Below are 55,962 nucleotides of genomic sequence, written 5' to 3' on the forward strand. Positions count from 1 at the left end.
GCATCGAGCACGAGGGCACGGCTCAGGGCGAGTGAGCCGTCATGGCTTCCCCATACAGTTTCGCCACCGCGCACGGCGGCAATGAAATCGTCGACGACGGCCTGGTGGGCTCGCCCGGGTTCGGCCACCACTTCGAAGTCCGCGTTCTCGCCGTCCTTCTCCGTGAAGACGTGAACATCCGCAACCGGGTTCTCGGAGGCGCCGACCGAGCGCAAGTCCGCTCCGCCGTCGGTCCCGTAAACCGTGAAGTCCATCAGGTCCCGCTCGTCGCGGTACGTGGCCCATCCCGCTTCCAGGATCAAGGTACCGCCGCCTTCCAGCCGGATGAACGCGGAGGCGAAGTCTTCCACTTCAAACTTATGACTGGAGTTGGAGGCGGTGTAGCGGGCGTTTCCTCCGAGGCCGCGCGGGCCAAGTTCGGAATGGGTCGACGCCGAGACGGCCAGCACCTTGGGTTCGCCCAGGAGGTGCAGCGAGTAGTCCAGCACGTGCACGCCGATGTCAGCAAGCGGACCGCCACCGGCGAGTTCCGGGTTGGTGAACCAGCTGCCCAGCATCGGAATGCCCTGCCTGCGCAGCCAGGATGCCTTGGCATAGTACGGGCGACCCAGCGTGCCGGCGTCGATCACTTCCTTGAGCGCCTGGATGTCGCCGCGGCGGCGGTGGTTGAACGCGACGTCAAGGACGCGGCCGGCCTTGCGGGCGGCGTCCACCATCTGTTGACCCTCGACGGCGTTGCGCGCCAACGGTTTTTCGCTCAGCACGTGCAGTCCCCGCTCGAGCGACGCAATAGCGATGGGTGCGTGCAGGAACGTGGGCACGGCGACGCTTACGGCGTCGAGACCTTCCAGCTCGATCATGTCTTCCCAGCGGGCGAAGGCGTGGGGAATGCTGTATTCCTCCTTCAGCTGGGCGAGAAGGTCAGCTTCCATGCCGGCGACGGCGACAATCTCGACGCCGGGAATGTTGCTGTACGCCTTGAGGTGCTGCTGGCCGGCCCAACCGATGCCCACAACTCCCACCTTGAGGGTTGCGGACGGGGCCTGCTGCTGAATGCTCACGTTGTTCCTGTTCTTTCTGGGGTTTCTAGGTTTGGGGTTAGCCTTTGACGGCGCCGGCCGTCATGCCGGAAACGATGCGCTTCTGGCACACGAGCACCAGGATGACGAGCGGGACCGTGATGATCACCGACGCGGCGCTGATGGTGCCAAGGGGTTGGTCGAACTCGCTGGTGCCGCTGAAGAAGGCAATCGCGACCGGCACGGGACGGGCTTCGGGCGAGGTGGTCAATGTGACGGCCAGCAGGAATTCGTTCCAGACCGAGATGAACACCAGGATCGCGGTCGTCGCCAAGCCCGGGACCGCCAACGGCAGGATGACCTTGCGGAAAGCCACAAACGGGGTGGCGCCGTCCATGTACGCGGATTCCTCCAGCTCACGCGGGATCTCCTTGAAGAACGACGTCAGCGTGTAAATCGCCAGCGGCAACGCGAACGTCAGCTTCGGAATGATGAGGCCGAGCAATGTGTCGTACAAGCCGATCTCGCGCCAGATGGAGAACATCGGCGCCGCGATGGCGATGGCCGGGAACGTGGTCACCGAGAGGATCAACGTCAGGATCATCGCCTTGCGGCGCATCTTCAGCCTCGCCAGCGCGTACGCGGCGAAGGACGCGAACACCAGCGCCACGGTTGTAGTCACGACGGCGATAATCACCGAGTTGCGCAAGGCCAGGAGGAACTCGGGGTTCTGGAAGACCACCAGATAGTTCTCAAGGGTCGGCTGGCTCGGGAAGAGCTCACCTTGGGACAAGCTCGCTCCCTTCTTAAGGGAGGTGTTCACCAGCCAGTAGAACGGGATGAGCGAGAAGGCCATGACGGCCACAACGAACACCCACACCAAGGGGTGCAGCTTCGATTCCCCACGCAAGCGACGCTTCGGCGCCTTGGGGCGCGTGGCGAGTTCCGGCGTCGGGCGTTCTGCAGTCAGGGTGCTCATTGTTCCTCCTTCGCGACGTCGCGAATGTTGCCGCCGGCGAAGCGGACGTAGATGACCGAGACCACCATGACGGTGAGGAAGGTCAGGATGGACAGCGCCGAACCTTCGCCCACCAGCCGGTTTTCGCGCAGTTGCGTGTAGGCGAGCATGGACATCGATTCGGTGCCGTTGGCGCCGCGGGTGAGCACGAACGGGAGGTCGAAGACGCGGAGGGCGTCCATGGTGCGGAAGATCGCGGCGAGAACAATCGCCGGGCGCAGGAGCGGCAGGGTGATATTCACGAAGGTCTGCCATTTGCTGGCGCCGTCGAGTTCCGCGGCCTCGTACGTTTCGGCGGAGATGACCTGCAGGCCCGCCAGGATGATGAGTGCCGCGAAGGGCGTGGTCTTCCAGACGTCGGCCATGACGATCACGGCCATCGCATAGCCGTGCTCACCGAGCCACACGACGTCGCCGCCCGGCAGTCCCAACGTGGAGAGGACGTTGGTGACCAGGCCCATGTTGGGCTGAAACATCGTTTGCCAGGTGATGGCGCTGACCACGGTGATGATGGCGTACGGCAGCAGAACCACGGTGCGCAGGACGGCGCGGCCCTTGAACGCGAGGTTGAGCAGAAGCGCCATGGCCGTGCCGAGGATGAGTTCCAGACTGACGGAGAGACCCGCGAAGAGGAAGGTCTGGCCGAAGGCAGCCCACCACTCTTGGCTTGCAAGGGCGTTGATGTAGTTTTCCAGTCCGACAAAGCGGGACAGGCCTGCGGTGCGGACGCTGTACTGGTTCAGCGAGAGCCAGATCGCGTAGCCGATGGGGACCGCCGCAACCAGGGCCATGATGACCAGCGACGGTGCGGTCATGCGGAACGCGAGCTTGCGCTCGGCGCGGTCGCGGCCGCTTGTGCGGCTTGGCGGGATTGTTTTGAGGGCCATAGTTAGAAGCTCGCCTTGGCGGTGGTGATTTCCTCGGCCATCTTCTGCACGGCTTCCTCGGTGGAGGCGGTGCCGGAGAGGACGGCGTAGACGTTCTTGTAAATCGCCTGGCTGATCTGCGGGTAGACCGGGGAGATCGGGCGCGGCTTGGCGCCCTTCACCGAGGCGAGGAGTTCCGTGGCGAACGGCATCTTCTGCAGTACCGCTGCGTCAGAGTAGGCGGCTTCGTTCACGGGTGCCTGCGAGTAGTCCATGGCCACGTGCTTCTGCCAGTCCGGGCTGGTGGCGAAGTCGATGAACGCGACAGCCCCGGCCTGGTTGGTGGAGTGGGCCGAGATCGCGAGGTTCCAGCCGCCCAGCACGCCGGAGGCCTTGCCGCCTTCCCATGCGGGCAGCGGCGCGACCGCGAAGCTTGACGCCAGCGGTGTCGCGTTCAACAGCCGGTACACGTGCGGCCAGTTGCGCTGGTATCCGAAGTCTCCGGACTCGTAGGCGAGGCGTGCAGGGTCTTCGTTGTAGGTGAGGACGGCGCGGTCAGCTGAGCCGTTCTTGAGCCCGTCGCTCATGAAGTTGAGTACGTCGCGGGTTTCCTTGGAGTCGATTTTGACGTCGCCCTGGTCGTTGAGGACTTCGCCGCCTGCGCTGTAGAGCATTTCGAGGAAGTTCACCGTGAGGCCTTCGTACTGCTTGCCCTGGTAGACGTAGCCGTTGCCGGGAGCCTTGGCGGCTTCCGCGTAGAGCTGCTGCCAGGACTCGGGCTTGGCTACCTTATCCTTCTGGTAGTAGATCAATCCGGCGTTGGTGAAGAACGGCGAGCCCCAGTACTTGTCCTGGTACTTGGTGGTTTCCACGGTGGAGGGAATGAGCCGGTCCTTGTTGGCTTCCACCAGCTTGGTCTGGTCCAGCAGCCAACCTTGGGACGCGAACTCGGACGTCCAGATGACGTCCGTGATGAAGAGGTCGCACTCGGTGGACTTACCCTCGAGCCGCTGCACGATCTGCGTGCGGGCTTCATCCGTGGTGGCGCCGATTTCCGTGTACTTGGCCGTGACCTTGCCATTCGCTTTGGTGAACGCCTCCGCCGTGCCCTTGTAGATGCCGCTCGCGTCCTTGACGCCGCATATGTTCACGGCACCGCTGGCATTAGCGCCCGACGCCGGATCGGCAGCTGCCGCTTGTTCAGCACCTTGGGGTGCGGCTCCCCCGCCGCACGCGCTGAGGAGGAGGGCTGCGGCGATTGCGGTCGCTGCCAGTGCTTTTCTGTTTCGTGCGGCTTTGTTCTGGAGCGGGAGAGCAGGTCGGTTCAAGTCCACAAGTGGCTCCTTTGGGGTCTGTGGGCGGTGGCATTCAGTACGCGTTTGGCTGTCCCGCATGCTGAGGGTGGCTTCTTTGCCGGTGGTGCTTGTGGTTCGTGGAATCGATTCCAAATTCTTCCAAAAGAATAGGCCTTGCGGCCGTGGAATCGATTCCAAAGTAGTGTGACAGGGACCACTGAGGGCTGTCAACCCTATCTATTTGGTGGAGTCCCTGATGACGAGTTCGTGCGGGAGGAAGGTTCTTCCCTTGCGATGGGAACCCTCGACGGTCATCCGCTCCAGGAGTTCAGCGAAGGCTACGCGGCCCATTTCGTAGGCGGGTTGACGGACCGTGGTCAGCTCCGGGACGCACATCTCTGCCTGGGCTGAGTCGTCGAAGCCTGCTACGGCGATGTCCTCCGGGACCTTTAGGCCAGCGTCCGTGAGCTCGCGGACGCATCCCGCTGCGACTACGTCAGTTCCGCAGAAGACGGCATCGGGGAGGTCTTTCTGTTCCAAGAGTTTCTTTGTGAGTGCTCTGCCCGAGTGGAAACCGAAGTTGCCTTCGCCGAACAGGATCTGGTCCGGTTCCAGGCCCGCTTCCGCGAGTGCCTGGCGGAAGCCGTCTTCACGGAGCCGGCCCGAGCGGGCGCCCCTATGTGCGAGCATGGCCAGCTTCTTGGCGCCCGTGTCGATCAGGTGTTTCGTGATGTCGTAGGCTGCCTGACGGTCATCGATGGACACTCCGAACGCAGCTTCGGCGTCGACGATTTCACACACCTGGATGACGCTCAGTTGCTCGGCGACTGCATTGACGTCCTCGTCCGGCATGGTTGGCGAGAAGATTACCAATCCGTCCACGGAGCCGTTCCGCAGCATGTCCACGAGTTGCTGTTCGCGATCCAGATCCCCGTCAGTGGCTGCAATGAGGCTGACGTAGCCCGAGTCCGCCGCAGCATCTCCGACACCGCGGAAGACTTCACTGATAACGAGTGAGTCCAGGTTCTTGGCGAGCGCCAGAACGCGCATGGTCCGGTCTCTTCGGAGATCCCGTGCTGAAGCGAGAGGACGGTAGCTGAGCTCCTTTATGGCGGCATTGACCTTCTCCTTGGCCGCCTCGCTGACAGCCGAACTCCCGTTCAAAACGCGCGATACAGTCCCCACGGACACTCCCGCCGTTTTGGCGACGTCCTGAACTGTCGGCCGAGCCATTTGAATTGTCCTTCCGCGAGCAGTGCCGGTGGTCCTTGCCGCCACGCTACTGCCGTGCCCACCGGCGCTCCTCAGCATAGTCGCAGAGGGAAGGAGAGCTTTCCTGGCGCGTCACTTCTCTAAGCGTGTTCGAATTGGATCGTGAGCGCGGACATGAAGCTAAGCGACTTTGAACCGGGAGTTCCGTCTCTGAGACAGACGTACAGGATCATCACTGACCAGTTGAGCACGAAGGATTCGACAGCGAACCTTCGTATCTGCATTGTGCTGGGAATATGGGAGGAAGCGCTCAGCCCAGACTACGGATATCTCCGAACTTATGTAGGTTCGGTCCTGCAGGGACCGGAGTCGCTCGCCAAGCACACTGAGGTCCGAGAACAACTTAACCAACCTACTAGCCAGGTCGATTCTCAAAACATCGTGATTTTAGTGCGAGTACCCACTGAACACTCTCGAGACTTAGGTTGGCACAGTAGAGAGCTTCACGCGAGAACGGGCATTGATTTTAGTGGCGACGATAGCCCGGCGGGGGTCCAAATAGTACGAAGTGATCACCGCCCGACCAAGCTACTCTTAGCGCGCATGGAGCAGGCAACTCTCACGCATGCACTTCGTTCCTTCGTGAGGAATGCAAAGGATGCAAAAAGGTGGCTGGAATAGCATCCGCCTCTTAAACACGCCAATAGGTTTGTCAGCCTATCGGAGGACCATCTACGCCTAGCTACCACGTTCCGTTTGCTAACCACATTTACCGTCATCAGCGGAATTGTCGGCACTTACTGGATGACATTCAGCAACTTAGTCGCGAAAATCTCTATCGGAGATACCATTCTTAGAGTCTGCCCCATAGTTGCAGTACTCTGATGGGCAACCTAGTTCGGCAGGCAGTCAGCCCACCACCGCGGCTTGGGCACCTGGGCCGGACAATAAAGAAACAGCTACTGACATCGATGGCCGCATCGAACCCATAAGTGATAATGAGCTTTCGCGGTCAGATGAGAGCTCCGTTCGCAGCCCGACCCTTGAGACCCTTGCCACAATCAAAGGAAGATTCTGATGCAACACTCGGCTCTTCCTTCAGGATGACCTTATGGGAGCTATAGGAAAATCGTGTGTAAGCTCAACCAATTAAAGCCCAATTCCCAACTACAATTGAGATCTCTCAGGCACGAAACAGTGCTGCTGTACGTTTGATTTTTAGACAACGAACCTGACAACAACTACCCCAACTAACAACTTCTGATGGGATTTTGATGGGAAGCTACGCATCATTGACCGCTAACAAGGTAGAATTGCAATGGTATAAGAATGTGGTGCCACAGGAGATTCTTGCGTTGTTTAGAGATGCCGACCTCACTACGACACTTGAGCACAACCCCGAAAGGCTTAATGTTTCCGAGCAGCACATAGTCTTCAAAAGCACCATTGGTGACGTGAAGGACCGACTTGCCGTATTCGGTTTCACAGATCGGGTTGTACGCATGAAGCTAGAGGAGGCCCTGGAAGACCGGGCGAGCCTAAATGCATCGTTCCGCGAGGAATATCCCGACCTCGTGGATAGTTCCAATGCAACCGCTCTACTTCAATCCTTGGATGGGTGGCTCTCTGCGCTACACAATCAACCTAACTGCGTGGAACGTCAGATGCAGTGGAGGGAGGATGCATACGTAGATGAGATCTTCTACGAGCTCGGCCATCGAGCAGCCTTGGGCGCGTCTCTGCTCGGACTTCCCAGCGAAGCATGCTTAGTGCTTGACCTGACCTCACTCTACCTAGGGGGGTGGCTGCCGGAGGACCTGACGTCCATGGCATCCCAAGCCCTCAAGGAGGTGCAATTAAGAACGACGACGGACGCTCCACTGGTGGTTTTGACAGAGGGTAGAACCGATGCGCAACTACTCTCTCTAGGATTAGAAGTTTTATTCCCGCATCTCGTGGATGTAGTGCGGTTTGCTGATTTCAGCCAGAAGCCCGAAGGCGGCGCAGGGGCACTGGTCAAAACAATCCGAGCGTTCGCGGCGGCCGGCGTTGCCAACAGAGTCATTGCTCTCTTCGATAATGATTCGTCAGCGTGGGAGGCACGTAAGCCTCTTGCCCTTTCATCCATGCCGCCGAACATCATTATTTCAAATTACCCAGATATCAAGCTTGCCGAGGACTATCCGACGATCGACTTATCGGATGGTCCGCAATCAACTTCGATTTCACGGTCCGAAAATGTGAATGGACGAGCGGGGAGCATAGAGCTCTACCTGGGTCGCAGCGCACTAACCACCATCGACGGCGAACTTCGACCTATACAATGGAAGTCACACCTCGATGGCATCGGCCGACTGCAAGGCGAAGTCATTGAAAAGAGACTTGTTCAGCAGTCATATCGCCAACGGGCACAGAAGATACTATCCGGAGATCTACCGGCCGATGCCGACGACTGGAAAGAGATGAACGAGATACTTATATTTGTAATTCGTGCTTTCACAGATGCATAGCTTTCAAAAAGCACTATATCAACCAATAGTGGTCAATGCAGAGTCCCAAAGATGTGACTCCACAGATAAGTATTCCTTCATTCCGTCATTTGCATTCTTACTAGATTGCTGTATGACCCGCAGAGAGTTGGCGTCTGCGGAAAGCGCGCTTGGAGGAATGTCCGTCTAGTCGAGCTCGTCTAGCGAGGACGAACTTGATGACCGTGCAACAGCATCCTGACCAATCTGGCCGCGGCGCCGCCTGGCCCGCTTTGGTTATAGCGGAAGAGCCCACAGTCATCAGTAACAAGACTCATGTTGCAGTGAAAGTCATTAGGGGGAGACCGCGTGCCGCCACCCTTGTGTACGGCCCTGACTGGGTGAAGCGACGTTGTAGTCAGATAAGTTGCGCTCGATCTGTGTCACACCCGCTACGAACGCGAAGACAGATTGCAGGTTCGCCCGATGATGTCCGCTGCTACGTGGGATAGCGTGGGCCAAACGCTATACGTGCCATCGAATGCTATAGCTCGGGTGGTAATTCTGACTCCCTGTCGTCCGTTAGTGCTGCGTCACTGCCGAAGACGTCCCGCATGCAGCCCGGATGCTTGGGCCGCGCGCGTCTCGTCACGCCCAGGAACCACGGTCACAGTGCGGCTAGGTAGAGTAAGACCTTGATAGTTGTAACCACTGTTTTGTTCGGGAACGCAGGGGCGGTGTCGTGTCTAGAGGTTCGAACCAGTACGGGCAAGGTCCGCCCGAAGAAAGACACATGACAGACCCCTACGCGAACTCGCAGTTTGATCCAAACCAATCTAGGAGGTCCGCGTGATCCGTGGAACAGAATTCCGGAACGTCAGTGACTTAAGACTTGACCCTGAGAATCCTAGAATGCCGGACATCACGTACGGTTCCCAAGATGCGGCTCTCCAAGCTCTGGCTCGTGTAGCCGATCTCAGTGAACTTGTGAATTCCATCGGCAATTCCGGATGGCTGGACTTCGAGCCCCTCGTTGCTCTGGACAACGGTACGGTCATTGAGGGGAATCGTCGCCTAGCTGCCCTCCTAGTGCTCCGAGACCCCCGCCTTCAAGATGCGCTCGGAATCACGGTGCCTCTTGATCTTCATGAGGGTGCAACCCCAGAGAAGGTCGCTGTAAATGTAGTCGATGATCCGAACGATGCCCGAGAATTCATTGGCTTTAAGCACGTAAATGGGGCATTCAAGTGGGACACCTATGCGAAGGCACGCTTTGCGTACAGATGGTACGAGGATACTCAAGATATAGAGAAGATCGGCAAGAAGCTGGGCGACAGCCATAACACTGTGAAGCGTCTGGTAAATGCCTACGCCGTCCTCCGGCGGTCAGAGTCGGCAGGTTTTGACCGTACCGACATAGAGAAGAAGAACCTCTACTTTTCACATCTGTTTACCGCTCTGCCTGCGCCTAGTGTCCGGGAATATCTGGGTATCCACGAACCAGCAAGCCAAATGCTGAAGATTGACTCCGTGCCACCCGAAAGGTCAGCTGAGCTATTGCAGTTCATGACTTGGCTGTATGGGCAGGGCGATATGAAGGCGGTGGTTCGCACACAGAACCCAGACCTGGGCAAGTTGGTCCAAGTCCTGTCCAATCGCCGAGCCGTAGGCGCCTTGGAGGAGACCGGGAAGCTCTCCGAGGCTTGGGAAATGGTCGAGGATAAGACGGAAGCCTTTAACAAGTCCGTTTTAAGATTGCGTACGAGCGTGCAGGATGTTCTTAAACAGTTAGGCAGCTACGACGGTGATGCTGACACCAAGACCACTGTCGATGAAATTGTGGAAAGCATGAGCGTTGTCCACCTAACCATCTCGAGGAAGGCCGCGGCGAGGACAGCCGAGCGAGCGCTTGGAGAACCCCTTGCTTGAGACATGTAACCCTGGAGAGAACAGGGCTGCCTTTGCTGACTGGGTCGAGCTTAAGGCTCTGAGCAGTCCCCATGGCGAGTGCAAATCAAGCGAACTAATCCGTTCGCTTTCGTTGCTTTCAGAGAGCTCCGGGCACGGAGACGTTGAGCTTGAGTTCGATGTGTTGTTTGTCCCAGACAACGAGGACATGGACCTTGAAATCATAGATGGAGATGCCGAGGAAACCTCTGATATCGCCCACTCGGAGATTCGACACAGGGCCTCTACTTTAGGCGATCTCTATCCCTTCATCTTGGACGAGGACCGCTACGGCTGGACGCTTCGGCGTCGAAGTGACACGGAGATCCCCAGCCGTGCAGCTTTGGCTGCTCACCTCTGCTATTCGGTTTGCCTGCTTGCGTCTGGAATGAGGAGCTCGCCTCTGAAGTCCGTGGCTGGAGGATCGATAAAAATCGAAATGGAGAAGATCTTCCAGCGAATAGCATGGTTGAATGCTCGTTCAATTCTCGGAGGAGACTCGTTCTGGATAGGCTTTCCCCGACCCGAAAAGACGGGTCTCCTGACAGCCATGCAAGACTTGGCGAGCAACATGGGACTCGGCAAAGTGCATAAAAAGTGGCCGCAAGGAGTGACTTGGTCCGCTAAAGATGGGGGTCTCGACGTAATCGCTTGGCGTCGGTTCCGGGACAACCGCGCGGGTGGTATCGTCCTGCTTATTCAGGTCGCGAGCGGCGAGAACTGGACGGGGAAGTCAGCCAAGGCAACGACAAGCATATTCAAGGCCTTCTGGCGCACGCAACCATCCTCGAATCTGATCCCGGCCATGTTTATACCCTTTGTTCAGCACGTCATTGTTTCGGAACATGAACCCAGTGATCACGAGACCTTTGCTTGGGCTCATGCTTACCGCCAGGAGGAGGACTTTGGGCTAATCGTGGACAGGTTGAGGCTGACCGAACTGACTGCCGATACATTTGAATCAGAACCGCGTCACGCCCAATTGCTGAAGGACGCCTTGCCTGCGCTTAAATGGTTTAGGGACGCTAGATTTCTCGCTCGGACATGAGCGTACCGGCCGAGACCGTTGACAAAACCGCTGCCCGTAAAGGGTCGCTGCAGACCAAAAGTTCGTCTGCTTTGCCGTTACGATGCGCAGAATAGTTCAACGCAAATGTACCCATGAAGCGCGCTGAATACAAGGAAATGATCTCAGGTGCGATGTCATAGCTAAGGAGCCAATTTGCTTGAGATGCCGAATTCAAGAGTTTCGCGAGGGCTTTATGATCTGAAGGGCCAAATGCGTTCAGATACAGAAAACTGCCTTTCTCAAAATATGGAGGGTCAGCATAAATGAAGGAGTCACTTTTATTGATATGCTCGCCAATGACTTCAAGCCCATCCCTATTTGAGACTTCGATAAGATGAGCCTTCGAACCAATCTCCTCAATTCGTGCAGATAGTGCTTCTTTATTGAAGCGGGCGCCGATTTTATACACACCGGCCTGGGCGCGGCCTCCAATCACACCCGCATTCAAAACACCTGAACGATTGGTCCGGTTCAGGAAGAAAGTCGCGAAGCCGAGCGCTAGCCGCCCCGCTGACATGCCAGCCTTATAGATCAGCTTCTGACGGTCCCATTCCGACAGTGTGACAGGGGTATCGTGAACCATCTTCAGAAAGGAATCCGTGTCATTTACAATTGAACTCCATACTGCGGCAATCGCTGGATCAAGATCATTAATCACAATTTTGGATACATGGCCGCCGTCAAGCAAGGCCAGGGCAGCTCCCGCGCCGCCAGCATACGGTTCAATGTACGTCATCGGGCCGACATCTAGGGACGACACTAAGGATCCCAAGAAGTCTGTCATCGCTGATTTGCCCCCCGGATAGCGTAGAGGGCTCGCGCCCTTCACTTGTCGGATGGCGATGTCCAGCACTTTGTTCCTCGCTACTCGGTAGAAGACTCTTACCGAGTATATCGAGGTACTTGCGCGCCCATCTTCGTCCGCGCCGAACATACCGGTCGGAATCTGCCGGCCTATTGCCAACCCCTCAAGCGAACGGCCACCTTCCAGCCGAAGCTGCCCAGTGGGACAGTTCTGCGACACCGTAAGTTTGTGAAGACCGCACCTACCCGCTCCATACGAAAACAGCGAAAAACCAGCAAACGGGAGACGGGGTCGGTCAGGCAACACCAGACTAGATCCCGGAGACGTTGAAGCTTGTTGCTCGCTACCCACCGTCACTGAAGAGAGTTCGCCATTGCACGGGATCCGCTGAAGTCGCCTCCTTTCGATTATGGTCTTCTGGTGACCAACAGCCGACCCACAAGGAAGCTACTGCGTATCGGGCATCGCCCCGAACGTGGCGGTATCAATATCGCCCCGAACGTGGCGGTATCAATGCTGTTAGAACCCTCCTTGAGGGTCACGGCCTCGTGGTTGATGAAGTAGACGGACGAAGCGACTACGGACGAGACTTGAATGTTGACCTGACTCGCGACTCTGAAATTACCGGCGGCATCGTCGGTGTTCAGGTGAAGGGAGGAAAGTCCTTTCACCGGCACGGCCGGCGGGTCATCCCCGCATCAAAGGCGGACTGGTCTTATTGGCGAATGTCCACGGTCCCAATTATCGGGATGGTGCACGACCCGGAAACTGGGATTATTCGATGGATCAATCTAACTGAAGTGTCCCGGAGTCGTGTGCTAACCCGCCGCTCCGGTTTCAGAGTCACAGAGCAGGACGACAGATCGACAGAAATTGTCGTTGATGACGTGCTGGACGACACTAGCTTTGATTCATTCATCTCTAGAACAGAGGCTTACCTTGCCGCCACATCGGGCTCTGCATACTTGCTGTTGGTCGACACCGATGATGAGTCCCGACTCCAAGGCGTGTTCAACTGTTGGACTCTGGGACGCCATGATCAGCGTCCGCTGATCCTCCTGCGTAGAGTGCTCACCTCTCTATCCGGACGTAGTTTGTACTGCGCGATCAACGTTCTGGCGCATGCAACTGCACATCCGGACATCCTTTGGACTAAAGAGAACTGGATTTCCCCTTTCGTTGGAAACATGGTTCGAGCTTCATTCCGATGGACGGCCCACGAACTTATGGAACTGGTGCACGCTGTCGAAACTCTTGACAGCGAGGGCTCTGATTGGCAGCGAGGTGGCGTCGGGCAGAGCCTATGGTCAATATTTCTAGTAGACCCTCAACTTATATACAAAGCTACCGATGGCCATCCGTTCTGCTGTGGAACAAGGGCGGCTGCAAGCCGCCGTTCGGCTTCTTATTTGTTTCCAGTATCTCGCGGATGATCCACTTTCTGAGGTCGAAGACGTATTGCGCACCTTTCCCCTTTTGGCCCAAACCGACATGGCGCAAGTGCTCGTTGAGCACTTGCGAGTGTTTGGCCGTTTCGACGTCTACTGAGATGCATCCCTTATCGTCGCAGTGCGCAAAGTGGGTTTCACCAGGCATAATGAAGAGCATGCCTGCAACTTCTTCGCTCAATATCGGTAATTCTTCAATCTTTGTTGTTCAACTGGGTTATATCTCTGACATCGCATCACTCTTCGTAGAAGAAGATTTTCGGAAGGACTTTGATCCTGAAAATGATGCATATTCATTCTATGGCTATGCTTCGCGGGCCGATAGGATCCGCCAACGGTTGACAGTTCTAGGAGTGACATCCCAAGCCGCCATGTCTCAGCTTGAATACGCCGTCAAGCACGCTGCAAAAGGAGATGGACCCTCTAGTTCCGAGGAAGTAGTTGAGCCTGATGAGTTCCCCGATGAGCCGCTGAATGTCGAAGACGTCCTGGCACGAGCCAAAAACTACTTAAGTTGGGAACTTAGCGCAGTCGACGGATTTTCCTTTCCGAAATCTTACGAGGACCCCCGAGTATTTTCGTCAATAAGTCATAAGCAGCACTTGCGGCTGGTGCTGGACCTGGTGCCCGACGATACCTGCGTGGAACTAGACCTTACTGGTTTGAAGAACGACACATGCTGCTACGCCATGCCGAGTAATCTTGCAACGTCCGTTCACGTGGAGCAGCAGGAGGACATGGCAACATCCTTGCCTCTACTCGTCTTACCGAGGGCAGCACCGACGTCCGCGCCCTCACGGAATCCATCAAGGTGACCCATCCGCATCTTATTGGTTTCGTTAGATTCATGGACTTCGATTTCAAACCGGACAGCGGAGCCCCAGGACTCGTCAAGAGCGTTAAAGCTCTCGTGGCCGCCGGGATACCCAATCGAATTGTAGCAATTGCTGACAATGATGCCGCTGCGAGGGAGGCTCTCAGTCAGAAGTTTGAGGATGGTCTACCAGAAAGCGTGAGAGTCATCCACTATCCAGAACTTGAGTCTCTACGTTCTTACCCGACATATGACGTTGACGGAAACATCATCGAACTGGATGTAAACGGACGAGCTGGGTCGATCGAAATGTACTTCGGTAGCGATGTTCTTCTAATTGCCGGGGAACGCCCCCCTGTTCGCTGGACGGCCTATATCCAGAAGGAGCGAACTTATCAAGGTGTTGTAGACTTCAAGAGTGAACTCGGGAAGAAATTCGAGTTGAAAGCCAAACGTCAATTGCAGAAACTAGAAGCAACGCCTGGAATACCATTGGACGGCGATTGGAGTGGGATGCGAAGCATTATAGAGGAAATTGTCAATGCCTTTGGTCCATAAAATTTCGTCGCATTCATTTTTCTTTACATTGATAATCAAAGATCGGCCTTCTACGTTCGTCGCTGGAAATTTGTGAATCCTGGTTCTTGCACACTCTCCGGCCAAAGTCGGGCCGCGATGGGCGACCAAGTCCGCAACAATGAGGCCCGGACCTGATTCGGTGCCCGGTTTTTTACGCACCGCGATCGAATCACGCAGCAGCGGCCAGATCTTCGTCGAGGAGAGCCTCTGGGGTTGTCCGCGTCTCTGCCGGGCTTCGGGCAGCCTCTTGATGTCGGATGCACCAGACATTTCGCTCGGGTAGCCCTCGTGGTCGCAGCCACAATATGTACCGAGGGCATCTGGCGTGCCGCCATACACCGATCAGGACCTCGAGCGTGTCATAGCAATACGTCCGCCCCCCGAGGCTTCCGTACCGCCACCCTCGCAGGGCCCTTGGCTTGCGTGCAGTGGAAGCTCCCTCCAGGCATTGGCCTTGGACCAGCCCGTGACGGCGACCAGTTCGTCCGGAACCAATCCCTTGGCGGTCTTTGAAGACTTCGCATAATCGGCTGCATACTTCTTCGTGATTTCCCTACGCGTTGCCATCGACAGGTCCGTCCCTCATCGTCGCCGCCGTGCCCACAGGGCCCGTGATTTCGCGAGCATTTCCCAAATGAGGCACGCACCCCGTTTCGCGAGCACTATTCATGAGCCTTGTCGCCCCTTGACTCCCACCCCCACCTTCCCTAAACTTTTCATAAAGCAGAATCTAAATTCCACAAAGCGGAAACTGAAGCCAGATACCAAGGCAGCAGCCAAGCAACGGAAGGTAGATCAAAGCCCCTCCTCGGAAGGACCTACGATGACGTACACAGTGAACTGCTCCATCCTCCTGACGGAGCTGCCCTTGCTCGAGCGCCCCGCCGCCGCGAAGGCAGCCGGTTTTGACGCCGTCGAGTTCTGGTGGCCCTTCGAGACCTCCGTCCCCAGCGACGCACAAGTAACCGAGTTTGAAACAGCCATCAAGGACGCCGGCGTTCAGCTCACCGGCCTGAACTTCAACGCCGGCAACATGCCCGGCGGCGACCGCGGCCTGGTGTCCTGGAAGGGACGTTGCTCCGAGTTCAAGGACAACATCGACGTCGTAGCCGGCATCGGTGAGCGCCTGGGCTGCAAGGCCTTCAACGCCCTCTATGGCAACCGCCAGGACGAGTTCACCCCGGAAGAGCAGGACGAACTCGCGGCAAAGAACCTCGCCGCAGCAGCTGAAGGCGTCGCCCGCATCGGCGGCACCGTCCTCCTCGAACCGGTCAGCGGCGCACCCAAGTACCCGCTCCTCACCGCCGAAGACGCACTCAAGGTCATCGCCCGCGTCAAGGCAGAATCCGGCGCACAGAACATCAAGCTCCTCGCCGACTTCTACCACTTGGCAGTCAACGGCGACGACGTCGAATCCGTCATCGAGAACCACGCCAAGGACTTCGGCCACATCCAGATCGCCGACAACCCCGGCCGCGGAGCTCCCGGAACCGGCACGCTGCCCCTCGGCGAATGGATCGCCCGCAGCCGCGAACTCGGCTACGACGGCTACATCGGCCTCGAGTACAAGGAACCGCAGGAATCGGCTTTCAGCTGGGCCATCCGCCAGCGCGCCAACGCCAACTAGTCCCCACCCGCTCCCTAGCCTCGCAAGCTCGGCCAGGGAACCCGGCGGGCGTGGGCCCAAACGACGGCGGCACCCTCCAAAGCGACTGACCCGCCATCCAGCACACCTGAGCTAAAAAGACTTTCAGAAAGAGAACCACAATGAGCAACGTTGCAGTCATCGGCCTCGGAATCATGGGCCTCCCCATGGCCATCAACCTCGTCAAGGCCGGCCACACGGTCACCGGTTTCAACCGCAGCCAGGACAAGATCGATAAGCTCGTCTCCGAGGGTGGCCAGGGTGCCACCAGCATCGCGGACGCAGTCAAGGACGCCGACGTCGTTATCACTATGGTCCCGGACTCCCCCGATGTTGAGGGTGTAGTCAGCGGCAAGGACGGCGTCTTCGCCAATGCGAAGAAGGGCACCCTCTGGATCGATGCTTCCAGCATCCGCCCGGACGTCGCCAAGCGCCTCTCGGACGACGCAGTAGCAGCAGGCATCCGCCCGCTTGACGCTCCCGTATCCGGTGGCGAGCAGGGCGCAATCGACGCCGTCCTGTCCATCATGGTCGGCGGCGAAGCTGCAGACTTCGAGGCAGCGCAGGATGTCCTCAACGCAGTGGGCAAGACCATCGTCCACGTCGGCCCGTCCGGCTCCGGCCAGACCGTCAAGGCAGCCAACCAGCTGATCGTGGCCGTCAACATCCAGGTCCTCGGCGAGGCCATCGCCTTCCTTGAGGCCTACGGCGTAGACACCGACGCAGCTCTGAAGGTCCTCGGCGGCGGCTTGGCCGGCTCCAAGGTCCTCGATCAGAAGGGTCAGAAGATGCTGGACCGCAACTTCGACCCCGGCTTCCGCCTGGCCCTCCACCACAAGGACCTCGGCATCGTCACCTCCGCAGCCCGCGAAGCCAACGTCTCCGTCCCGCTCGGCGCAGTCGTCGCCCAGCTCGTCGCCGCAACCGTCAACCAGGGCGACGGCGGCCTCGACCACTCGGGCCTCTTCAAGCAGGTCCTCCAGCTCAGCGGCCGTAAGTAAGCCCAAAGGCAACAAGCAACACAAAGCAGGGAACCCGCCGTCGTACTTAAACGACGGCGGCTCCCTCACCACACCCAAAAACACCACAGACTTCGCCCGACAGGGCAATAAACAAGGAGTACACCATGGCTAAGATGCGCACCGTTGACGCGGCAGTCGCCATCCTGGAAAAGGAAGGCGCCACCGAGGCTTTCGGCCTGCCAGGCGCAGCGATCAACCCCTTCTATTCGGCAATGCGTGCCCACGGCGGCATCCGCCACACGCTGGCCCGCCACGTTGAAGGCGCCAGCCACATGGCCGACGGCTACAGCCGCGCAGCTGATGGCAACATCGGCATCTGCATCGGCACGTCGGGCCCCGCTGGCACGGACATGATCACCGGCCTGTACGCAGCATGGGCGGATTCCATCCCCATGCTCTGCATCACCGGCCAGGCACCCGTTGCCAAGCTGCACAAGGAAGACTTCCAGGCTGTGGACATTGAGTCCATCGCCAAGCCGTTGACCAAGTTCGCCATGACCATCCTGGAGCCGGGCCAGGTTCCCGGTGCTTTCCAGAAGGCGTTCCAGCTGATGCGCTCGGGTCGCCCGGGCCCGGTCCTGCTGGACCTGCCCATCGACGTTCAGATGGCCGAGATCGAATTCGACATCGACGCCTACGAGCCCCTGCCGGTGGAGAAGCCCAAGGCTTCCCGCAAGCAGCTGGAAAAGGCTTTGGACCTACTGACCGCATCCCAGCACCCGCTGATCGTTGCCGGTGGCGGCATCATCAACGCCGGCGCTTCGGCCCAGTTGGTTGAGCTGGCCGAGATCCTGAACGTTCCCGTTATCCCCACGCTGATGGGCTGGGGTGCCATCCCCGACGACCACCAGCTGATGGCCGGCATGGTTGGCCTGCAGACCTCGCACCGCTACGGCAACGAGACGTTCCTGCAGAGCGACTTCGTGATCGGCATCGGCAACCGTTGGGCCAACCGCCACACCGGTGGCCTGGATACCTACACGGCTGGCCGTAAGTTCGTGCACATCGACATTGAGCCGACTCAGATCGGTCGCGTTTTCTCGCCGGACTTGGGCATCGCGTCCGACGCCGGTGCGGCGCTGGACGGTCTGTTGGAGCTGGCTCGCGAACGCCAGGCTGCCAAGACACTGCCGGACTACTCAGGTTGGGTTGCCGAGTGCCAGGAGCGCAAGGGCTCCCTGCACCGCAAGACCAACTTCGACAACGTGCCCATCAAGCCGCAGCGCGTTTACCAGGAGATGAACAAGGCCTTCGGCCGCGACACCACCTACGTGTCCACCATTGGCCTCTCGCAGATCGCCGGCGCACAGATGCTGCACGTGTTCGGTGCCCGCAAGTGGATCAACGCTGGCCAGGCCGGCCCGCTGGGTTGGACCGGTCCCGCCGCCTTGGGCGTTGTTCGTGGAACCCCGGACGCCACCGTTGTTGCCCTGTCCGGTGACTACGACTTCCAGTTCATGATCGAGGAACTGGCCGTTGGCGCACAGTTCAACCTGCCGTACATCCACGTTGTGGTGAACAACAGCTACCTGGGCCTGATCCGTCAGAGCCAGCGTGGCTTCAACATGGAACAGAACGTTTCCCTGGCCTTCGAGAACATCAACTCCCCGGAGACCAACGGCTACGGCGTGGACCACATCAAGGTTGCCGAGGGCTTGGGCGTCAAGGCCATCCGCGTTGAGGACCCCAACGATCTGCCTGCCGCTTTCGATAAGGCCAAGGCACTGATGGGCGAGTTCAAGGTTCCCGTGGTTGTTGAAGTGATCCTGGAAAAGATCACCAACATCTCCATGGGCGTTGAGATCAGCGGCGTGAACGAGTTCGAAGAGTTGGCAGAAACCGCGGCGGACGCACCCACCGCGATCCTGACCAAAGCGTAAGTAAGTAAAGGAAGGAGGCACCGGAATGCGTGTTGTCATCGCCCCGGACAAATTCAAGGGCTCGCTGTCCGCGCCCGACGTCGCCGAGCACCTGGCAACAGGACTGCTGGCGGGGTTCGGCCACGGTATTCAAGCAACACGCATTCCGGTGGCCGACGGCGGCGAAGGAACCATCGACGCCGCCATCGGCTCCGGCTTCACCCGCCGGACCACCACCGTCACCGGCCCGCTCGGCGAGCCGGTGAAGGCCGACTTCGCGGTGCGGGACCAGGAAGCTGTCATCGAAATGGCGGCAGCTTCCGGTCTCGCCCTCCTCCCGGACGGCCCCACGTCCGAGGCGGCCAAGACAGCCACCAGCATCGGCACGGGCGAACTCATCCGCGCCGCGCTGGACCTCGGCTGCCGCAAGATCATCCTGGGTGTGGGCGGCAGCGCCAACACCGACGCCGGCGCAGGAGTCCTGCAGGGCCTCGGCGCCGTCTTCCTGGACAAGAACGGCAACGAGCTCCCCGGCGGCGGTGCCGCTTTGGCACAGCTGGACACCATCGACTTCTCCAACTTCGACGTCCGCGTTGAGGCCACGGAGTTCGTGTTGGCGTCCGACGTCGACAATCCCCTTTTGGGGACCAGCGGAGCCCCAGCCATCTTCGGTCCGCAGAAGGGCGCGACGCCGGACGACGTCACCTCGCTGGACGCGGCGCTGAGCCACTTTGTCGACGTCCTCGCAGCCACAACCGGGCAGCACGCCAAGTTTGCGGCCAAAGCCGAAGGTGCCGGAGCGGCAGGCGGCGTTGGCTACATTGCCATCGCGGCACTGAAGGCAGAGCGGCGGCCGGGCATCGACGTCGTGCTTGAATTCACTGAACTCGAGCAGCGGCTCAAGGGCGCCGACCTGGTGATCACCGGAGAAGGCAGCCTGGACGAGCAAAGCCTGCTCGGCAAGACTCCCATGGGAGTCTCGCGGGCGGCACAAAGGAACGGGGTTCCCGTGATCGCAGTGTGCGGCAGGAGTACCCTGAGCCGGGAACAACTCACGGATGCCGGCTTCCACACGGTCCATGCACTGACCGATCTGGAAAAAGATGTCCAAAAATGTATCGCTGAAGCAGGTCCGTTGCTTGAACAATTAGGTAAGCACATAGGCGTGTACCTGGCGGAACGGACCGAAAACAAGGAGTACCTCAATGTCTGAAGCAATCGGCGCCTATGACCTCGTTATCCGGGGCCAGCGCATCCTGACCACCGCCGGTATCGCAGCCCGCGAAGTCGGCATCCGCGATGGCATCATCGTCGCCATCGAACCCCTGGGCAATGGCCTCACGGGCAACGAGGTCATTGAACTCGCGGACGACGAAACCCTCATCCCCGGCCTGGTGGACACCCACGTCCACGTCAACGAGCCCGGACGCACCGAGTGGGAAGGCTTCGCCTCCGCCACGCGTGCCGCTGCTGCCGGTGGCGTGACCACCATCATCGACATGCCGTTGAACAGCATCCCGCCCACCACCACCGTGGACGGCCTGGAGCAGAAGCGCGTGGTCGCCAAGGACCAGGCGTTTGTGGACGTCGGATTCTGGGGCGGTGCCATCCCGGGCAACAAGAGCGATCTCCGCCCGCTGCACGACGAAGGCGTTTTCGGTTTCAAGTGCTTCCTCCTGCACTCCGGCGTGGACGAGTTCCCGCACCTGGACGCGGATGAGATGGAAGAGGACATGAAGGAACTCAAGTCCTTCGATTCCCTCATGATCGTGCACGCCGAGGACTCCCACGCGATCGACCGCGCCCCGCACCCCGGCGGCGACCACTACGAGACCTTCCTGGCCTCCCGCCCCCGCGGCGCCGAGAACAAGGCAATCGCCGAGGTCATCGAACGTGCCCGCTGGACCGGCGCCCGCGCCCACATCCTGCACCTCTCCTCCTCGGACGCGCTGCCCATGATCGCCTCTGCAAAGCGCGACGGCGTCAACCTCACCGTTGAGACGTGCCCTCACTACCTGACGCTCATGGCCGAAGAAATCCCGGACGGCGCCACGGCCTACAAGTGCTGCCCGCCCATCCGTGAGGCCTCCAACCGCGAGCTCCTCTGGAAGGGCCTGCAGGACGGCACCATCGACTGCATCGTCTCGGACCACTCCCCCTCCACGCTGGACCTCAAGGACCTGGAAAACGGCGACTTCGCTGTTGCTTGGGGCGGCGTCTCCTCGCTGCAGCTGGGCCTGTCCCTCATCTGGACCGAAGCCCGTCACCGCGGCATCCCGCTGGAACAGGTTGTCTCGTGGATGGCTGAGAAGCCCGCCGCCCTGGCACGCCTGCACAACAAGGGCCAGCTCGCCCTGGGCTACGACGCGGACTTCTCCATCTTCGCCCCGGACGAAGCCTTCGTTGTAGACGTCACCAAGCTCAAGCACAAGAACCCGATCACGCCGTACGACGGCCGTCCGCTGGCCGGCGTCGTCCGCAAGACCTACCTGCGCGGAACCCCCATCGACGGCCAGAACCCCGGCGGCAAGCTGCTCCGCCGCGGCAACGTTTAGGTCAACCGTCATGGCAGTCAATGCCTACGGGCCACCGCCGTCGCGAGGACCCGCAGCACGCGGCCTCGCGGGTCGGCGGGCCGGCTTGAATCATCGGAACGGCCTGACAGCGCACGGGCTGGCCCTTTGGGTCAACCCGGCCGAGGGCGACGAGATCGATCCTGAAGTCTGGGAACGGGCAGCACGCCTTGTGCTGGCCCGCGCAATGAAACTTGCCCCGGATGCGGAAGTCCGTATCTGGCCCGCCACCGGGGCAGAGCACTCCGGCGTCGGCGACACTTCCTGGGGCGGCACTCCGCAGGAAGCCGCCGACGCCGGTACCAACGGCCGCTCTTCGAGTACCGTAACGCTCGCCGATGCCCTCGCGGAGGCGCGTTTGGAGGCCCGCACTCGGGGAGGTTCACCCTCATCCGGACAATTCACCAGCGCACGCGAGGGTGATATGTCCGGCGGAGGGGGACGCGCAGCAGAGGGCGACAGCACCGCCGTCGAGCCCGTAACGTTGGCGAGCCGCCGCAGCCAACTTGCGGTGGACCTCGCCGCTGAAGTAGTGCTGCTGGATGGCGAGCCGGTTTCCTTTACTGGCATGGAATATAAGCTGCTGCGCTACCTGGTGGTCAACTGCTCCCGGGCCATCAGTCGTGAAGAATTGCAACGTTTTCTGGAGTCATTTGACCTCCCCGGCGCGGCATTTCGCTCGATCGACGTTTATGTTGGAAGGGTGCGGCGGAAGCTAGGCTCCGCCCGACACACCGTCGCCACCGTCCGTGGTGGCGGCTACCAGTTCGTGCCAGGGCCCTATGCCACAGTGCGCGGACCTGCGGAATACAGCATCTAAGTTCGCTGTTGTAAAAGATCAACGCCCCGCAATGTGCATGACCGCTGTTGTTTGAAATGAAGGCCGGCTGTTTGCCGGTGAAACGTAAAGGATCGCTATGACCCAGAAACTCCTCGTCGGAACGCAAGCACCTGATTTCGCGCTTCTCGACGCCGACGGCACCAAGGTCTCGCTGTCCGATTACCGCGGACGCAACGTCATTGTGTACTTCTACCCGAAGGCAGCCACCCCCGGCTGCACCACCGAGGCTTGCGACTTCCGCGACAACCTCGCCAGCCTGCAGGGCAAGGGATACGACGTTATCGGGATCTCCCCGGACGGCCCGGAGGACCTCGCAAAGTTCACCGGCGAGTTCGCCCTGACCTTCCCGCTGCTCTCTGACGAAGACCACTCCGTGGCCCTTGCCTACGGCGCTTGGGGCGAGAAGCTGGTTGACGGCGAAATCGTCGAAGGCCTGGTCCGCTCCACCGTTGTCCTCGACGGCGAAGGCACCGTGAAGCTCACCCAGTACCAGGTGTCCGCCCAGGGCCACGTCCAGGCGCTCAAGGAAGAGCTGGGCGTCTAACCCTCTCTCACATCACGCGTGCTTGAGGGAAACCCTCTCTCACATAACTGCACAAAACGTGTAACGCCCGCCCACATTTGTGAGCGGGCGTTTCATGTGTCGTGACTAAACGTGACAAATACCCAGCAGCATTAGTTAATGGAGCCATGGTCTCTCCCACACCCGTGCGCCACGCTGTCGTTGTTGAAGACGATGCTGACATCCGCGGCCTCCTCGTCCTCGTACTGGAGCAGCTCGACTTTGTGGTGACCGAAGCCCCTGACGGTCTCTCCGGCGTCGAGGCTGTCCGCAGAACCAACGCCGAACTGGTGACGCTGGACATCAACCTCCCGGACATCGATGGCATGGAAGTCTGCCGTCGTCTCCGCGAATTCTCGGACGCGTACATCCTGATGCTCACCGCCCGGGCCGACGAGATCGACCGGCTCACAGGCCTGGACACCGGCGCTGACGATTACATCAACAAACCGTTCAGCCCCAAGGAACTTCAAGCCCGCATCCGCGCCCTGTTCCGCCGCGCCGCCCGGACTCCTGCCGCACCTGCCGAGGACGCCGGTCAGAGCGATGAACTCGCCCGCGCCGCAGTGGTGCAGCAAAGCCTCCTGCCGCGCGAAACGGTCCGCCTCAGCGGTTACGACGTCGCTGGCGCCTTCCGCCCTTCGCGCAGCGTTGGTGGGGACTTCTATGACTGGTACCAGACCCGCGACGGCATGCACTTCACGTTCGCGGACGCCATGGGCAAGGGCATGGGTGCCGCACTCATCGCAGCAACGGTCCGCGCCGTGATGCGTTCAGTAGCGGACACCCCTGCAATCGACGCTGCCTTCGGATCCGCCAGCGCCACCATTACCTCCGACCTGGACCAGTCCGGCTCCTTCGTCACCATGTTCCACGCGCGGCTGGACAGCGCCTCGGGAAGACTTAGCTATATCGACGCCGGCCATGGGCTTGCGCTGCACGTTCCCGCTGAGGGGGCGGCGCGGAGGCTGGTCTCAGCCGGACCACCCGTCGGCATTCTGGACGATCAACAGTGGCCCGCTTCTGAGCTGGACCTGGAGCCTGGCGATTCGCTGGTGATCGTCAGCGACGGCGTGCTCGACGCCCACAATTCCTTGGAGGACTTTCAGCGGAACGTGGAGAAAGTGGCGCGCAGCGGCGCTACCTCGGACGATGTCTGCGCCGCTCTGCTGGAGCTGGCACCGGCGGCAACTGCTGAAGACGACGTGACCGCCGTCGTCGTACGCCGAAAACCAAACGCAGGACTGTAAACCGCAAAAGGGGGGATTTGTGACACGTTTCTGGACCCGGCTGATCGTGGTGCTGACGGTCATTTTGGGCGTCAACTACGTAGCGTGGCGTTGGATGGCCTCGCTGAACTGGGAAGCGTGGTGGATCGCTGTTCCATTGGTGATTGCCGAGACGTACAGCCTGATCGATGTCATGTTGTTCGGCCTGACCGTGTGGAACATCAAATTCCGGAAACCGCCACCCCCTCCCCCAGCCGACGCAACGGTGGACGTCTTCATCACCACCTACAACGAGCCGTTGGACCTGGTGATGACTACGGCCTTGGCGGCCAAGGAGATCCGCTGGCCGCACAGCACTTGGATCCTCGACGACGGCGATCGCCCCGAGATGCGCGAACTCGCCGAATCGAACGGGATTGGCTACGTCACGCGTGGCGCGGACTGGACACCGGACATGCCGCGGCACGCCAAGGCGGGCAACCTGAACAACGCGCTCATGGTCACCTCGGGCGAGTACCTGTTGATTCTCGACGCCGACCAGATCCCCGAGCCGGACATCCTGGACAAGACGTTGGGTTACTTCAACGACGACAAGGTGGCGTTGGTCCAGACCCCGCAGTACTTCATCAACGTCCCCGCCGACGACCCCCTCGGCAGCCAGGCTCCCCTGTTCTACGGCCCCATCCAGCAGGGCAAAGACGGCTGGAACGCTGCATTCTTCTGCGGGTCCAATGCGATTCTCCGCCGGGAAGCCCTCATGCAACTGGGCCTGGTGGGCTACGTCAAAGCCACCGAGAAGAGTGTCCGGCGAGCCCTCGCTGCCTCGCGCACCGCCATCAAGAAGGCACGGCGATCACCCGAGGCCGAGAACCCCCTCGTGGAGCAAATGCTGAACGAGGTGGAAGCCGCCACGGAATCGGCCCAGAAGGAGCTCGAAGCCGGGGCATCCCTTAGCGAAATCACGTACCGGGTTCGCCGCCAAGTAGACGACGCCGTCCGCACCCTGGTGGCCGCCGACTTCTCGGCACTCCAATCCGACCTCGAAGAGATCGCAGCCATGGAACTCGCCCACGTCGGCGAGTCGGGCGTGACAACTGTGGCGACTGACGCCGTCGACCGCATGTCCGGACGCGACTGGTCCCCGCTGGGTGCGCTCGAGTCGGTTCACGCTGTCCTGGACGCCATCTCGGTGGAACGCACCGACGAAGCCCAACCGATCATGCCGCTGGCCACCATCTCCGTCACCGAGGACATGGCCACCGCGATGCGCCTGCACGGCCTGGGTTGGAAGAGCGTTTACCACCACGAAATCCTCGCCAACGGGCTGGCCCCGGAGGACGTCAAAACCATGCTGACCCAGCGCCTCCGCTGGGCCCAGGGCACCATGCAGGTCCTCCTCCGCGAGAACCCGTTGGTCCAGCGCCGGCTCACGTGGGGCCAACGGCTCATGTACTTCTCCACGATGTGGACGTACCTGAGCGGCTTCGCTGCCGTGGTCTATTTCGCGGCGCCCATCATCTACCTGACGCTCGGCATCCTGCCGGTCAACAGCATCAGCTCCGACTTCTTCATCCGCTTCATCCCGTTCATGGTGGTCAATCAATTGCTGTTCCTGGTGGCCGGGCATGGGATTCCCACCTGGCGCGGACAGCAGTACAGCCTTGCCCTGTTCCCCACGTGGATCAAGGCCTGCACGACGGCGGCACGGAACGTTTGGTTCGGACGTCCCCTCGGGTTCGCGGTCACCCCCAAGGCACGGCAGAGCGGCGGGCCCAGTTGGAGCCTGATCCGGCCGCAGATCATCGTGGCCGTTTTGCTGGCAGTGGCGCTGATTGTTGGCCTTATTCGGCTTCTTGCCGGAATGTCCGAGCCCTTAGGCACACTGGTAAACGTAGCGTGGGTTGCGTTCGACCTTGTGGTCCTGAGCGTGCTGGTCAAGGCAGTTTTGTACAAAGGTTTCGTGCCCGAAGTTGTCGGGCCGGAGCGCCCCGAGGAGAGGAATGCAGATGCAGTTTAGCTATGAGGTCAACGACTCCTACGCGGAGGTGAAGGGCGTGGGCCGGCTGAACATGGTGGCCGCTCCCAAGCTGCGCGAAGTAGTGGCCGAGGTTGTTGCCGGTGGCTCCAGCCGTGTGGTGGTGAATCTGGCAGAAACCGACTTCATGGATTCCTCCGGGCTTGGCGCCCTGATCGGTTGCCTCAAGGCCGCACGGCAGGCAGGCGGCGACCTCCGGATCGCCGGGGTCCAGCCGCAGGTCAAGATGGTTCTGGAACTGACCAACATGGACAGGGTACTCACGGCGTACCCCACCGCAGAAGCTGCGTTCGGCGATGACTGAGGTCATCGCCAGCCGGGGCTTCCATGGGCCGTCCAACGAGGAAGCTATCGAGGCCATCCACAACGAGCTGGACGCCCTGTGGGACGATGCCTCCTTCGTGCCGGACATGGATCGGATGACCTTCGCTACGGCCGTCATCGAAGCTGCGGCGAACATCGTGCAGCACGCGCTTCCCGTGGCGGAGAAACCTGTGGAGATCGACGTCGACATCAGCGTTCGGCCTACCCGACTGGTGGCAAGGGTCAGTGCGTTCAACGCCCGCGAACCATTTGCCAACGACATGCAGGCTTCCATGCCGGACTCGGACGCAGAGTCCGGCCGCGGGCTGGCACTGATCGAGGCTTTGGTGACCACAGTGACTTTCGAGCGTCAGGACGGCACCAACACCTGGATCCTGACCCGCGACACCTAACCCTCTCTCACCTCCCGCGCCCTTAAGCCGCACCCTCTCTCACATCCCGCGCCCTTGACCGCAACCCTCTCTCACCTCCCGCGCCCTTAAGCCGCAACCCTCTCTCACCTCCCGCGCGCTTGACCGCAACCCTCTCTCATCTGCAAAGGGTTGTTCTCCCCATCGCCGAGCGCAACGCAGCGTGACAGCATTCGGTGAGATCCGCCGTCGAGCACTAAATGAAACCGGGGAAGAAATGAACCGCTGCATGCTTCGAACATCAGCGCGCCCGTTCGCGGTGGCCGTTGCCCTCGTCATGGGATCTGTTGGTGCTGCCGGGTGCAGCGCCCCCGGCGAAAGCACACGGGAACCCAGCAAGGCGCCTCCCATTACTTCCGAACCTGCTCCTGCCCCTGAGAGCATCGCCAGGTACGACGCTCTGACCAAGGAACTTGTCGCCGCCTTGGAAACGAAGATGCCGGACATCACCTGGTCCGTCGACGGCCCGGCAAGCATGAGCCTGGCCGGAGACGGAAGATGCATGCTCTCCCCGCAAAGCATGAAAAGCAGCGCGGACATCGTGGATCCATCCAGAAACTTTGAGGATCTCTTCGCTGCGGCCGATCCTGTCCTCGAAAAGCACGGATTTCCTGCCTTCGACGGAACCGATCCTGTTCCCGGAGGGTGGGTGGTCACACGGAGCACTGATGCCGCGGGCGCCACGGTGAGCGTCCGATCAAAGTTCCCCGCCTACCTCGACGTCACAGTTCCAGTTAAGTCCGAGAGCTGCGACCCGAAGGAAATCCCGGCCAGCTGACCAAACACGCGGGATGTGAGAGAGCGTCCCACCCAAACACGCGGGACGTGAGAGAGCGTCCCACCCAAACACGCGGGACGTGAGAGAGCGTCCCACCCAAGCACGCGGGATGTGAGAGAGCGTCAGGCTTTGGCGATGGCCTCTTTCAGGGCGCCCAGCACCAGGGTCACGGAAGCACTGTTGGCGTTCGGGCCCATCATTCCGATGCGCCACACAGTGTCCGCGAACTCACCGACACCCGAGCCGATTTCCATACTGAAGTTTTCCAGAAGGTAAGCGCGGACGGCAGCAGAGCTGACGCCGTCGGGCACTTTAACGGTGGTGAGACTGGGCAACCGGGAACCCTCGGCGGCGAACAGTTCCAGCCCCATGTCCTGCAGCCCTTCCTGCAAGGCCGCACCAGCAGCGCGATGCCGGGCCTGAACAACGTCCAGCCCCTCGGCGAGGATACGGTCCAGCGCGGCTTCCAGGCCGGCAATCATGGTGACGGGCGCAGTGTGGTGATACGTCCGGGCACCGCTGGCCGCGCCGACGTACCCGCCGAGCAGCCCGATATCGAGATACCAGGAGCGCGGATCTTTGACCCGGCGCTCAAAGGCGCGGTCGGACACCGTGAACGGCGACAATCCTGGCGGCACACCCAGGCATTTCTGCGTTCCGGCGTATCCGACGTCGATCCCCCAGTCGTCTGCCCGGAGCTCCAAACCGCCGATGGACGTGACGGCGTCAGTAATCAACAGCGCGTCGCCCTTGCCGGCACCGAGCGCAGCGATGTCGGAGAGCACGCCCACGGAAGTCTCGGCATGAACGGCAGCGATCACCTTCGGATGAGGGTGTGCCGAGAGTACGCGGTCAGCGTCTACGGGCTGTCCCCATTCATGATCAACACGGACAACCGTTGCCCCGCATCGCCGGGCAACCTCACACATCCGCGCCCCAAAAAGTCCGTTGACAGCGATCACTGCCACGTCGCCGTCGGACACGGTGTTCACGAAAGCCGCTTCCATGCCACCGGAGCCCGTGGCACTCAGCGGAAGAGTCCGCGCATTGGACGTACCCCACACAGTCCGGAGGCCTTCGCAGGTGTGGTCAAGCCGCTCGATGAACACAGGGTCAAGGTGGCCGAGCACGGGATAGGCCAGGGCGGACATGGCTTCGGGGTAGCAATTGCTCGGGCCGGGACCGAACAGGAACCTGGACGTCAGAATGTCTGGCATGTGCGAACTCCTTCAGCTGCTTGAGGTCATTCTGCCCCAGCCCGCTGTGCGGAGCTAACCAACACCCCCAGCATGCTTGCTGTGGCGCCTCAGCCGGTCCGTTCCCCAAACCGCGAGCGCAAGCAGCGCGAATCCTGCCCCAAGAACGCTGGCCCCGGTCCATCCCCAGACATCGAACACCGGGGCAACGGCGGCGGCGCCCAGCGCACTGCCCACCGAGTAGAACACCATGTAGCTGCCAATGATGCTGCTGGCGGACTCTTCAGCGCCCGCCACGATCATGGTTTGACTGCTGACATGAACGGCCTGCACAGCGGCGTCGAGCACGATGATGCCGGCGATGAACCAGAGCAATGACCAGTTCCCCAGGGACAGCGTGAGCCACGAGCCCAGGAGCGCCACCAAGCTGAAACCCGTGACCCGTTGTCCCCATCCGCGGTCTGCCGTAGCACCAGCTTTGGACGCAGCCAGTATTCCCACAAGGCCGGCCAGCCCCATGAGCCCAATCGCCCCCGGCGGTAGGTTCCACGCGGGACCGCTGAGCAGCAACGACATCCCGCTCCACAGCACGCCGAAGGACGCGAACAGCAGCATGGTGATGAGCGCACGGGTACGGAACACAGGGTTGCGGCGGGTCAGGACAACAACTGACGTGACAGCCCGCCAGTAGCGCATTTCGCCGCGGGCATCGCTGTCCGGCGGCAGGGCGCGGAAGACGGCGACGGCGAGGACCGCCCCGGCCGCCGCCGCGGAAACATAAACCGACCTCCAACCCCACAGCTCCGTCATGCCGCCCGCTATGGTCCGTGCAAGGATGAGGCCACTTACGACGCCGGCAGTAACAGTACCTATGCTTCCTCCCCTTTGGTCCGGGGTACTGGATGCGGCGGTGTACGCGACGATGGTCTGCACTACGGATGAGGCCAGGCCCAGGAGCGCGAAGGCGAGCAGCAAGGCTGTTTGGGATGAAGCAAGGGTTACGGCAAAGGCGCCGACTGCGCTGGCAGCCACTTGGACTGTGATGAGTTTGCGACGGTCCACCATGTCCCCCAATGGCACCAGGAGAACAAGCCCCAGGAGATATCCGGCTTGGGATGACGCCACGATCCAGCCGATGCTCGCCACGGAGATATCCATGTCGGCGCTGATGCGCTCCAAGAGTGGCTGGCCGTAGTAGATGTTCGACACCATGAATCCTGCGACGCCCGCGAGCAACAGCACGAGGGTACGGCTGATTTCTTGCGTGGATTTCGTCAGTTGGTCACTGCTCATGGCACCTTCTCCATTATTTTGGTTTCGATATGCAACCATTTGAGACTATGGCAGAATGGTTTCATGTTGCAACCAAGTAGTATCGAGTGGACCGATCCCGAATGCCCGGTAGCCCGGGCGGCCGACCTTGTGGGCGACAAATGGATCCTGCTGATCATCCGGGATTCACTGGACGGCAAGCGTCGCTTCTCAGAATTTGAGAGATCGCTGGGCGCGGCGAAGAACATCCTTTCGGACCGCCTGCGCCTCCTGGTAGACAGGGGCGTCCTCACTCGGATCCCCAATGACCGGGGCACTCGAACCGAGTACGAGCTAACAAGCGCGGGACGGGACCTCTTCACCCTCATCCTCAGTCTCCGGCAGTGGGGCGAACGTAACGCCTTCGGTCCCGACGAAGCGCACTCAACCTTGGTGGACCCCGCGACGGGTCGGTCGGTTCCACAGCTCCGCCCGCTCCGCGACACCGGCGCGGAGCTCAAGCAGGAACAGACACTGCTGGTGAAAGTGGGCGAATCACTGCCCTGATGCCAGCAAAGCCCAGGAACCCCCAAGCCCCAACTGCTAAGGTTACTCACCAATACTGAGGCCGCCACGGATAGGGGACGCGAGTGACGACTGAAGGAAAAGAGGCGCCGGAGCAAGGCGTCAGGGGCGAGGTAAGCCAGGACCGTTTCGTCGCCGGGCAGGACCTGACGCGCTGGAAGTCCCCTGCCGGCCGGGTGCTGGCCGGAGGCGCCGAAAAAGTCACGTCCCTGCTCGGGCCGTATGCAGCCCTGATCATCACCCTTATTGTGGGACTTGCCGTTGCCCTGTCCCTGGCCCTGGTGTTTGGTGAGGTCTACGAGTCCGTGACGGAAGCCGACGGCGTGGCCGGATTGGATGATCCCGTGCTGGCGGCAGCCAAGACGGTGCGCTCTCCCGCTTTGGACGCGGCAACCACCGCCTACACGAATATTGGCGGCACCGTGGGCATGCCCCTCATCGCCGTGGGCATCATGATTTTTCTGGCCACCAAAAGGAGGTCATGGACTCCTGTCATCCTGATGCTCGCAGCAGGTCTGGGATCTTTGATCATCACCGTCTTGGGCAAGCCGATCTTCGGCCGCAGCCGCCCGGACATCGCGGACGCAATTCCTCCTTACGAGCACTCCGCATCATTCCCCAGCGGCCACTCTTTGAACTCCCTGGTGATAGCCGGCATCGTGGCCTACCTGATCATCCTGAGGCTCAAGACCACCAAGGCGAGGGTTATCACGGTGCTCCTGGCCGCGGCTTTCGCTTTCACGATGGGCCTCAGCCGGGTCTACCTGGGCCACCATTGGCTGACGGATGTCTTGGCAGCCTGGGCTATTGGCATCGCCTGGCTGGCGTTGGTAATCACGGCGCATCGCCTCTACCTCACGGCTCGAACGCGCCGTCACAGCGCTGTAGGCTCTTGACACCAGCCCGCCCACTCGGCTTAACTGAATTACGTATGCTGAAATAACAGTTCCATGATGCGGAAGCTTGAAGCACGGGCTTCCTCCTGTACCAGCAGGAGTTCCGCATAGCCCACACCATGGATGCCAGCATTTTGCATGAGGATGACACAAGCATGGAGCTTGCAGTATTCAACAGTGTTGAACGGGACCAGGCCATCAAGACGCTGACCCCTTGCCTGGATATCAGCCGCTGGGTGGAAGCAATCGTTGACGCGCGTCCGTACGCCAGCGTCGACGAACTGCTAGGGCAAGCGCAGCGCGCCGCCGAGCCCTTCACCGCGGCCGAGGTGGAGTCAGCCATGGCCCACCACCCCAGGATCGGCGAACGCCCCAAGGCGCAGACCACCGAGGCCGCGATGTCGCGCTCGGAACAGGCCGGCGTGGACCCAGGCGACAACCACACCACAGCCGCACTCGCCGAGGGCAACCGCGCCTACGAGGAGAAGTTCGGCAGGGTCTTCCTGATTCGCGCTGCGGGTCGCAGCGCCGAGGAAATCCTCAACACCCTCCAGGAACGCATCACCCACACCCCCGAAGAAGAAGACACGATCGTGGCCGGCCAGCTCCGCGAGATCGCACTGTTGCGTCTCTCCGGACTGATCAGCGAAGGAGTCAACGCATGAGCGTTTCACAGGTAACAACCCATATTCTGGACACCGGTTCCGGACGCCCGGCGGCGGGTGTCGCCGTCGTACTTTACGTCCGCGAAGGCGACGACTGGACCCTGGTAGCGAAGGGCGAAACCGACGCCGACGGCCGTATCAAGACGCTCGGCCCCGAACGGATTCCGGGCGGCGCCTACCGCCTGAACTTCGCTACGGGCGCTTACTACGAGGGCCTCGGTACCGAGACGTTCTTCCCGGAAGTGGACCTGAACTTCACAGTTTCCGACGCCGGCGAGCACTACCACGTGCCTCTCCTGCTGAGCCCGTTCGCGTTCTCGACGTACCGCGGCAGCTAGCACACCCCGACGAGTTGCCAGTTAATGCCAATGTTCACCACGAACATTGGCATTAACTGTCACATCGGCGGAGAACGGTACGCTTGAAGGCATGGCTTCAGAGGACACCACCCCCAACTCCGCCCGCCGCGAGATCACCGTTCGCCGGGCGCCCAAGTTTGTACCCTTCATGATTTTGGGGGCCGTGGTTGGTGCAATCGTGGCCGCGATCATCGCCTACGGGCGCCAGGCCGACCCCGCGTTTGATGCCGGCACTGTGTTCGGATTCTTCCTGATTGTCTGCGCCGGCGGCGGCGTCATCCTGTTCTCCATCCTCGCCCTGATCCTGGACCGCCTCAGCGTCAAGCGCACCCAGCGCGCCGTAGTGGAGCCCGTTCCGGACTCGGTTCCGGATGAAGGACCAGAGAACGACGGCGTCCGCTAAGTCAGGCGCTTGGCCTGCCTCTTCACAGGGCAGCAAATGTGAGACACGCCGCATTTTCGCGGGAACACGCCTATTCTGCGCCCGTTCACAGGGTCACATAGCCCGCGGGGGAACGTACCACGGCCACAACATGAGACAATCGACCAGTGGCACGTGGCGACGGAAAACTTTCTCATGATCTTCTCCCCGGCGAAAAAGGCCCTCAGGACGCTTGTGGCGTCTTTGGGGTCTGGGCTCCCGGTGAAGAAGTAGCAAAACTCACCTATTACGGGCTGTATGCGCTGCAGCACCGCGGACAAGAATCGGCTGGTATCGCTACCAGTGACGGCAAGCGCATCAATGTCTATAAGGACATGGGCCTTGTGTCCCAAGTCTTCGATGAGACAACCCTGAACACCCTTACCGGGCACCTGGCCGTGGGCCACTGCCGGTATTCCACCACCGGTGCAAGCCACTGGGCCAACGCGCAGCCAACCCTGGGTGCAACAGCAACCGGTACGGTTGCCTTGGCTCACAACGGCAACCTGACCAACACCGCTGAGCTCCGGGAAATGATCCTTGAGCGCAACGACGGCCAGCTGACCGGTGAAATGAAGCAGGGCAACACCTCGGACACCGCACTGGTGACAGCTCTCCTGGAGGGCGAAGAGGGCAAGACCCTGGAGCAGACTGCTCTGGAGCTGCTGCCCAAGATCAAGGGTGGCTTCTGCTTCGTCTTCATGGACGAAGGAACCCTCTACGCAGCCCGCGATACGTACGGCATCCGCCCGCTGTGTCTTGGCCGTCTGGAGCGCGGCTGGGTTGTCGCCTCAGAGCAAGCCGGCCTGGCTACCGTTGGCGCGAGCTTCATCCGCGAGATCGAGCCCGGCGAATTCATTGCTATCGATGAGGACGGCGTCCGTTCGCAGCGCTTCGCCGAGGCGACTCCCGCCGGCTGTGTCTTCGAGTACGTCTACCTCGCCCGCCCGGATGCTGCCATCGCCGGCCGCTCCGTGTACGAGGCCCGTGTTGAGATGGGCCGCCAGTTGGCCCGCGAAAACACGCATGAGGCAGACCTCGTGATTCCGGTTCCCGAGTCCGGTACCCCCGCGGCTGTTGGATACGCAGAGCAGTCCGGCATCCCGTTCGCACACGGCTTCGTCAAGAACGCGTACGTGGGCCGCACGTTCATCCAGCCGTCGCAGACGCTGCGCCAGCTGGGTATCCGGCTCAAGCTCAACGCCCTGGAATCCGTCATCCGTGGCAAGCGCATTGTTGTAGTTGATGACTCGATCGTCCGTGGCAACACGCAGCGCGCCATCGTTCGGATGCTCCGTGAAGCCGGTGCCGCAGCAGTGCACGTCAAGATTTCATCTCCCCCGGTTCAGTGGCCCTGCTTCTACGGCATCGACTTCGCGTCCCGCGCGGAACTCATCGCCAACGGCGCCACCATCGAGGAGATCTCGCAGGCTATCGGCGCTGACTCGCTGGCCTACATCTCCGAGGACGGCATGATCGGCGCTACCCAGCAGCCGCGCGAACGCCTCTGCACCGCCTGTTTCACTGGCAAATACCCCATCGAGCTGCCGCACGCGGACAAGTTGGGCAAGAACCTGCTGGAGCGCACCGACCTTGGCGGCTTGCCTGCTGCAGAAGACACGTCCGTGGACAATACCGAGGACCCTGCCGAGAAGCCGGGCGCCACGGGTTGCGATCCCGGGCCTGACGCCGAATTCGAAAACCTGCTTACCGACGCTGATCGTTTGACCGACGCCGACAAGAAAGAGTCTGTATGACCTCCGCAACCCCTGCCGCTGAGAACAACTCCGGTATCACCTACGCCTCCGCGGGTGTCGACGTCGAAGCGGGAGACCGTGCAGTCGAACTCATGAAGGGCGCTATCAAGGCGACCCACAACTCGTCGGTGATTGGCGGCGTCGGCGGTTTCGCTGGCCTGTATGACGTCTCCAAGCTGCTTACCTACAAGAAGCCGCTGCTGGCAACGTCCACGGACGGCGTTGGCACCAAGGTTGCTATCGCCCAGGCCATGGACATCCACGACACCATCGGTTTCGACCTGGTTGGCATGGTGGTGGACGACATCGTTGTGGTGGGTGCTGAGCCCCTGTACATGACGGACTACATCGCGTGCGGCAAGGTTGTCCCGGAGCGCATCGCGGACATCGTCCGCGGTATCGCTGCTGCGTGTTCCGTCGCCGGCACCGCCTTGGTGGGAGGCGAAACCGCTGAGCACCCGGGTCTCCTGGGTGAGCACGAGTACGACGTCGCAGGTGCCGCTACAGGCATCGTCGAAGCCGACGCATTGCTCGGCCCGGACCGCGTCCGTGCTGGCGACGTCGTCATCGGCATGGCCTCCTCCGGCCTGCACTCCAACGGCTACTCCCTGGTCCGCCGCGTCATCAACCACGCCGGCTGGGCCCTGGACCGCCAGGTTTCCGAACTCGGCCGCACGCTGGGTGAAGAACTCCTGGAGCCCACCCGCGTTTACGCAGCCGACTGCTTGGACCTCGCACGCACCTTCCCGGTCACGGGCGACGCAGCAGTTCATGGCTTCAGCCACGTCACCGGTGGCGGCCTGGCTGCCAACCTGGCCCGTGTCCTCCCGCAGGGCCTCGTGGCCACGGTTGACCGCAACACCTGGGAACTGCCCGCCATCTTCAAATTGGTCTCTGAGCTGGGCAACGTTCCACTGGCCGACCTGGAGCGCACACTGAACCTTGGCGTGGGCATGGTTGCCATTGTTTCCGCCGAAGCAGCCGATGCAGCTGTTGCCCGCCTCAACGACCGCGGCCTGCCGTCCTGGGTGATGGGTACCGTCTCGGCAGACAGCGACTCGATCGACAAGACCGGCCCGGACTACGTCCAGGGTGCCAAGGGCGTCGACGGCGGCGCTGTCCGTTTGGTGAACGCCTACGCCTAAGCGCGTACCGCTTTGTAGAGAGCGGCCGGGCAGTCACAAACTGCCCGGCCGCTCTTTTGCTCTTCCTAGACCTGGATCAGGCTCAGGACCCCGCCCTGCGGATCCTGAATGGTGGCCAAGGACCCTGTTTCGGGCTTGTCCTCCGGTTCCACCAGAAGCTCTCCCCCGGCGCCCACTGCCGCGTCCGCGGCCTTTCGCAGATCCGCGACGCCGAAGTAGATCTGCCAGCCGGCGTCGTCGCCCTCATCGGCAGGAACGATGCCAGCCACTTCGTCGCCCTTGACCATCAGCGTGCTGTAGCTGCCGCCGTCGTCCTGGGGATATTCGGTCACGTCATGCCCGAAAAGCTGCTGGAAAAACGCGACGGCGGCTTGCGGCTCGGGCGTCAACAGTTCCGCCCAGGCCAATGCGCCGGGCTCGTTGAACAAGTGACTGCCCACATGAGTTCCTGCCTGCCAGATACCCGTGGTTCCGCCGCCCGGAGGTTCGATGAACGCCAAGACACCCGTATCCGCGACAGCCTCCGGACCAAACTGAAGTTTCCCTCCCGCGTGGACCGCGTCCTCCGCGATTTCCTCCGTGTCAGTGGCCGAAATGTAGACGTTCCACTGGCCCCGGGTTCCGGCGGCCTCCTGCATGGGGTTCTGCGGGGCGATCACAGCCACCAGGTGATCCTTGACGAAGGCTTGGGCATAGCTGCGTCCGTCCGGCGTAGGCAGGTCCTTGAAAGTCCAGCCGAAGACTTGTCCGTAGAAGGTTTTAGCCGCCGCGACGTCCCTTGTCTGAAGGTCCGCCCAGCACGGCTCACCGCTGGCGTAGTGCTTGCGCGCTGTCATGCTGCGAGTCCTGTCATGATGCTGAATGCTGCGCCTGCCGGGTCCATGAGAACTCCCATTCGCCCAACCCCCGGCACATCGAATGCCGGGGCGATGACGTGGCAGCCCAACTCGACGGCCTGCTCCACCGTGGCATCAATGTCCGTCACGTTGAAGTACGTCATCCAGAACGGCGACAGCCCTTCAATGGGCAACTTGAGCGCACCGGCGATGCGTCTTCCATCCACCAGCAGGCTCGTGTACTCCTGCAGGTCACCGGCCGGCGTGGTCTCACTGGTGCAACCCGTCACAGCCTCGTAGAACGCTACGGCCTTCCGGACGTCGTCCGTCTGCAGTTCGTTCCAAATCATGGCTCCTGGCTCATTGACCAAGCCTGATCCCGGATGGTCGCCGGCCTCCCAGAAGCCAATCTGGGCACCGGTGGGATCTGTGGCGAAGAACATACGTCCGCTGCCGTTTGGCACCGACTCAGGAGGGGAAAGGAGGGTTCCCCCAGCGGCTTCCACGCGCTGGGCGGCCTCATCGGCGGAATCAACGGCAATGTAGTTCGCCCAATAGGAAGGCATGCCCGCCGGGGCATCGGGCAGCTGCTGCATCATCCCGGCGACGTATCGGCCCTGGAGTTTGGCCATGTAATAGGTCATGCCATTTCCTGCGTCCATGGCATCAAGCTCCCAACCAAAAAGGTCGCTGTAGAACTTTTTGGAAACTTCAATGTCGGTGGAGGACAGGTCCACCCAACACGGTGTTCCCTGCTGATATCTCTCGACCTCCGGCATGGATTTCCCTTTCGATGCGCTCGAACTCCAGCCTACGCAAAAAAGGGCCCCCAGGGTACGCCAATGAATGGCGTGGCCTGAAGGCCCTTTTTCAAAAGATATACGGCATCCGGAAATGCGCGATGACCTTGATGTACGACGGCGGTCCGCAACTCAGCGCCAAAGGCACCTGTTGGTTGCGACAGCTATCCGATCCGACGGGTGTCTACCTCGTCGTCGTCATCTTCCGCGTATTTGTCCTCGTAGGCCGAATAGTCCGGCTCCGGGGGATCGTCGGGGAAGTGGCTCTTTACACGACTGGACGGACCCGTGAGCTCCCGCTCAAGTGCCGAATAGTCAGTGTTCGGGGAGTAGTACTTAATGTCCCGAGCCTGCTTGGTAGCTTTTGCCTTTTGACGGCCGCGCCCCATGGCGTGACCCCCTTTTGTACTTGGACCGGAGGTGGTCACCTTGGCTATCGGTGAGGCCCCGGAATGTTTGGTCAATTTGTCGTATGTCTAGATTACATGCTTTCGGAGGTGCCTGCGCGCCACCACCACCCCGCGTCGGGGCCGACTACAGTCGAAAGCAGGCCAATACACCTACAAGAGAAGCGAAAATTGGGTAGAGTCTGCCTCAATGCGGCTCCACAGCAGGAAGGCACACCCCGGAATATGAGCCAGGACAACACTTCACCCCGTGATGGTTCACCACGCGAACAAGGCGAGGATGGAGCGCCCCCTGCGCCCAAGACGCCACCGGCACCGGGCCAGCAACCGCCAGCAGCTCCTTGGGCGCCGCCGTCGGGCCTTCAACCGGATCCCGCCCCCGAACTGGACCCTGACTTTGTTCCCGACCCGGCAAACCAGCCGGACCCCGCATTGCCACCCACGGATGCAGCCCCACCGGAAAACGCAGAGGCTCCCGTTTACGCCGGCCAGCAGCCGTACCCCGGCCAGTCCTATCCGGGCCAGCAGCCGTACCCCGGCCAGTCCTATTCGGGCCAACAGCCGCACCCCGACCAGCCCTATCCGGGCCAGCAGTCCTATCTGGGTCAGGAATGGCGGCCCGGGCCGCAGGGAGATCCTGCGACCCAAGGGCAGCCTGAGCCTCATGGGGATCCGGTCAAGCGACAGCGTTGGGTTATCGGCGGAATCGTGGTTGGCGTCCTCATTCTCATTGGCGTTGTGATTTGGGTCTTGCTGAATCTGCTGGGTACGCGCCCGGAAGCAGCTGTATCCTCGCCCAGCGCAGCTCCCACCGCCGGTCCGCTGCCCCGTGACGCCGAGGCGAAGGACTTCCAAGTGGGCGACTGCTTTGCCGACTTCGATGCCAACGCCTCAAAAGCCAGGGCCGTGGCCTGCGACACCGAGCACTCGGCCCAACTGGGCGCCGTCCACACGTACGGTGCTGACGAGTCCTTTCCCGGCACCAACGCCCTGAGGGACAAAGGGCGCGAGGTTTGCAAGGACGTGAAGCTCAACGCGGCGTCCGACAACTACGTGCTGCTCCAGCAGAACGTTTACCCGAGCACCACTAGCTGGGATCGGGGCGACCGCCGCGTTGATTGCTTCATCGTGGTGGATTCAGGGAACACCATCACGGAAGACCTCCTCGCGAAGTAGCCAGTAACGCTACTTCCGGCGAACCGTGAGCCCTGAGCCCACCGGCAAGCCGCCGTCGGGACCTTCCAGCGCCTCCAGCCCTTCAATGGTGAGCTCATCAAGGTCAGCCGAGGTGTCCACCAGCACGGTATCGCCGTCCACGATTTCGCCGGCCAGGATCTCCTTGGCCAGACGGTCACCGATCTCACGCTGGACCAGCCGGCGAAGGGGTCGTGCGCCGTAGGCGGGATCGAAGCCGGACATGGCCAGCCAGGCACGTGCTCCATCCGTGACCTCGAGGCTCAGGCGGCGATCCCGGAGGCGGTTGCTCAGCTCGGCGACGTGCAGCTCCACGATCCGGGCGAGTTCCTCAACGGACAGCGGATCGAAGAGAACGATCTCGTCCAGGCGGTTCAGGAACTCGGGCTTGAACGATGCCTGCACCACCGCCATAACAGCTTCCCGTTTGGCCTTTGCATCCAGCGACTGGTCCACCAGGAACTGGCTTCCGGAGTTGGACGTCAGCACAAGGATGGTGTTGCGGAAGTCCACTGTGCGGCCTTGACCGTCGGTGAGGCGGCCATCGTCCAGAACCTGCAGGAGGATGTCGAAGACCTCGGGGTGGGCCTTCTCCACCTCGTCCAGCAGCACTACGGAGTAGGGCCTGCGACGGACAGCTTCTGTCAGCTGGCCGCCTTCCTCGTAGCCCACGTATCCCGGAGGGGCACCGACAAGGCGGGCGACCGAGTGCTTCTCGCTGTACTCGGACATATCGATCCGGATCATGGCGCGTTCGTCGTCAAAGAGGAAGTCCGCCAAGGCCTTGGCCAGCTCCGTCTTACCGACGCCGGTGGGCCCCAGGAACAGGAACGATCCTGTGGGACGGTTGGGGTCGCTGATTCCGGCACGGGCACGGCGCACGGCGTCAGACACAGCTTGGACAGCTTTGGTCTGGCCGATAAGGCGCTTCCCAAGCTCTTCTTCCATGTGCAACAGCTTCTGCGACTCGCCTTGGAGCATGCGGCCGGCCGGGATGCCGGTCCATGCTGAAATGACTTCCGCGATGTCGTCCGCGGTCACGTCCTCTGCAACCATCAGTTCCGGTTTCGAATCGCTCCGGGCTGACTCCTCTTCAGCAGCGGCACTGAGCTCCCGCTCCAGGGCCGGCAATTCGCCGTAAAGAATGCGCGATGCCGATTCGAGGTCGCCTTCGCGTTGCGATTTGTCCGCGGCGGAGCGCAGTTCGTCGATTTTAGCTTTGAGATCGCCCACCCGGTTGAGCCCGGCTTTCTCAGCTTCCCAGCGCGCGTTCAAGGCACTGAGTTCCTCGTTCTTATCGGCTTTGTCCGCACGGAGCGCAGCCAGCCGTTCCACCGAAGCAGGATCAGTCTCCCCTTGGAGGGCCAGCTCCTCCATGGTCAAACGGTCCACGGCGCGGCGGAGCTGGTCGATTTCTTCCGGTGCGGAATCGATCTCCATGCGGAGCCGCGAGGCGGCCTCGTCCACGAGGTCGATAGCCTTGTCCGGAAGCTGGCGACCCGAGATATACCGGTTGGACAGTGTTGCGGCGGCGACCAAAGCGGAGTCGGCGATGGCTACCTTGTGGTGTGCCTCGTACCGCTCCTTCAGGCCGCGGAGGATGCCGATGGTGTCCTCGACACTGGGCTCCCCGACATAGACCTGCTGGAAGCGGCGCTCCAGGGCAGGGTCTTTTTCGATGTTCTCGCGGTACTCGTCCAGGGTGGTGGCACCAATCAAGCGCAGCTCACCGCGGGCAAGCATCGGCTTGAGCATATTTCCTGCATCCATGGCACTGTCACCCGTGGCGCCTGCACCCACAACCGTGTGGATTTCGTCGATGAACGTCACAATCTGGCCGTTGGAGTTCTTGATCTCCTCCAGGACAGCCTTCAAGCGTTCCTCGAACTCGCCACGGTACTTGGCACCGGCCACCATGGACGCGAGGTCCAAGGCGATGAGCGTTTTGCCGCGCAGGCTCTCCGGGACATCGCCGGCCACCATGCGCTGGGCAAGGCCTTCTACAACGGCGGTTTTTCCAACGCCTGGCTCACCGATCAGCACGGGGTTGTTCTTGGTGCGGCGGCTCAGGACCTGGACGACGCGCCGGATCTCGCTGTCGCGCCCGATGACGGGGTCCAGCTTGCCCGAACGGGCCACGGCAGTGAGGTCAGTACCGAACTTCTCCAGGGCTTGGAAAGTGTTCTCCGGATCCGGGGAATTGACGTTCCTGTCGCCCCGGACACCCGGCAGGGCGGCGAGAAGCGCCTCATGGGAGGCACCGGCGTCGCGCATTAACTTCCCGACGGCGTCGCTTCCGGCCGAGAGTCCCAGCAGCAGATGCTCGGTGGAGACGAAGGAGTCGCCGAGTTTGTCGGCCTCGTTCTGGGCGGCCTGAATGGCCTGCATGGATTGGCGGGACAACTGCGCCTGCTGGACCGAGCTGCCCGAGGACGACGGCAGCGCTTTGATGGCAGAGCTGGCCTGCACGCTCACGGCATCAGGATCTGCCCCGGTTGCTCGCAGCAGTGCCACGGCAACGCCTTCACGCTGGTCCATGAGGGCTTTCAAGAGGTGGGCGGGCTCGAGCTGGGGGTTACCGGCAGTCGAGGCATTCATGGCGGCCGCAGAAAGGGCCTCCTGGCTTTTGGTGGTGAATTTGACGTCCAAAGAGTGCTCCCTTTCTGGAGATGAACCAATACTTTCAAAGTTGAGTCTACTACGCTCAACTTTGATTTCGGCCCACTGGGTTCCATGTTTGCCCACGGCGAAACCCGTGTCCAGAGCCCACCGAAATCAAGGCACGTAGGCTGGGGCCATGAACCCCATCTCCAGCGTGGAAGAACTCGAAGCACTGATTGGCCGTCCCCTTGATCGCGTGCGCCAAAAGGTGCGCACTTCGCTCAGCGATTTCGACCGCCAATGGTTGGGTGCCAGCCCTTTTTGCGTGATCTCGACGACGGACGCGCAAGGTCGAGTGGATGCCTCACCCAAAGGAGACCCAGCCGGCTTTATACAGGTACTGGACGAGCACACCATTGCCATACCCGAACGCCCCGGCAACAAACTCGCCTTCGGCTTCCACAACATTTTGGAGAACCCCAACGTCGGCATACTGTCCGTAGTGCCGGGCCGCACGGATACGCTCCGGATCAACGGAACGGCACAAATCGTCCGCGACGCCGACTTCTTTGAGCTCATGATAGTCAAGGGGCACCGGCCGCGCGCGGCTGTAGTAGTTGCCGTGGACGAAGTGTTCACCCACTGCGGCAAAGCCTTCATGCGGAGCGGGCTGTGGCAACCGGAAACCTGGGACCCTGACGGCTTGCCCAGCATCGCCATGCTGTCCAAGACCTACACACAGCCCGAAACCCCGTTGAAAGACCTTGAGTCCTACTACGGTCCGTCGTACGCCGAGCGGATGTACCGGGAGTAGCCCTTGGCCTTAGGCCGGGTAGACCGACACCAACGCAGACTTCACCACAAACCTGACTTCCAGGCCCGGCACCAGGCCCAGGTCCGCGGATGCCGCAGGCGTAATGTCGGCTGACAACGACTGCGCGGATTGCCCCGCGTGGGCGCGGACGCGGATCTGGTCACCGTGCGGCTCCAGGTCCGTGACGATCACCGGGAAGGAATTGCGCGGGCTTCCGTGCACGTCGCCCAGGAAGACGGAAACGCTCGACGGCGGGAAAGCGGCCACGCCTGCCTGGCCGGGCACGGGTGACCACTCCGGATCGTGTTGCCCGGCGAAAAGCCGGCCATCCGGCGTCGTAATTCCCTCAGGCGCAACGGTCCCGGTGACCAGGTTGAGTCCTGAGAGCCCCGCAGCAAAGTGGCTTCGGGGCCGTTCAAGTACCTCACGTGTGGGTCCTTCTTCCACGATGCGCCCCTTCTCCACCACGATGACGCGGTCGGCAAGCATGTAGGCGTCCAGGATGTCGTGCGTGACGATGATGGCTTTTCGCCCTGTGAGGACCCGCTTGAGGACGCGGCGGAGCAAGGGCGCCGCGTGAATGTCCAGCGCGGCCATGGGCTCGTCCAGGAGGAGGAGCTCGGGCTCAGCGGCCAAAGCACGCGCCACCGCCACACGTTGGGCCTGCCCGCCGGACAACTGGGTGGGCTTCCGGTCGGCCAGTGGCAGGGCATCAACCTCGGCCAGCCAGTGCTGGGCAGTTTCCCGCGCGGCAGCCTTCGACGCCCCCGCACTGCGCGGCCCGAAAGCCACGTTGTCCAAGGCATTCAGATGCGGAAACAGGAGCGCTTCCTGCGCCAGAAGCGCAGTCCCCCGCAGGTGGGGCGGGCTCGAAAGGTGGGTGCCGTCGTCGAGCCTGAATAATTGCTTGCCGCCGATTCGCGCCGAGCCCGCATCCGGCCGCAGCAGACCCGCGATCACGCCCAGCAACGTGGACTTTCCGGCGCCATTGGGTCCAAGGATGGCAACAGTTTCGCCGTCAGCGAGGCTTAAGGACATGTCGAAGTTCCTGGCACCCAGGGTGGCCTGCAGCTCAAAGCTCACGCTTGCACCTCCACAGGGGTGCTGCTTCGCCGACGCCCGTAGCTGAGCCCGACCACCGCAACTGCCACCGCCACCAGCACCAAGGAAAGGGCCACTGCGGCGTCGGCGTCGGTCTCGCGCTGCAGGTAAATTTCGAGCGGAAGCGTGCGGGTGATGCCTTCCAAACTGCCGGCGAACGTCAATGTGGCGCCGAACTCGCCCAGGCTGCGGGCGAAGGACAACACGGCGCCGGACGCGAGCCCTGGCAGAACCAGCGGGAGCGTGACGCGACGAAGAACGGTGGTGGGCCGCGCCCCGAGGGTCGCCGCGACAGCCTCGTACCTGCTTCCCGCCGATCGCAGGGCGCCTTCCAAACTGACCACCAGGAACGGCAGGGCTACGAAAGTCTGCGCCAGAACCACGGCGGTGGTGGAGAACGCGATCTGGATCCCGGCCAGCTCAAGGGATTTTCCAAGGAGCCCCTGCCGCCCGAACGTGTACAGGAGAGCGAGTCCGCCGACGACGGGCGGCAGCACCAGCGGCAGCAGGACAAAGGAACGTAGGAGCCGCTGTCCGGGGAACTCACCGCGGGCAAGCACCAGCGCCAACGGAACTCCCAGAACGACGCACAGCACAGTGCTGGCCGCGGAAGTCCTCAGACTCAGCCCCAGCGCGGCGAGGGACGACTCCGAGGTGATGAGTGGAATGAATTGCGGCCAATTCACCCGCAGCAGCATCGCCGCCAAGGGAAGCACCATGAGAAGTCCGCCCACGGCGGCGATGACATAAATCCACCGCGGAATGCCGTGGTAGCCGCTGCGCTTGGTCATGTGCCCTGCGCTACGGCGTTCCGAAGCCGGCGTCCCTGAGGACCTTCTTGCCCGCTTCGCTGGTGATGTTTGAGATGAATGCGGCTGCGAGTTCCTTGTTCTTGCTGGTGCCGACCGTGGCAATCGGGTAAGTGTTGACGGCCTCGTCCGATTCCGGGAAAGGTATGCCCTTGACCTTGTCGCCGGCGCTCTTGACGTCTGTGACATACACCAGGCCTGCGTCGGCCTCGCCCGAGGTGACTTTGCCGAGGACATCGTTCACTGACGATTCCTCACTGACCGGGCTCAACGTTGTCCCGGCGGCCTTCTCCACGGCCTCTGTTGCAGCGCCACAGGGAACCTGACTGGCGCACGTCACCACTTTGACGCCGGGCTTGGCGAGGTCCGCGAAGGAAGAGATCGACGCCGGGTTGCCGGGTGGGACGGCGATCTCCAGGACGTTGGTGGCGAAGTTGGTTGCGGTGCCGTCCACGAGGTCCTGGTCGGCGAGCTTGTTCATGTTCTTGCCGTCGGCCGAAGCGAAGACGTCCGCAGGGGCACCCTGGGCGATCTGTGTGACCAAGTCGGAGGAGCCTGCAAAGCTGAGAGTTACTTTGCTGCCCGGGTGCTGGACTTCGAAGTCTTTGGCCAACTGGGTAAAAGTGGATTTCAGGGATGCCGCGGCGAAAACGGTGATCTCTCCGGACGCCGAGGACTCCGGGTTGCCGGAGCCCGTGGACGGAGTTGTGGTGCCCGAGGCGCAGCCCGCCAGGCTTGCGGCCAGGCTTGCGGCCATGGCGCCGGCAACCAGCACTGCGAAGACAGGCTTAGGGATGATGCTCATATGATGCTCTTTCCCTGCGGGGTTTCGATGATGACGGTGGTGGCCTTCACCACGGCTGTGGCCACCGAGCCAAGTTCAAGGCCGAGCTCGCGGACGGCTTCGCTGCTCATCAGCGACACCACGCGGAACGGGCCGCACTGAAGCTCTACTTGGGCCATGACTTTGTCCGCAGTGATCCCGGTGACAAGGCCGACGAAGCGGTTGCGGGCCGAGCTTGCCGCCCGTGAGGGATCGTCCGGGAGATGGGACTGGTCACGGGCAAGTGTTGCCAGCTCAAGTCCGTCCACAGCGAGTCGCCCCGCTGCGTCCTTGCTGGCAGTGAGCGTTCCGTTCTCCGTCCATCGCCTCACGGTGTCGTCGCTGACACCAAGGAAGCGCGCGGCCTCGGAAATTCGTATTTGCGGCATAGATGCATCATAGTTCCGTATTTGCGGATCAGTGTTCCATGTTCCACCGCAAACGAAATATTACTGCTGCGTTCGTAGCGGCTGCGCCCGGCGGGAAGTGGTGCGCCGCCGTCGTCGTAATTTGCGTTACCCATGGTCCACCGGGACGCGGGGGTCGTACCCTGTTCTAGGGGAGAGTTTCATATCCGAAGGAACGTCCCATGGAATGGATTCGGCCGGACAGCCCGGACTACGACGACGCCCGAAAACTCTTCAATGCGATGATCGACCGCAGGCCGGCTGTCATCGCCAAATGCGCTGATCCCGGCGAGGTTGCTGAGGCGCTGAGCTATGCGCACAACCATAATTTGGACGTCACTGTGCGCTCGGGAGGGCATTCGGTGGCCGGTATGTCCACCAATGATGACGGGCTGGTGGTTGACGTCCGCCCCATGAAGTCGATCAGCATCGACCCCGAGATGAAGACCGCCACTGCCGGCGCCGGACTGACGTGGGGTGAGTTCGACCGCGCAACCCAGCAACACGGGCTTGCCGTTACCGGCGGCCGCGCGTCCACCACGGGAGTTTCGGGCTTCACGCTGGGCGGGGGCTCAGGATGGCTGGAGCGCTCGTACGGATTCGCCTGCGACAACCTCCTCTCCGTCGATCTGGTCACGGCCTCCGGCGAAAGGGTGACCGCCAGCCCGGGTGAGAACCCCGAGCTCTTTTGGGCCCTCCACGGAGGCGGCGGAAACTTCGGCGTCGCTACCTCCTTGACGTTCAAGCTGCACGACCTCGGACCCACCGTGATGGCCGGTCTCATGCTGTTCCCCGGGGAAGATGCCGCGGATTTGTCGCGCGCCTTCCGGGGGCTCGCTTTGGAAGCGCCCGACGCCGTGGGGACAGCCCTGGTGTACCTCACCGCCCCGCCGGAAGAGTTCGTCCCGGAGGAGATGGTGGGCAAACTCGCCGTCGGCATGGCCTACATCTACGCGGGCGATGTTGAGGCCGGCGAAGAACACGCGAAACCGTTCAAAGAGCTCGGCCCCTCGGTGGATCTGGTCTCACCCATGGGATACGCCGACTTCCAGTGCATGATTGACGACCCACCGGACCTCTACAACTACTGGAGCGCCGACTATCACAACGAGCTCAGCGACGACGCCCTGGATCTCCTGGTGGACTCAGCGCAACGCCTTCCTGGACCACACTCGCAGCAGTTGTTGGCACGATGGGGCGGAGCCGTGGCCGGTCCGGCTGCCGCGAACACGCCGTTGCAACACCGCGGCGCGGCCTGGGTCAGCCATCCGTTCGGCCTGTCCGAAACCCGGGAGGGCGGGCAGGAGGCAAAAGCCTGGGTCAAGCAGTTCCGGCAGGACATTGCCCCGCACACCACGGGCGGCGTGTGGCTGAACTTCATTGGTGACGAGGGCCAGGACCGGATCATGGCGGCCTATGGCGAGCAGAACTACCGCCGACTGTCCTTGGTGAAGCGTGAATTCGATCCTGACAACGTGTTCCGCGGGAACCAGAACATCCTGCCGGCACAGCACTGAGATTCGCAGCGCTCCTTCCCAGTTGCCGTGATCAGCGCGGGCATTGAAGCCTGTACTTCCGGGACGGCAGCACGGCGGTAGACGTCCCGACGGCCGGCAACTGGGAAGGATCACATGGGTACACTTTGGCAATGGCCATCTACGTCGATCCGCCCCTGTGGCCAGCTCATGGAACCGTTTTTTCGCACCTCGTTTCGGACACGTCGCTGGAGGAGCTGCACGAGTTCGCTGCCTCCGCCGGAGTTCCGGAGCGAGCCTTCGACGGAGACCACTACGACGTCCCCGAACGGCGATACGATGATCTCGTCGCGGCGGGCGCCATCCCGGTGGAGGCCCGCATCCTGGTCCGCAAGCTCATCGCCAGCGGACTGCGCATCCCGGCTCGTGAACGGAGCAAGGCATTGACAGTACCTTTGATGGAACGTTGGAACAGCACATACCCAGGCCACGAAGAGTTGGGCCTTGAGCTGCTGGAACGCTGGGGCGAGGACGGCAGGAAGTACCACAACCGGACCCACCTCATGGCAGTTCTTGAGGCCTTGGACGTGCTGACGGAACCGGAAAAGCCTGCGCTGACAGTCACCTTGGCGGCATGGTTTCACGATGCCGTCTATGAAGGCGTGGCCGGGCAGGACGAAGAACGGTCTGCGCTCTTGGCAGAGGAACGCCTCACGGCCGCCGGCTTGGCACCTCACGAGGTAGCTGAGGTGGTCCGCTTGGTCCGACTCACCGTTACTCACAGTCCAAAGACCGGCGACTACGCCGGTGCACTTCTTTGCGATGCCGACCTCTCAGTGCTCGGCGGGGACCAGCAATCCTATGCTCGGTACCTCGCCGCCGTCCGCGAAGACTACGCCAGCGTCAGCGACGACGAGTTCGCCAAGGGGCGCGCCGCCGTCGTGCGCCGTCTCCTGCGGCTGGACCCGCTGTTCCACGGCGAACGTGCCAAGGCACTGTGGCTGGCCGCGGCACGGAAGAACCTGGCCGGCGAACTGGCGTGATCGGCTTCCCCAGCGAACCGGGACGCAGTCCCTTGATTGCGGTCTTGCGAGACGGCGCTTATCAGGGAATGCCGGGCTCCAGCTAGCATAGAGGTGTGACCTCCTACCTCCCGGATTCCGCACGCCCTTGTATCCCCTCAGCTGTCCCCGACGTTGAGCACGTCCTGGCTGTCCGTGGCATGGGTGGCTACCGTCAGTACCGCATCCCGGCTCTGGCCGTCAGCATGCGGGGCACAGTGTTGGCTGCCTATGACGGCCGGCCCAACCTGGACGATCTACCCAACCCCATCGACCTCCTCCTGCGTCGCAGTTACGACCATGGAGTCACGTGGGAGCCACAGCAGGTGGTCCGCAGGGGTTCGGGGCTCCACGGCTTTGGCGATCCAAGCCTGCTGGTGGACGCCATCATCGGACGCATCTTCATGTTCCACGCAGCCGGAACGCACGCGGGCTTCTTCGAGGCTGTCGCAGGTATGGAGCCGGATGAGGACGTGCAGCATGCGGACATCAGCTTCTCGGACGACGACGGCGATACCTGGCATCACCGTCGTCTTACCACCCAGCTCAAGACCGGCGACATCACAGGCCTTTTTGCGGCCGCCGGGCAGGGCATCCAGATCCATTCCGGTCCTTTAGTGGGCCGGCTGGTGCAACAGTATGTGCTGTTGGTGGGCGGTGCCATCATGGCAGCCTCTGCGTTCAGCGACGACCACGGCGAGACGTGGAAGCTGGGGAACCTGATCGGTCCGGGCACCACCGGTGTGGGGCCGAACGAGAACAAAGTAGTGTGCCTGGACGATGGCAGGTTGCTGCTGCATTCACGGGCAACACCGTCCCGATTGGCAGCCGTGTCCGATGACGGCGGTCAGACGTGGAGCCCGCTGCAGCCCGTTCCGGCCCTCCCCGATCCCAGCGACAACGGTTCCCTGACACGCTTCGACGGCCTGCCGCATATTGCCTTGGCGGCGCCGGAGACGTCAGCCTGGCTTCTCGCGAGCAACAACCAGGACCCTCATCTGCGGCGAAACACCGTACTGAGCCTCTCCCCCGACAACGGCGCCACCTGGCCGGCAAAGCTGACGGTCTGCTCCGGAAGCTCGGCCTATTCGACAGTGACACGTCTCCCCAACGGGAACATCGGAGTGCTCTACGAACGGCAGGGGTACAGGGAGATCGTGTTCGCTTCGATACCTGCCGAACAATTGGTGGGACAGCTTTCCGCGCTTCAATTGACTCGTCCGGAATCCTCGGGCCTGGTCTTCGACATGGAGCTGCGATCCATCACGCCCGGCAGGCCCACTGTGTGGCAAAACGCCGGAGACTTCCATGTGATCCCGTCCAACAGCGGCGGTGTATGGGATGTCCAAACGTGGAAGGAAATCGGGCAGGGCTACGCCGGAGATCAGGTTCTCGGCACCCGGGAAGCCCAGGACCTCAACTACGGGCCTGTCATCCCTGGATATAAAGCCGGGGACATCCTCGCCTTCACCGGGCGCGTCCGCAACCTGGGCACTGACCCAGCTACCGGCGTCGTACTTCTCGGACCGCACAACAACGCCAGCGATTTCCCACCCGCGGACCTGCTGCCCGGCGAGCATGTCCTCTACTTCACGCCGACCTACACCATCGCCGCGTCGGACCTGGAGCACGGCACACTGAAACTCGTGTTCACGGCAGAGGCCGACGGCGGGAGCGTGCGTTTGGAACGAACGTTCCGTTTCGATCTGCGCAGCGGAACGGTTGCTGCTTCCTAACGGTACGTGCTGACGAACGGCTGGTTGGTAGGCACGATCTGCTTGCCCAGAGGCATGAGCGAAACCGGGATGAGCTTCAGGTTGGCGATGGCCAGCGGGATGCCAATGATGGTGATGGCCATGGCAAACGCCGTGACCACGTGACCTATCGCGATCCAAATGCCGGCAACCAGAAGCCAGATCACGTTGCCCAGGAGCGCAAACACCCCGGCACCGCCCGGCTTCTCAACCACCATTTGACCGAACGGCCACAGGCAGTAAGCACCGATCCGGAACGAAGCGATGCCCCACGGGATGGTGACGATGAGCACGCAGCAAATGATGCCGGCCGCGAAATAACCCAAGGCCAGCCAGAACCCACCGAAGACAAGCCAGATGATGTTAAGGAGCGTTTTCATAGTCCTCATTCTCCCCCGCCGGCCTGACAAAAAGCCTAGGGGTCTGCCCTGAATCTTCCCTGACTTACAACAGCGCCACCCAGCAGGCCCAGGTCAGCGACTCAACCAGCCAGGAGCGCATCCAGCTTGTCGAAGGAGGTGCCCCAGCCGTCGCGAGTCATTTCCACCCACTCTTCGGAAGCAAACGGACCCTGTTTGAGATTCATCCGGGTACGGCCGTTGAGGTCCTCGAATTCAAGGTGCATTTCCTCGTACTCGTGGTCAGCGTCCGGGGCGGCTTTGGCCTGTGCCACCAAAAGAGCCGGGCTGTTCAGCTCGGAGATAGTGGCTTCGATCGGGGCAGATTGCTCGCCGTTCTCATCCGACCACACCATAACTACCTGCCAGATGCCACCAACCCGAGGCTCGACGATGATCTGCTCGCGAGGAGCGTCCACTTCCGCAGGGCCGAACCACCGGGTTAGCTTGTCCGGCTCCATCCAAGCCTCGAAAACCTTCTCGCGGGGAGCATCGAATTCGCGGCTCATGGTCAGGGTGTACTGTTCCGTGCTCATTGCTTAGCTCCTGGCTTCCGTGGTTTCGAGGTGAATCGTGCTCTTGGGAGTGAGTCTAAGGGGTGCCAGTGACAGTCAGACGCTCTCTCACTAAATCGGGGCTTGAAGCCATCGCTCTCTCACGTCATCACCGGTTAGACCGAGGGAAGTGAGAGAGCGTCCACGCCAAACCCGAGGGAAGTGAGAGAGCGTCCACGCCAAACCCGAGGGAAGTGAGAGAGCGTCCTAGAGGCCAGCGGCTTTGGCGGCTTGGACGAAGGCGCGGATCTTGGCCAGGTCCTTCACCCCGCGGGATGCCTCGACGCCCGAGGACACGTCCACGCCCCAAGCACCTGCGGCAGTTGCAGCGAAGGCCACGTTGCCGGGTTCCAGTCCTCCTGCGAGCAGCCATTCCCGGCCGTCGAGCCCCTTCGCCCGCACGGAGGCGTAGTCCCAAGCCTCCCCCGAGCCCGGTATTGCTGCATCGATCAGGAAAATTTCTTCGCCCATGTCCGCGAACTCGTCCTGGGAGGCACCCATGGTGACGGCGCGGATGAGCCGCATCCCGGCGTCGTGCACTGTTGTGACGTCCTCGGCAGTCCGGTGACCGTGCAGCTGCACCCATTCGAGCCCGGCGGCGCGTGCAGTAGCCACAGCATCAGCGGCATCCTCGTGCCGGAAAACGCCCACGGCGTGAACTCCCTCCGGCACCAGCGGCAGCAAAATTCGCACCTGATCCGGGCTGACTTGGCGGGGGCTGGAGGTGAGCACGAAACCGACCGCGTCAGCACCGGCGTCCACCGCTTCACGCACGGATTCCGGCGTGCTCAAGCCACACACTTTGACGAACATACCCGCGCCTCCAGGCGTAGTCTCAACGTTTTCCACATATGACGTTAGCAAGCCGCATTGCCAGCGCAGAAGCGGTGTCCACCACTAGGCTGGTCGGATGGAGATTATCCGCTTTGCCGACATCCATCCCGAACCGTGGCGCAACGGGGGCGGGGTGACGCGCGAACTCGCCAGCCACCCGAAGGCGGCCTCGGCGCAGGATGGCGCCTGGGATTGGCGCGTCAGCATCGCGGACGTTTCCAAAGCGGGCGAGTTCTCCACGTTCCCCGGGATGGAGCGCGTCATCACCATCATCGACGGCGAGCTGCTCCTCCTCACTGTGGACGGCGCGGAGCACCCCTTGGAGAAGTACCGTCCGTTCAGGTTCTCCGGTGAGGCAGCGTCATCGGCCGCTCTTCCCACCGGCGACATTCGCGATTTGAACGTCATCGCACGCACCGGCGCTTTCAAGGGCTACACGTCCATCGTTGAGATCTCCAAGAAACGCGCGCACCCGGTCTTCGAGGGCCAGCTGGCCATCCTGCTTGAGGGTAAAGCAACGGTTGCGCCCGGTGCGGTTGTGGAGAAAGAGTCCGACGGCGGCGAAGCGGCAACCAGCGAAGCAGCACCCAGCACCGGCGAACCTGTGGAGTTGTCGCGCTACGACGCCGTGGTCGGTTCGGATACCCGCAGCCCGGAAATCTCGGGTCGCGGATTTATTGCAGTGATCTCCATTGACCATGTGGAGCCCGTGCACGCCTGAGCTGGTGACGTTAACCACCAGAAGTGGCCACCCCGCGAGGGAGTTGCTAGCCTGAAATGAAGGTTCCCCTCTGGAACCTCCGGACGACGGTTCAGTACCCGGCACGCGACAAGACTGGCCAAAGGAAATGTCATGTCGTGGTTAATTCTCATTCTTTCCGGAGCACTCGAAGCCGTCTGGGCCGCAGCGCTTCACCGTTCCAAGGGCTTCCGCAAGCCCGTCCCCACCGTTGTGTTCCTGGTGTCTGTCATCGCCAGCATGGGTGGGCTCGCCATCGCGATGCAATCCATTCCTACGGGCACGGCCTACGCAGTGTGGGTTGGCGTCGGCGTCGTGCTGACGGCAACGTACGCGATGGTCACCAAAGTTGAACGTGCGACGACGGCCCGGCTCCTTCTGCTGGCCGGCATCGGCGCATGTGTGGTCGGCCTGAAGGTGGTGGCATAGCCATGACGACGAATAGCAAGAACAACGGAATCTTCTGGGTCATCCTCTTGGCTTCAGCGCTGCTCGAAGCCGTGTGGGCCACAGCTCTGGGCTTGTCCAACGGCTTTACGCAACTCATGCCCACTGTGGTTTTTGCCATCACTGCTGTGCTGAGCATGCTCGGCCTGGGTATCGCAGTAAAACGAATCCCCCTCGGCACTGCCTACGCAGTGTGGGTGGGTATCGGAGCTGCGCTGACCGTTGGTTGGGCCATGATCACGGGTGTGGAATCCGCGAGTCCGTTGAAGCTCCTGTTCATCGCGGGAATCGTGGGCTGTGCTGCCGGCCTGAAGGCGTTGCCTGCCGAGAAAGCTGTAGCCAAGGCCGAGTAGTGAACTCCTCTCCATTTCGATGGTTCCCTGCGAAACGTGCCGCGCGCCCGGCACTTCTAGCAGGGAACCCCCGAAATGGCCGGGCAAGGAGGTGCGCAGGGCAAGGGTAAGCGCAGGAGTCGGGCCCTGCAGGAATACCCTTAGCGTCCGTGGAGTTCATGCCATCAAAGGGCACTCTGGAACACCTACGCGTATTGGAGAAGTTCATGACTTCAGTTCAACTCGGCAACGGCCTCAAGGTCAGCCCACTCGGCTTCGGCGGAATGGCCCTCACCCCGGTCTACGGCGGAATCGAGCCCGAGGAAGGGTTGCAAACGCTGAGACATGCGGTGGACGCGGGCATCACCTTCATCGACACCGCAGATGTATACGGCGCGGGCAGCAACGAGGAACTCGTGGGCAGGCTCTTGAAGGAGCGCCGCGAAGAAATCCAAGTAGCCACAAAGTTTGGAATTGAGGGCAACCCCGCGGACGGGTACACGGGAGTCCGCGGGGATGCGCCCTACATCAGGCAAGCGGCGGAAGCGAGCCTCCGCCGGCTGGGCACTGACGTTATTGACCTCTACTACATGCACCGCCGTGACCTCCGCGTTCCGATAGTGGAAACCGTGGAGGCCATGGCGGAGCTGGTCCGAGAGGGCAAGGTCCGGCACCTCGGACTGTCCGAAGTGACAGCCGAGGAGCTCAGGCAGGCCAACGCTGTCCATCCCATTGCCGCGGTCCAGAGTGAATGGTCAATCTGGAGCAGGGATGTAGAGCTCAACGTTGTTCCTGCCGCCAAGGAGCTTGGCGTTGGATTCGTGCCGTATTCGCCGCTTGGCCGCGGGTTCCTCACGGGAACCGTCAGCGCGAGCGACCTTGGGGAAAATGACTTCCGCCATAAGATTCCCCGTTTTGGCGATGAGGCACTTGATGCGAACCAGGCCGTAGTGGCGGCGGTCCGCGAGGTAGCCAGCGGGCTGGATGCAACTCCGGCCCAAGTAGCCCTGGCTTGGCTGTTCACCCAAGGTCAGCGCCTCGGGATTTCTGTGGTCCCCATCCCCGGCACGCGCAAACCGCACCGGATCGACGAGAACCTGGGGGCACTGTCCCTGCAACTGGGAACAGCACAACTTGAGAAGTTCGACCAAGCTGCAGCCGCCGTCGTGGGTTCACGCTCCGCCGACCCCAACTGGGTGTCACAGGGCCGCGAAGCCGACCCCGTAGGCTGATCGCATGGATTCGCTAATTCACTCTTTGCGCGACGTCACCATCCGCAGCATCTCCGTCAGCGAGATGAACAACAACGTGTACCTGTTGACCTCAAAGTCCACGGGTGCGCAGTTGTTGATCGACGCCGCCGATAACCTTCCGGCCATTCAGCAGCTTCTCCACGACGGTGCAGCTGATTCCTCGGTCCCGACCAAACTGGCCAGGATTGCCACCACCCACCAGCACTGGGACCACGTCCGGGCGCTGCCGGAGTTGGTCGCCGTCACCGGCGCAAGCACGTCAGCAGGAACGGACGACGCCGATGCGTTGCCGGTTCCGGTGGACGTCCGGCTCGGTCACGGCGACGTGGAGCAGTTCGATGGCTTCGAGGTCACGGCAGTCCACCTGCGTGGACACACCCCGGGCTCGATCGCTTTCGTGTACCAGGATCCGGACGGGCCGGCCCACATTTTCAGTGGAGACTCGTTGTTTCCGGGAGGCGTCGGCAACACACAGAACGATCCTTCACGTTTCACTTCTCTGTTGAACGACGTGTCGGAGCGACTGTTCGACGCTTATCCGGACGAAACCCTGGTGCACCCGGGCCATGGATTGCCCACGACCCTCGGCGCCGAGCGGCCACACCTTGACGAGTGGCGCGCCCGAGGCTGGTGACTTGCGGGGCCTGCTCTGCACGCTAAACCTAAGGAATAGGGTGCAGAGCGGGCCTCACAACGCGAGACCTAGCGGCCGCGACGCTCGTTCGAGGCCGGAGCCGATGCACGACGCGGACCGCTGCGTGCCGGACGACCTGCGCCCGAGCCACCGCGACTGGAGTTGCCGGAAGCACCCGAACCGTAGGATCCGCCGGACGTAGCGCCCGTCGCGGAAGACCAAACGGCCTTGTTCCCGCCGGTGCGGGTGCTCGTGGTGGATGCCGTGCGCGGAGCCGAAGCTGAGCGCTGGCCGGTAGCCGGACGTCCGCTGCGGCCGTTCTGGCCCTGCGAGCCGGGAACGTCGTTGCGGTGAGTGGCACCCGACTTGCCGCGACCGCGTGAGCTGCGGGCGACGTCGTCGTTCATTGCTGCACGGCGATCCGCACGGTTGGTGTCCGTACGAACCGGCTCAGCCGCAACCTTTCCGCGTCCATTGCGACCGCCGCGGCCACCAGCGGTGGGAGCAGCCTGCGTGGAACGGCGTGCGCGCTTGCGCTGGGCATTGGCGCCGGTGGACGTGCCGCCACCCTGCTGGGTTTTCGCAGCGAGGAGGGC

55 protein-coding genes, 1 pseudogene and 1 riboswitch (2 of these 57 only partly in view) are annotated in these 55,962 nt (G+C 61.7%); of the genes and pseudogenes, 36 read left to right on the plus strand and 20 right to left on the minus strand.

Annotation, left to right across the window (positions count from 1 at the left end):
* The 5 genes from AC1RJY_RS07820 to AC1RJY_RS07840 form a co-directional block, all read right to left on the minus strand.
* Positions 1-1,061, minus strand: the 5' portion of a protein-coding gene (locus AC1RJY_RS07820; RefSeq protein WP_210065906.1) for a Gfo/Idh/MocA family protein. Its footprint begins 43 nt before the window's first position; the window shows 1,061 of its 1,104 coding nt (coding positions 1-1,061); it begins with the start codon at positions 1,059-1,061; its stop codon lies beyond the left edge, outside the window.
* A gap of 37 nt (positions 1,062-1,098) precedes the next feature.
* On the minus strand, positions 1,099-1,998 hold the full coding sequence (locus AC1RJY_RS07825) for a carbohydrate ABC transporter permease (protein WP_209759330.1): 900 nt from the start codon (positions 1,996-1,998) through the stop codon (positions 1,099-1,101).
* Positions 1,995-2,924: a carbohydrate ABC transporter permease gene (locus AC1RJY_RS07830; protein WP_498602053.1), complete on the minus strand. Its 930-nt coding sequence runs from the start codon at positions 2,922-2,924 to the stop codon at positions 1,995-1,997. Before AC1RJY_RS07830 ends, AC1RJY_RS07825 begins: the two co-directional genes overlap by 4 nt.
* 2 nt (positions 2,925-2,926) lie before the next feature.
* On the minus strand, positions 2,927-4,237 hold the full coding sequence (locus AC1RJY_RS07835) for an ABC transporter substrate-binding protein (RefSeq protein WP_498602054.1): 1,311 nt from the start codon (positions 4,235-4,237) through the stop codon (positions 2,927-2,929).
* A 198-nt stretch (positions 4,238-4,435) separates the two neighbouring features.
* Positions 4,436-5,431 (minus strand): LacI family DNA-binding transcriptional regulator, encoded by a 996-nt coding sequence (locus AC1RJY_RS07840; RefSeq protein ID WP_498602055.1) that lies wholly within the window; start codon positions 5,429-5,431, stop codon positions 4,436-4,438.
* Positions 5,432-6,684: 1,253 nt separating this feature from the next.
* Here AC1RJY_RS07840 and AC1RJY_RS07845 point away from each other — a divergent pair.
* The 3 genes from AC1RJY_RS07845 (at position 6,685) to AC1RJY_RS07855 (ending at position 10,873) form a co-directional block, all read left to right on the plus strand.
* Positions 6,685-7,920: a HEPN/Toprim-associated domain-containing protein gene (locus AC1RJY_RS07845; protein ID WP_498602056.1), complete on the plus strand. Its 1,236-nt coding sequence runs from the start codon at positions 6,685-6,687 to the stop codon at positions 7,918-7,920.
* Between the two features lie 807 nt (positions 7,921-8,727).
* Positions 8,728-9,807, plus strand: a complete 1,080-nt coding sequence (locus tag AC1RJY_RS07850) for a hypothetical protein (protein ID WP_498602057.1) — start codon at positions 8,728-8,730, stop codon at positions 9,805-9,807.
* Positions 9,800-10,873, plus strand: a complete 1,074-nt coding sequence (locus AC1RJY_RS07855) for a hypothetical protein (protein ID WP_498602058.1) — start codon at positions 9,800-9,802, stop codon at positions 10,871-10,873. Before AC1RJY_RS07850 ends, AC1RJY_RS07855 begins: the two co-directional genes overlap by 8 nt.
* Here the strand turns inward: AC1RJY_RS07855 and AC1RJY_RS07860 are convergent.
* Positions 10,851-11,747 (minus strand): DNA adenine methylase, encoded by an 897-nt coding sequence (locus tag AC1RJY_RS07860; RefSeq protein WP_498602059.1) that lies wholly within the window; start codon positions 11,745-11,747, stop codon positions 10,851-10,853. The genes AC1RJY_RS07855 and AC1RJY_RS07860 overlap by 23 nt on opposite strands.
* 278 nt (positions 11,748-12,025) lie before the next feature.
* On the opposite strand from AC1RJY_RS07860, the gene AC1RJY_RS07865 reads away from it, so the two are divergent.
* From AC1RJY_RS07865 to AC1RJY_RS07940, 16 genes and pseudogenes are all read left to right on the plus strand, one after another.
* Positions 12,026-13,132, plus strand: a complete 1,107-nt coding sequence (locus AC1RJY_RS07865) for a DUF4365 domain-containing protein (RefSeq protein ID WP_498602060.1) — start codon at positions 12,026-12,028, stop codon at positions 13,130-13,132.
* Complete coding sequence (locus tag AC1RJY_RS07870; RefSeq protein ID WP_498602182.1) at positions 13,050-13,247, plus strand: hypothetical protein; 198 nt, start codon at positions 13,050-13,052, stop codon at positions 13,245-13,247. The genes AC1RJY_RS07865 and AC1RJY_RS07870 overlap by 83 nt, the downstream gene beginning before the upstream one ends.
* A 58-nt stretch (positions 13,248-13,305) precedes the next feature.
* Positions 13,306-13,962 carry a HEPN/Toprim-associated domain-containing protein gene (locus AC1RJY_RS07875; protein ID WP_498602061.1) on the plus strand — a complete coding sequence of 219 codons (657 nt, stop codon included), beginning with the start codon at positions 13,306-13,308 and terminating at the stop codon, positions 13,960-13,962.
* Between the two features lie 32 nt (positions 13,963-13,994).
* Positions 13,995-14,519 carry a hypothetical protein gene (locus tag AC1RJY_RS07880; RefSeq protein WP_498602062.1) on the plus strand — a complete coding sequence of 175 codons (525 nt, stop codon included), beginning with the start codon at positions 13,995-13,997 and terminating at the stop codon, positions 14,517-14,519.
* 844 nt (positions 14,520-15,363) lie between these two features.
* A complete protein-coding gene (locus AC1RJY_RS07885; protein ID WP_024818157.1) occupies positions 15,364-16,167 on the plus strand; it encodes a hydroxypyruvate isomerase family protein in 804 nt (267 codons plus the stop codon).
* 122 nt (positions 16,168-16,289) lie between these two features.
* Positions 16,290-17,186: pseudogene (locus AC1RJY_RS07890) on the plus strand (2-hydroxy-3-oxopropionate reductase); the annotation flags it as partial.
* Between the two features lie 125 nt (positions 17,187-17,311).
* Positions 17,312-19,087 (plus strand): glyoxylate carboligase, encoded by a 1,776-nt coding sequence (gene gcl / locus AC1RJY_RS07895; protein ID WP_498602063.1) that lies wholly within the window; start codon positions 17,312-17,314, stop codon positions 19,085-19,087.
* A 25-nt stretch (positions 19,088-19,112) separates the two neighbouring features.
* The gene (locus tag AC1RJY_RS07900) at positions 19,113-20,279 is read left to right on the plus strand and encodes a glycerate kinase (protein WP_498602064.1); all 1,167 of its coding nucleotides are present in this window, start codon (positions 19,113-19,115) and stop codon (positions 20,277-20,279) included.
* Positions 20,272-21,621, plus strand: a complete 1,350-nt coding sequence (gene allB / locus AC1RJY_RS07905) for an allantoinase AllB (RefSeq protein WP_014922798.1) — start codon at positions 20,272-20,274, stop codon at positions 21,619-21,621. The genes AC1RJY_RS07900 and allB overlap by 8 nt, the downstream gene beginning before the upstream one ends.
* 10 nt (positions 21,622-21,631) lie before the next feature.
* Complete coding sequence (locus AC1RJY_RS07910; RefSeq protein WP_210065878.1) at positions 21,632-22,459, plus strand: winged helix-turn-helix domain-containing protein; 828 nt, start codon at positions 21,632-21,634, stop codon at positions 22,457-22,459.
* Positions 22,460-22,556: 97 nt separating this feature from the next.
* The gene (gene bcp, locus AC1RJY_RS07915; RefSeq protein WP_011776131.1) at positions 22,557-23,024 is read left to right on the plus strand and encodes a thioredoxin-dependent thiol peroxidase; all 468 of its coding nucleotides are present in this window, start codon (positions 22,557-22,559) and stop codon (positions 23,022-23,024) included.
* 146 nt (positions 23,025-23,170) lie between these two features.
* On the plus strand, positions 23,171-24,292 hold the full coding sequence (locus tag AC1RJY_RS07920; protein WP_210065877.1) for a PP2C family protein-serine/threonine phosphatase: 1,122 nt from the start codon (positions 23,171-23,173) through the stop codon (positions 24,290-24,292).
* 19 nt (positions 24,293-24,311) lie between these two features.
* A complete protein-coding gene (locus AC1RJY_RS07925; RefSeq protein ID WP_210065875.1) occupies positions 24,312-26,288 on the plus strand; it encodes a glycosyltransferase family 2 protein in 1,977 nt (658 codons plus the stop codon).
* Complete coding sequence (locus tag AC1RJY_RS07930) at positions 26,278-26,610, plus strand: STAS domain-containing protein (RefSeq protein WP_014922802.1); 333 nt, start codon at positions 26,278-26,280, stop codon at positions 26,608-26,610. The genes AC1RJY_RS07925 and AC1RJY_RS07930 overlap by 11 nt, the downstream gene beginning before the upstream one ends.
* Positions 26,603-27,022 (plus strand): ATP-binding protein, encoded by a 420-nt coding sequence (locus AC1RJY_RS07935; protein WP_014922803.1) that lies wholly within the window; start codon positions 26,603-26,605, stop codon positions 27,020-27,022. The genes AC1RJY_RS07930 and AC1RJY_RS07935 overlap by 8 nt, the downstream gene beginning before the upstream one ends.
* A gap of 247 nt (positions 27,023-27,269) precedes the next feature.
* Positions 27,270-27,818: a hypothetical protein gene (locus AC1RJY_RS07940; protein ID WP_498602065.1), complete on the plus strand. Its 549-nt coding sequence runs from the start codon at positions 27,270-27,272 to the stop codon at positions 27,816-27,818.
* Between the two features lie 122 nt (positions 27,819-27,940).
* Here AC1RJY_RS07940 and AC1RJY_RS07945 read toward each other — a convergent pair whose 3' ends face one another.
* A complete protein-coding gene (locus tag AC1RJY_RS07945; protein WP_210065870.1) occupies positions 27,941-29,035 on the minus strand; it encodes a pyridoxal-phosphate-dependent aminotransferase family protein in 1,095 nt (364 codons plus the stop codon).
* 54 nt (positions 29,036-29,089) lie between these two features.
* Positions 29,090-30,307, minus strand: a complete 1,218-nt coding sequence (locus AC1RJY_RS07950) for an MFS transporter (RefSeq protein ID WP_210065867.1) — start codon at positions 30,305-30,307, stop codon at positions 29,090-29,092.
* A gap of 63 nt (positions 30,308-30,370) precedes the next feature.
* On the opposite strand from AC1RJY_RS07950, the gene AC1RJY_RS07955 reads away from it, so the two are divergent.
* The 7 genes from AC1RJY_RS07955 to purM all read left to right on the plus strand — a co-directional run bounded on the left by AC1RJY_RS07955 (position 30,371) and on the right by purM (position 36,093).
* Positions 30,371-30,832 (plus strand): winged helix-turn-helix transcriptional regulator, encoded by a 462-nt coding sequence (locus tag AC1RJY_RS07955; protein WP_011776139.1) that lies wholly within the window; start codon positions 30,371-30,373, stop codon positions 30,830-30,832.
* Positions 30,833-30,915: 83 nt separating this feature from the next.
* Positions 30,916-31,746, plus strand: coding sequence for a phosphatase PAP2 family protein (locus AC1RJY_RS07960; RefSeq protein ID WP_014922807.1), 831 nt, complete (start codon positions 30,916-30,918; stop codon positions 31,744-31,746).
* Between the two features lie 155 nt (positions 31,747-31,901).
* The gene (gene uraD / locus AC1RJY_RS07965; RefSeq protein ID WP_043471507.1) at positions 31,902-32,411 is read left to right on the plus strand and encodes a 2-oxo-4-hydroxy-4-carboxy-5-ureidoimidazoline decarboxylase; all 510 of its coding nucleotides are present in this window, start codon (positions 31,902-31,904) and stop codon (positions 32,409-32,411) included.
* Positions 32,408-32,749 (plus strand): hydroxyisourate hydrolase, encoded by a 342-nt coding sequence (gene uraH / locus AC1RJY_RS07970; RefSeq protein ID WP_017199951.1) that lies wholly within the window; start codon positions 32,408-32,410, stop codon positions 32,747-32,749. The genes uraD and uraH overlap by 4 nt, the downstream gene beginning before the upstream one ends.
* Before the next feature lie 91 nt (positions 32,750-32,840).
* Positions 32,841-33,173, plus strand: a complete 333-nt coding sequence (locus AC1RJY_RS07975; RefSeq protein WP_210065865.1) for a hypothetical protein — start codon at positions 32,841-32,843, stop codon at positions 33,171-33,173.
* 146 nt (positions 33,174-33,319) lie between these two features.
* Positions 33,320-34,948 (plus strand): amidophosphoribosyltransferase, encoded by a 1,629-nt coding sequence (gene purF, locus AC1RJY_RS07980; protein ID WP_210065864.1) that lies wholly within the window; start codon positions 33,320-33,322, stop codon positions 34,946-34,948.
* A complete protein-coding gene (gene purM, locus AC1RJY_RS07985) occupies positions 34,945-36,093 on the plus strand; it encodes a phosphoribosylformylglycinamidine cyclo-ligase (protein ID WP_014922810.1) in 1,149 nt (382 codons plus the stop codon). Before purF ends, purM begins: the two co-directional genes overlap by 4 nt.
* 65 nt (positions 36,094-36,158) lie before the next feature.
* Here purM and AC1RJY_RS07990 read toward each other — a convergent pair whose 3' ends face one another.
* From AC1RJY_RS07990 to AC1RJY_RS08000, 3 genes are all read right to left on the minus strand, one after another.
* Positions 36,159-36,929, minus strand: a complete 771-nt coding sequence (locus AC1RJY_RS07990) for a VOC family protein (protein WP_498602066.1) — start codon at positions 36,927-36,929, stop codon at positions 36,159-36,161.
* Positions 36,926-37,708: a VOC family protein gene (locus AC1RJY_RS07995; RefSeq protein WP_498602067.1), complete on the minus strand. Its 783-nt coding sequence runs from the start codon at positions 37,706-37,708 to the stop codon at positions 36,926-36,928. The genes AC1RJY_RS07990 and AC1RJY_RS07995 overlap by 4 nt, the downstream gene beginning before the upstream one ends.
* 185 nt (positions 37,709-37,893) lie before the next feature.
* Entirely contained in the window at positions 37,894-38,118 is a 225-nt protein-coding gene (locus tag AC1RJY_RS08000) for a DUF3073 domain-containing protein (RefSeq protein ID WP_011776148.1), read from the minus strand.
* Between the two features lie 243 nt (positions 38,119-38,361).
* On the opposite strand from AC1RJY_RS08000, the gene AC1RJY_RS08005 reads away from it, so the two are divergent.
* Positions 38,362-39,312 (plus strand): septum formation family protein, encoded by a 951-nt coding sequence (locus tag AC1RJY_RS08005; RefSeq protein ID WP_498602068.1) that lies wholly within the window; start codon positions 38,362-38,364, stop codon positions 39,310-39,312.
* A gap of 9 nt (positions 39,313-39,321) precedes the next feature.
* Here AC1RJY_RS08005 and clpB read toward each other — a convergent pair whose 3' ends face one another.
* The gene (gene clpB, locus AC1RJY_RS08010) at positions 39,322-41,979 is read right to left on the minus strand and encodes an ATP-dependent chaperone ClpB (protein ID WP_498602069.1); all 2,658 of its coding nucleotides are present in this window, start codon (positions 41,977-41,979) and stop codon (positions 39,322-39,324) included.
* 148 nt (positions 41,980-42,127) lie between these two features.
* On the opposite strand from clpB, the gene AC1RJY_RS08015 reads away from it, so the two are divergent.
* Complete coding sequence (locus AC1RJY_RS08015; RefSeq protein ID WP_498602070.1) at positions 42,128-42,745, plus strand: pyridoxamine 5'-phosphate oxidase family protein; 618 nt, start codon at positions 42,128-42,130, stop codon at positions 42,743-42,745.
* Between the two features lie 9 nt (positions 42,746-42,754).
* On the opposite strand, the gene AC1RJY_RS08020 is transcribed toward AC1RJY_RS08015, so the two are convergent.
* Genes AC1RJY_RS08020 through AC1RJY_RS08035 form a run of 4 tightly spaced genes read right to left on the minus strand, consistent with a single transcriptional unit; the run spans position 42,755 to position 45,867 of the window.
* The gene (locus tag AC1RJY_RS08020; protein WP_498602071.1) at positions 42,755-43,828 is read right to left on the minus strand and encodes a sulfate/molybdate ABC transporter ATP-binding protein; all 1,074 of its coding nucleotides are present in this window, start codon (positions 43,826-43,828) and stop codon (positions 42,755-42,757) included.
* Positions 43,825-44,637, minus strand: coding sequence for an ABC transporter permease (locus tag AC1RJY_RS08025; RefSeq protein WP_043806346.1), 813 nt, complete (start codon positions 44,635-44,637; stop codon positions 43,825-43,827). The genes AC1RJY_RS08020 and AC1RJY_RS08025 overlap by 4 nt, the downstream gene beginning before the upstream one ends.
* Before the next feature lie 10 nt (positions 44,638-44,647).
* On the minus strand, positions 44,648-45,460 hold the full coding sequence (modA, locus tag AC1RJY_RS08030; RefSeq protein WP_498602072.1) for a molybdate ABC transporter substrate-binding protein: 813 nt from the start codon (positions 45,458-45,460) through the stop codon (positions 44,648-44,650).
* A complete protein-coding gene (locus tag AC1RJY_RS08035) occupies positions 45,457-45,867 on the minus strand; it encodes a TOBE domain-containing protein (protein ID WP_011776155.1) in 411 nt (136 codons plus the stop codon). The genes modA and AC1RJY_RS08035 overlap by 4 nt, the downstream gene beginning before the upstream one ends.
* A gap of 200 nt (positions 45,868-46,067) precedes the next feature.
* On the opposite strand from AC1RJY_RS08035, the gene AC1RJY_RS08040 reads away from it, so the two are divergent.
* The 3 genes from AC1RJY_RS08040 to AC1RJY_RS08050 all read left to right on the plus strand — a co-directional run bounded on the left by AC1RJY_RS08040 (position 46,068) and on the right by AC1RJY_RS08050 (position 50,157).
* Entirely contained in the window at positions 46,068-47,402 is a 1,335-nt protein-coding gene (locus AC1RJY_RS08040) for an FAD-binding oxidoreductase (RefSeq protein ID WP_498602073.1), read from the plus strand.
* Between the two features lie 131 nt (positions 47,403-47,533).
* Positions 47,534-48,403, plus strand: a complete 870-nt coding sequence (locus AC1RJY_RS08045) for a DUF4031 domain-containing protein (protein ID WP_498602074.1) — start codon at positions 47,534-47,536, stop codon at positions 48,401-48,403.
* Positions 48,404-48,498: 95 nt separating this feature from the next.
* Positions 48,499-50,157: a sialidase family protein gene (locus AC1RJY_RS08050; protein WP_498602075.1), complete on the plus strand. Its 1,659-nt coding sequence runs from the start codon at positions 48,499-48,501 to the stop codon at positions 50,155-50,157.
* On the opposite strand, the gene AC1RJY_RS08055 is transcribed toward AC1RJY_RS08050, so the two are convergent.
* From AC1RJY_RS08055 to AC1RJY_RS08065, 3 genes are all read right to left on the minus strand, one after another.
* Positions 50,154-50,555, minus strand: a complete 402-nt coding sequence (locus tag AC1RJY_RS08055; RefSeq protein WP_011776159.1) for a YccF domain-containing protein — start codon at positions 50,553-50,555, stop codon at positions 50,154-50,156. The two genes, AC1RJY_RS08050 and AC1RJY_RS08055, sit on opposite strands and share 4 nt — an antisense overlap.
* A gap of 101 nt (positions 50,556-50,656) precedes the next feature.
* Positions 50,657-51,109 carry an SRPBCC family protein gene (locus AC1RJY_RS08060; RefSeq protein ID WP_011776160.1) on the minus strand — a complete coding sequence of 151 codons (453 nt, stop codon included), beginning with the start codon at positions 51,107-51,109 and terminating at the stop codon, positions 50,657-50,659.
* Between the two features lie 225 nt (positions 51,110-51,334).
* Positions 51,335-51,940, minus strand: coding sequence for a phosphoribosylanthranilate isomerase (locus AC1RJY_RS08065; RefSeq protein ID WP_014922822.1), 606 nt, complete (start codon positions 51,938-51,940; stop codon positions 51,335-51,337).
* 97 nt (positions 51,941-52,037) lie between these two features.
* On the opposite strand from AC1RJY_RS08065, the gene AC1RJY_RS08070 reads away from it, so the two are divergent.
* The 5 genes from AC1RJY_RS08070 (at position 52,038) to AC1RJY_RS08090 (ending at position 55,366) form a co-directional block, all read left to right on the plus strand.
* Positions 52,038-52,682 carry a HutD/Ves family protein gene (locus AC1RJY_RS08070; RefSeq protein ID WP_210065838.1) on the plus strand — a complete coding sequence of 215 codons (645 nt, stop codon included), beginning with the start codon at positions 52,038-52,040 and terminating at the stop codon, positions 52,680-52,682.
* A 57-nt stretch (positions 52,683-52,739) separates the two neighbouring features.
* Positions 52,740-52,805, plus strand: a riboswitch (guanidine-III (ykkC-III) riboswitch).
* A gap of 9 nt (positions 52,806-52,814) precedes the next feature.
* The gene (locus AC1RJY_RS08075) at positions 52,815-53,129 is read left to right on the plus strand and encodes a DMT family transporter (RefSeq protein WP_011776163.1); all 315 of its coding nucleotides are present in this window, start codon (positions 52,815-52,817) and stop codon (positions 53,127-53,129) included.
* Positions 53,130-53,131: 2 nt separating this feature from the next.
* Positions 53,132-53,500 (plus strand): DMT family transporter, encoded by a 369-nt coding sequence (locus tag AC1RJY_RS08080; RefSeq protein WP_286176436.1) that lies wholly within the window; start codon positions 53,132-53,134, stop codon positions 53,498-53,500.
* A gap of 206 nt (positions 53,501-53,706) precedes the next feature.
* The gene (locus AC1RJY_RS08085) at positions 53,707-54,711 is read left to right on the plus strand and encodes an aldo/keto reductase (protein ID WP_498602076.1); all 1,005 of its coding nucleotides are present in this window, start codon (positions 53,707-53,709) and stop codon (positions 54,709-54,711) included.
* A gap of 4 nt (positions 54,712-54,715) precedes the next feature.
* Positions 54,716-55,366, plus strand: coding sequence for an MBL fold metallo-hydrolase (locus AC1RJY_RS08090; RefSeq protein ID WP_014922827.1), 651 nt, complete (start codon positions 54,716-54,718; stop codon positions 55,364-55,366).
* A 68-nt stretch (positions 55,367-55,434) separates the two neighbouring features.
* Here the strand turns inward: AC1RJY_RS08090 and AC1RJY_RS08095 are convergent, their stop codons facing one another.
* A protein-coding gene (locus AC1RJY_RS08095; RefSeq protein ID WP_498602077.1) for a DEAD/DEAH box helicase crosses the window boundary here: on the minus strand, positions 55,435-55,962 show its 3' end. Its footprint extends 1,194 nt past the window's final position; only the last 528 of its 1,722 coding nucleotides appear in the window; its start codon lies off the right edge, out of view; the stop codon is at positions 55,435-55,437.

The sequence above is a fragment of the Arthrobacter sp. GW822-FHT05G07 genome (genome assembly GCF_058799755.1).

What these genes read in the sequence shown, in the direction of transcription:
- AC1RJY_RS07825 (WP_209759330.1), bottom strand. Translation starts at nt 1,998, where the DNA reads ATGAGCACCCTGACTGCAGAACGCCCGACGCCGGAACTCGCCACGCGC.
- AC1RJY_RS07830 (WP_498602053.1), bottom strand. Translation starts at nt 2,924, where the DNA reads ATGGCCCTCAAAACAATCCCGCCAAGCCGCACAAGCGGCCGCGACCGC.
- AC1RJY_RS07840 (WP_498602055.1), bottom strand. Translation starts at nt 5,431, where the DNA reads ATGGCTCGGCCGACAGTTCAGGACGTCGCCAAAACGGCGGGAGTGTCC.
- AC1RJY_RS07845 (WP_498602056.1), top strand. Translation starts at nt 6,685, where the DNA reads ATGGGAAGCTACGCATCATTGACCGCTAACAAGGTAGAATTGCAATGG.
- AC1RJY_RS07870 (WP_498602182.1), top strand. Translation starts at nt 13,050, where the DNA reads ATGGCCATCCGTTCTGCTGTGGAACAAGGGCGGCTGCAAGCCGCCGTT.
- AC1RJY_RS07875 (WP_498602061.1), top strand. Translation starts at nt 13,306, where the DNA reads ATGCCTGCAACTTCTTCGCTCAATATCGGTAATTCTTCAATCTTTGTT.
- AC1RJY_RS07880 (WP_498602062.1), top strand. Translation starts at nt 13,995, where the DNA reads ATGGACTTCGATTTCAAACCGGACAGCGGAGCCCCAGGACTCGTCAAG.
- AC1RJY_RS07885 (WP_024818157.1), top strand. Translation starts at nt 15,364, where the DNA reads ATGACGTACACAGTGAACTGCTCCATCCTCCTGACGGAGCTGCCCTTG.
- gcl (WP_498602063.1), top strand. Translation starts at nt 17,312, where the DNA reads ATGGCTAAGATGCGCACCGTTGACGCGGCAGTCGCCATCCTGGAAAAG.
- AC1RJY_RS07900 (WP_498602064.1), top strand. Translation starts at nt 19,113, where the DNA reads ATGCGTGTTGTCATCGCCCCGGACAAATTCAAGGGCTCGCTGTCCGCG.
- allB (WP_014922798.1), top strand. Translation starts at nt 20,272, where the DNA reads ATGTCTGAAGCAATCGGCGCCTATGACCTCGTTATCCGGGGCCAGCGC.
- AC1RJY_RS07910 (WP_210065878.1), top strand. Translation starts at nt 21,632, where the DNA reads ATGGCAGTCAATGCCTACGGGCCACCGCCGTCGCGAGGACCCGCAGCA.
- bcp (WP_011776131.1), top strand. Translation starts at nt 22,557, where the DNA reads ATGACCCAGAAACTCCTCGTCGGAACGCAAGCACCTGATTTCGCGCTT.
- AC1RJY_RS07920 (WP_210065877.1), top strand. Translation starts at nt 23,171, where the DNA reads ATGGTCTCTCCCACACCCGTGCGCCACGCTGTCGTTGTTGAAGACGAT.
- AC1RJY_RS07930 (WP_014922802.1), top strand. Translation starts at nt 26,278, where the DNA reads ATGCAGTTTAGCTATGAGGTCAACGACTCCTACGCGGAGGTGAAGGGC.
- AC1RJY_RS07935 (WP_014922803.1), top strand. Translation starts at nt 26,603, where the DNA reads ATGACTGAGGTCATCGCCAGCCGGGGCTTCCATGGGCCGTCCAACGAG.
- AC1RJY_RS07940 (WP_498602065.1), top strand. Translation starts at nt 27,270, where the DNA reads ATGCTTCGAACATCAGCGCGCCCGTTCGCGGTGGCCGTTGCCCTCGTC.
- AC1RJY_RS07945 (WP_210065870.1), bottom strand. Translation starts at nt 29,035, where the DNA reads ATGCCAGACATTCTGACGTCCAGGTTCCTGTTCGGTCCCGGCCCGAGC.
- AC1RJY_RS07950 (WP_210065867.1), bottom strand. Translation starts at nt 30,307, where the DNA reads ATGAGCAGTGACCAACTGACGAAATCCACGCAAGAAATCAGCCGTACC.
- AC1RJY_RS07955 (WP_011776139.1), top strand. Translation starts at nt 30,371, where the DNA reads ATGTTGCAACCAAGTAGTATCGAGTGGACCGATCCCGAATGCCCGGTA.
- uraD (WP_043471507.1), top strand. Translation starts at nt 31,902, where the DNA reads ATGGAGCTTGCAGTATTCAACAGTGTTGAACGGGACCAGGCCATCAAG.
- uraH (WP_017199951.1), top strand. Translation starts at nt 32,408, where the DNA reads ATGAGCGTTTCACAGGTAACAACCCATATTCTGGACACCGGTTCCGGA.
- AC1RJY_RS07975 (WP_210065865.1), top strand. Translation starts at nt 32,841, where the DNA reads ATGGCTTCAGAGGACACCACCCCCAACTCCGCCCGCCGCGAGATCACC.
- purM (WP_014922810.1), top strand. Translation starts at nt 34,945, where the DNA reads ATGACCTCCGCAACCCCTGCCGCTGAGAACAACTCCGGTATCACCTAC.
- AC1RJY_RS07990 (WP_498602066.1), bottom strand. Translation starts at nt 36,929, where the DNA reads ATGACAGCGCGCAAGCACTACGCCAGCGGTGAGCCGTGCTGGGCGGAC.
- AC1RJY_RS07995 (WP_498602067.1), bottom strand. Translation starts at nt 37,708, where the DNA reads ATGCCGGAGGTCGAGAGATATCAGCAGGGAACACCGTGTTGGGTGGAC.
- AC1RJY_RS08000 (WP_011776148.1), bottom strand. Translation starts at nt 38,118, where the DNA reads ATGGGGCGCGGCCGTCAAAAGGCAAAAGCTACCAAGCAGGCTCGGGAC.
- AC1RJY_RS08005 (WP_498602068.1), top strand. Translation starts at nt 38,362, where the DNA reads ATGAGCCAGGACAACACTTCACCCCGTGATGGTTCACCACGCGAACAA.
- AC1RJY_RS08015 (WP_498602070.1), top strand. Translation starts at nt 42,128, where the DNA reads ATGAACCCCATCTCCAGCGTGGAAGAACTCGAAGCACTGATTGGCCGT.
- AC1RJY_RS08025 (WP_043806346.1), bottom strand. Translation starts at nt 44,637, where the DNA reads ATGACCAAGCGCAGCGGCTACCACGGCATTCCGCGGTGGATTTATGTC.
- modA (WP_498602072.1), bottom strand. Translation starts at nt 45,460, where the DNA reads ATGAGCATCATCCCTAAGCCTGTCTTCGCAGTGCTGGTTGCCGGCGCC.
- AC1RJY_RS08035 (WP_011776155.1), bottom strand. Translation starts at nt 45,867, where the DNA reads ATGCCGCAAATACGAATTTCCGAGGCCGCGCGCTTCCTTGGTGTCAGC.
- AC1RJY_RS08040 (WP_498602073.1), top strand. Translation starts at nt 46,068, where the DNA reads ATGGAATGGATTCGGCCGGACAGCCCGGACTACGACGACGCCCGAAAA.
- AC1RJY_RS08045 (WP_498602074.1), top strand. Translation starts at nt 47,534, where the DNA reads ATGGCCATCTACGTCGATCCGCCCCTGTGGCCAGCTCATGGAACCGTT.
- AC1RJY_RS08055 (WP_011776159.1), bottom strand. Translation starts at nt 50,555, where the DNA reads ATGAAAACGCTCCTTAACATCATCTGGCTTGTCTTCGGTGGGTTCTGG.
- AC1RJY_RS08060 (WP_011776160.1), bottom strand. Translation starts at nt 51,109, where the DNA reads ATGAGCACGGAACAGTACACCCTGACCATGAGCCGCGAATTCGATGCT.
- AC1RJY_RS08065 (WP_014922822.1), bottom strand. Translation starts at nt 51,940, where the DNA reads ATGTTCGTCAAAGTGTGTGGCTTGAGCACGCCGGAATCCGTGCGTGAA.
- AC1RJY_RS08070 (WP_210065838.1), top strand. Translation starts at nt 52,038, where the DNA reads ATGGAGATTATCCGCTTTGCCGACATCCATCCCGAACCGTGGCGCAAC.
- AC1RJY_RS08075 (WP_011776163.1), top strand. Translation starts at nt 52,815, where the DNA reads ATGTCGTGGTTAATTCTCATTCTTTCCGGAGCACTCGAAGCCGTCTGG.
- AC1RJY_RS08080 (WP_286176436.1), top strand. Translation starts at nt 53,132, where the DNA reads ATGACGACGAATAGCAAGAACAACGGAATCTTCTGGGTCATCCTCTTG.
- AC1RJY_RS08085 (WP_498602076.1), top strand. Translation starts at nt 53,707, where the DNA reads ATGACTTCAGTTCAACTCGGCAACGGCCTCAAGGTCAGCCCACTCGGC.
- AC1RJY_RS08090 (WP_014922827.1), top strand. Translation starts at nt 54,716, where the DNA reads ATGGATTCGCTAATTCACTCTTTGCGCGACGTCACCATCCGCAGCATC.